The organism is Streptomyces sp. NPDC046727 (assembly GCF_040645635.1).
Taxonomy (GTDB): domain Bacteria; phylum Actinomycetota; class Actinomycetes; order Streptomycetales; family Streptomycetaceae; genus Streptomyces.
This window is the reverse complement of record NZ_JBEYYR010000041.1, coordinates 1-57,671: the sequence shown is the minus strand read 5'-3', so window position 1 is coordinate 57,671 and position 57,671 is coordinate 1. Positions and strand designations below refer to the sequence as shown.

34 protein-coding genes, 2 pseudogenes and 2 riboswitches (1 of these 38 running past the window's edge) are annotated in these 57,671 nt (G+C 73.8%); of the genes and pseudogenes, 15 read left to right on the top strand and 21 right to left on the bottom strand.

What is annotated here, in order from left to right; all coding sequences use genetic code 11:
* The 6 genes in view from ABZ937_RS35635 to ABZ937_RS35610 are tightly spaced (at most 33 nt apart) and all read right to left on the bottom strand, a layout consistent with a single transcriptional unit that may run on beyond the window.
* A protein-coding gene (locus tag ABZ937_RS35635; protein WP_361698198.1) for an SDR family NAD(P)-dependent oxidoreductase crosses the window boundary here: on the bottom strand, nucleotides 1–6,428 show its 5' portion. Its footprint begins 6,172 nt before the window's first position; the window shows 6,428 of its 12,600 coding nt (coding positions 1–6,428); it begins with the start codon at nucleotides 6,426–6,428; the stop codon falls past the left edge of the window.
* 33 nt (nucleotides 6,429–6,461) lie between these two features.
* Nucleotides 6,462–13,109 (bottom strand): SDR family NAD(P)-dependent oxidoreductase, encoded by a 6,648-nt coding sequence (locus ABZ937_RS35630; protein ID WP_361698196.1) that lies wholly within the window; start codon nucleotides 13,107–13,109, stop codon nucleotides 6,462–6,464.
* A complete protein-coding gene (locus tag ABZ937_RS35625; RefSeq protein WP_361698194.1) occupies nucleotides 13,102–23,931 on the bottom strand; it encodes an amino acid adenylation domain-containing protein in 10,830 nt (3,609 codons plus the stop codon). The genes ABZ937_RS35630 and ABZ937_RS35625 overlap by 8 nt, the downstream gene beginning before the upstream one ends.
* Nucleotides 23,928–24,623 (bottom strand): FMN-binding negative transcriptional regulator, encoded by a 696-nt coding sequence (locus ABZ937_RS35620; protein WP_361698192.1) that lies wholly within the window; start codon nucleotides 24,621–24,623, stop codon nucleotides 23,928–23,930. The genes ABZ937_RS35625 and ABZ937_RS35620 overlap by 4 nt, the downstream gene beginning before the upstream one ends.
* A 1-nt stretch (nucleotide 24,624) precedes the next feature.
* Entirely contained in the window at nucleotides 24,625–25,965 is a 1,341-nt protein-coding gene (locus tag ABZ937_RS35615; protein ID WP_361698190.1) for a SidA/IucD/PvdA family monooxygenase, read from the bottom strand.
* A complete protein-coding gene (locus ABZ937_RS35610) occupies nucleotides 25,962–26,864 on the bottom strand; it encodes a phenylalanine 4-monooxygenase (protein ID WP_361698188.1) in 903 nt (300 codons plus the stop codon). Before ABZ937_RS35610 ends, ABZ937_RS35615 begins: the two co-directional genes overlap by 4 nt.
* 280 nt (nucleotides 26,865–27,144) lie before the next feature.
* Here ABZ937_RS35610 and ABZ937_RS35605 point away from each other — a divergent pair, with 280 nt between their 5' ends.
* From ABZ937_RS35605 to ABZ937_RS35595, 3 genes are read left to right on the top strand one after another with little or no spacing between them, the layout of a single operon-like run.
* Nucleotides 27,145–27,777, top strand: coding sequence for a PAS domain-containing protein (locus tag ABZ937_RS35605; protein ID WP_361698186.1), 633 nt, complete (start codon nucleotides 27,145–27,147; stop codon nucleotides 27,775–27,777).
* Nucleotides 27,778–27,791: 14 nt separating this feature from the next.
* Nucleotides 27,792–28,958: an alanine racemase gene (locus ABZ937_RS35600; RefSeq protein ID WP_361698184.1), complete on the top strand. Its 1,167-nt coding sequence runs from the start codon at nucleotides 27,792–27,794 to the stop codon at nucleotides 28,956–28,958.
* A 56-nt stretch (nucleotides 28,959–29,014) separates the two neighbouring features.
* Nucleotides 29,015–29,983, top strand: a complete 969-nt coding sequence (locus ABZ937_RS35595; RefSeq protein WP_361698182.1) for a threo-3-hydroxy-L-aspartate ammonia-lyase — start codon at nucleotides 29,015–29,017, stop codon at nucleotides 29,981–29,983.
* Between the two features lie 25 nt (nucleotides 29,984–30,008).
* Here ABZ937_RS35595 and ABZ937_RS35590 read toward each other — a convergent pair whose 3' ends face one another.
* The 3 genes from ABZ937_RS35590 to ABZ937_RS35580 all read right to left on the bottom strand — a co-directional run bounded on the left by ABZ937_RS35590 (nucleotide 30,009) and on the right by ABZ937_RS35580 (nucleotide 32,076).
* Entirely contained in the window at nucleotides 30,009–30,779 is a 771-nt protein-coding gene (locus tag ABZ937_RS35590) for a PIG-L deacetylase family protein (protein ID WP_361698180.1), read from the bottom strand.
* 56 nt (nucleotides 30,780–30,835) lie between these two features.
* Nucleotides 30,836–31,342 (bottom strand): NUDIX hydrolase, encoded by a 507-nt coding sequence (locus ABZ937_RS35585; protein WP_361698179.1) that lies wholly within the window; start codon nucleotides 31,340–31,342, stop codon nucleotides 30,836–30,838.
* A 122-nt stretch (nucleotides 31,343–31,464) separates the two neighbouring features.
* Entirely contained in the window at nucleotides 31,465–32,076 is a 612-nt protein-coding gene (locus ABZ937_RS35580; RefSeq protein ID WP_361698178.1) for a hypothetical protein, read from the bottom strand.
* 386 nt (nucleotides 32,077–32,462) lie between these two features.
* Here ABZ937_RS35580 and ABZ937_RS35575 point away from each other — a divergent pair, with 386 nt between their 5' ends.
* From ABZ937_RS35575 to ABZ937_RS35550, 6 genes are all read left to right on the top strand, one after another.
* The gene (locus ABZ937_RS35575; protein WP_361698177.1) at nucleotides 32,463–33,176 is read left to right on the top strand and encodes a hypothetical protein; all 714 of its coding nucleotides are present in this window, start codon (nucleotides 32,463–32,465) and stop codon (nucleotides 33,174–33,176) included.
* Between the two features lies 1 nt (nucleotide 33,177).
* Nucleotides 33,178–35,121 carry a GMC family oxidoreductase gene (locus ABZ937_RS35570; protein ID WP_361698176.1) on the top strand — a complete coding sequence of 648 codons (1,944 nt, stop codon included), beginning with the start codon at nucleotides 33,178–33,180 and terminating at the stop codon, nucleotides 35,119–35,121.
* The gene (locus tag ABZ937_RS35565) at nucleotides 35,118–36,293 is read left to right on the top strand and encodes a ferritin-like protein (RefSeq protein ID WP_361698175.1); all 1,176 of its coding nucleotides are present in this window, start codon (nucleotides 35,118–35,120) and stop codon (nucleotides 36,291–36,293) included. The genes ABZ937_RS35570 and ABZ937_RS35565 overlap by 4 nt, the downstream gene beginning before the upstream one ends.
* A gap of 42 nt (nucleotides 36,294–36,335) precedes the next feature.
* Nucleotides 36,336–40,175: a CHAT domain-containing protein gene (locus ABZ937_RS35560; RefSeq protein WP_361698174.1), complete on the top strand. Its 3,840-nt coding sequence runs from the start codon at nucleotides 36,336–36,338 to the stop codon at nucleotides 40,173–40,175.
* Nucleotides 40,176–40,355: 180 nt separating this feature from the next.
* Nucleotides 40,356–41,240 (top strand): endonuclease/exonuclease/phosphatase family protein, encoded by an 885-nt coding sequence (locus tag ABZ937_RS35555; RefSeq protein ID WP_361698172.1) that lies wholly within the window; start codon nucleotides 40,356–40,358, stop codon nucleotides 41,238–41,240.
* 146 nt (nucleotides 41,241–41,386) lie between these two features.
* Complete coding sequence (locus ABZ937_RS35550) at nucleotides 41,387–42,370, top strand: peptidase (RefSeq protein WP_361698170.1); 984 nt, start codon at nucleotides 41,387–41,389, stop codon at nucleotides 42,368–42,370.
* Nucleotides 42,371–42,467: 97 nt separating this feature from the next.
* Here the strand turns inward: ABZ937_RS35550 and ABZ937_RS35545 are convergent, their stop codons facing one another.
* From ABZ937_RS35545 to ABZ937_RS35530, 4 genes are all read right to left on the bottom strand, one after another.
* Complete coding sequence (locus ABZ937_RS35545; protein ID WP_361698168.1) at nucleotides 42,468–42,674, bottom strand: hypothetical protein; 207 nt, start codon at nucleotides 42,672–42,674, stop codon at nucleotides 42,468–42,470.
* A gap of 91 nt (nucleotides 42,675–42,765) precedes the next feature.
* Nucleotides 42,766–45,030 carry a heavy metal translocating P-type ATPase gene (locus tag ABZ937_RS35540; protein WP_361698166.1) on the bottom strand — a complete coding sequence of 755 codons (2,265 nt, stop codon included), beginning with the start codon at nucleotides 45,028–45,030 and terminating at the stop codon, nucleotides 42,766–42,768.
* A 190-nt stretch (nucleotides 45,031–45,220) separates the two neighbouring features.
* Entirely contained in the window at nucleotides 45,221–46,384 is a 1,164-nt protein-coding gene (locus ABZ937_RS35535; RefSeq protein ID WP_361698206.1) for an MFS transporter, read from the bottom strand.
* Between the two features lie 77 nt (nucleotides 46,385–46,461).
* Nucleotides 46,462–46,935 carry a hypothetical protein gene (locus tag ABZ937_RS35530; protein ID WP_361698164.1) on the bottom strand — a complete coding sequence of 158 codons (474 nt, stop codon included), beginning with the start codon at nucleotides 46,933–46,935 and terminating at the stop codon, nucleotides 46,462–46,464.
* Between the two features lie 238 nt (nucleotides 46,936–47,173).
* Here ABZ937_RS35530 and ABZ937_RS35525 point away from each other — a divergent pair, with 238 nt between their 5' ends.
* Complete coding sequence (locus ABZ937_RS35525) at nucleotides 47,174–47,431, top strand: hypothetical protein (RefSeq protein ID WP_361698162.1); 258 nt, start codon at nucleotides 47,174–47,176, stop codon at nucleotides 47,429–47,431.
* A gap of 178 nt (nucleotides 47,432–47,609) precedes the next feature.
* Nucleotides 47,610–48,191, top strand: coding sequence for a histidine phosphatase family protein (locus ABZ937_RS35520; protein WP_361698160.1), 582 nt, complete (start codon nucleotides 47,610–47,612; stop codon nucleotides 48,189–48,191).
* Between the two features lie 98 nt (nucleotides 48,192–48,289).
* On the opposite strand, the gene ABZ937_RS35515 is transcribed toward ABZ937_RS35520, so the two are convergent.
* The 5 genes and pseudogenes from ABZ937_RS35515 to ABZ937_RS35495 all read right to left on the bottom strand — a co-directional run bounded on the left by ABZ937_RS35515 (nucleotide 48,290) and on the right by ABZ937_RS35495 (nucleotide 51,231).
* A complete protein-coding gene (locus ABZ937_RS35515) occupies nucleotides 48,290–49,042 on the bottom strand; it encodes a CbtA family protein (protein ID WP_361698158.1) in 753 nt (250 codons plus the stop codon).
* 22 nt (nucleotides 49,043–49,064) lie between these two features.
* Nucleotides 49,065–49,286 (bottom strand): CbtB-domain containing protein, encoded by a 222-nt coding sequence (locus ABZ937_RS35510; protein ID WP_208030505.1) that lies wholly within the window; start codon nucleotides 49,284–49,286, stop codon nucleotides 49,065–49,067.
* A 36-nt stretch (nucleotides 49,287–49,322) separates the two neighbouring features.
* Nucleotides 49,323–49,466, bottom strand: a riboswitch (cobalamin riboswitch).
* 150 nt (nucleotides 49,467–49,616) lie between these two features.
* Nucleotides 49,617–50,687, bottom strand: coding sequence for an enoyl-CoA hydratase/isomerase family protein (locus ABZ937_RS35505; protein ID WP_361698156.1), 1,071 nt, complete (start codon nucleotides 50,685–50,687; stop codon nucleotides 49,617–49,619).
* Nucleotides 50,684–50,794, bottom strand: a pseudogene (locus tag ABZ937_RS35500) (acyl-CoA dehydrogenase family protein); the annotation flags it as partial. The gene ABZ937_RS35505 and the pseudogene ABZ937_RS35500, both read right to left, overlap by 4 nt.
* Nucleotides 50,795–50,847: 53 nt before the next feature.
* Complete coding sequence (locus tag ABZ937_RS35495) at nucleotides 50,848–51,231, bottom strand: hypothetical protein (protein ID WP_361698204.1); 384 nt, start codon at nucleotides 51,229–51,231, stop codon at nucleotides 50,848–50,850.
* Between the two features lie 72 nt (nucleotides 51,232–51,303).
* Nucleotides 51,304–51,427: riboswitch (cobalamin riboswitch) on the bottom strand.
* A 157-nt stretch (nucleotides 51,428–51,584) separates the two neighbouring features.
* On the opposite strand from ABZ937_RS35495, the gene sigJ reads away from it, so the two are divergent.
* Nucleotides 51,585–52,499 (top strand): RNA polymerase sigma factor SigJ, encoded by a 915-nt coding sequence (gene sigJ, locus ABZ937_RS35490; protein ID WP_361698154.1) that lies wholly within the window; start codon nucleotides 51,585–51,587, stop codon nucleotides 52,497–52,499.
* Nucleotides 52,500–52,568: 69 nt separating this feature from the next.
* Here the strand turns inward: sigJ and ABZ937_RS35485 are convergent, their stop codons facing one another.
* The 3 genes and pseudogenes from ABZ937_RS35485 to ABZ937_RS35475 all read right to left on the bottom strand — a co-directional run bounded on the left by ABZ937_RS35485 (nucleotide 52,569) and on the right by ABZ937_RS35475 (nucleotide 55,480).
* Nucleotides 52,569–53,306, bottom strand: a complete 738-nt coding sequence (locus tag ABZ937_RS35485; RefSeq protein ID WP_361698152.1) for an SDR family oxidoreductase — start codon at nucleotides 53,304–53,306, stop codon at nucleotides 52,569–52,571.
* A gap of 253 nt (nucleotides 53,307–53,559) precedes the next feature.
* Nucleotides 53,560–53,667 (bottom strand): annotated as a pseudogene (locus ABZ937_RS35480) (LacI family transcriptional regulator); the annotation flags it as partial.
* A 97-nt stretch (nucleotides 53,668–53,764) separates the two neighbouring features.
* Complete coding sequence (locus tag ABZ937_RS35475; protein WP_361698150.1) at nucleotides 53,765–55,480, bottom strand: serine/threonine-protein kinase; 1,716 nt, start codon at nucleotides 55,478–55,480, stop codon at nucleotides 53,765–53,767.
* A gap of 293 nt (nucleotides 55,481–55,773) precedes the next feature.
* Between ABZ937_RS35475 and ABZ937_RS35470 the strand changes: the two genes are divergently transcribed.
* The 3 genes from ABZ937_RS35470 to ABZ937_RS35460 form a co-directional block, all read left to right on the top strand.
* On the top strand, nucleotides 55,774–56,112 hold the full coding sequence (locus ABZ937_RS35470) for an antibiotic biosynthesis monooxygenase family protein (RefSeq protein WP_361698148.1): 339 nt from the start codon (nucleotides 55,774–55,776) through the stop codon (nucleotides 56,110–56,112).
* Nucleotides 56,109–56,996 (top strand): NAD(P)-dependent oxidoreductase, encoded by an 888-nt coding sequence (locus tag ABZ937_RS35465; RefSeq protein ID WP_361698146.1) that lies wholly within the window; start codon nucleotides 56,109–56,111, stop codon nucleotides 56,994–56,996. The genes ABZ937_RS35470 and ABZ937_RS35465 overlap by 4 nt, the downstream gene beginning before the upstream one ends.
* On the top strand, nucleotides 56,993–57,671 hold a 679-nt coding region (locus ABZ937_RS35460), incomplete at its 3' end, for an amidohydrolase family protein (RefSeq protein WP_361698208.1). The genes ABZ937_RS35465 and ABZ937_RS35460, both read left to right, overlap by 4 nt.

Here is a 57,671-nt window from a genome sequence, read left to right as displayed (position 1 = left end):
CGGCCGGGGCCGGCCGTGGCCGGCGGGCGCAGGGTCACCGCGTCGGCGGTGAGCACGGCGGCTCCGCTGTCGTCGGTGGCGTGCAGGGTGACCGTGTGCTCGCCCGCGGGGTGCAGGCGTACCCGCAGTCGGGTGGCGCCCACGGCGTGCAGGGTGACGCCGTGCCAGGCGCCGGGGACCAGGCCGGGGTGTACGGCCGCGAGGGCGTCGGTGAGCAGGGCGGGGTGTACGCCCCAGCCGCCGGCGGTCTCGTCGGTCAGCTCGACGGTCACGTCGGTGTCGACGTCCCCTGGCGCGGCGGCCGGGGCGGTGCCGGTGTGCGGGAGGAGGACACCGGTCGCGTGCCGGGTCCAGGGCTGGTCGTCGTCGGCGTCGGCGGGCCGGGAGTGGACGGCGACCGGACGGGTGCCGTCCTCGTTCTCCGCGCCCAGGGTTACCTGGAGGCGGAGGGCTCCGTCGGCGGTGTCGAGCGGTGTCTCCTCGGTCAGTTCGCCGAGCGTCCTGCCGTCGGCCGCGTGCAGGGCCAGGTCGAGCACGGTGCCGGCCGGCAGCTCGGTGCCCGCCGGGACGCGCCCGGTGAACACCAGTCCGCCGGATCCGGCGAGCGGGGTGACGGCGCCGAGCAGCGGGTGCCCGGCGCCGGTCAGGCCCAGGCCGGTGGCGTCGGAGGCGACCGGGCCGCTGGGCCAGAAGCGGCGGCGCTGGAAGGCGTAGGTGGGCAGGTCGACGTGGCGTCCGTCGGGGCAGCCCACCGTCCAGTCGACGGGCACACCGTGGACGGCGGCCTCGGCGAGCGAGGTGAGGAGGCGGCGCGGGCCGTCCTCGTCGCGGCGGAGGGTGCCGACGACGACGGCGGTCCGCTCGGCGGTCTCCGCGGTGTCCTGCACGGCGGCCGTCAGCACCGGATGCGGGCTGATCTCCACGAACACGGCGTGGCCGGAGTCGAGCAGGCCGCGCACCACGGGTTCGAACCGTACGGGCTCCCGGAGGTTGCGGTACCAGTAGTCGGCGTCGAGCCGTGTCTCGCCGAGGGGGCCGCCCAGCAGGGTGGAGTGGAAGGCGATGTCGGCCGTGCCGGGCCGCAGTTCGGCGAGCGCGGTGCGCAACTCGGCTTCGAGGGACTCGACATGGGCCGAGTGGGAGGCGTAGTCGACCGCTATGCGGCGCAGTCGTACCCCGTCGGCCGACCAGGCGGCCATCACCTCGTCCAGCGCCTCGGGGTCGCCGCTGAGGACCACCGACGACGGGCCGTTGAGGGCGGCCACGGAGACGCGTCCGGCCCACGGTGCGAGCCGTTGCGTGACGGTGGCCTCGGGCAGGGCGACGGAGACCATGCCGCCGCGCCCGGCCAGCCGCTCGGCGATGAGCCGCGACCGCAGGGCGACGATCCGGGCGCCGTCCGCCAGCGACAGCGCGCCCGCCACACAGGCAGCCGCGATCTCACCCTGCGAATGACCCACCACCGCGGACGGCACGACCCCGTACGAGCGCCACACCTCCGCCAGCGACACCATCACCGCCCACAGCACCGGCTGGACGACGTCGACACGTTCCAGAGCAGCCTGATCGGCCAGAACCTCACGCAACGACCAGTCCACGAACGGCTCCAACGCCGCCGCACACTCGGCCATCCGCCCGGCGAACACCGGCGAGGAATCCAGCAGATCCACCGCCATCCCCGCCCACTGCGCCCCCTGACCCGGGAACACGAACACCACCCGACCGTCACCCGACGACCCGGCAGCACCCGACACCACACCCTCCACCGGCTCCCCCGCGGCCAACGCCGCCAAAGAAGCCCGCGCACCGGCCACATCAGCGGCCACCACCACCGCACGATGCGGCAACAACGCCCGCGACGCGGCAAGGGACCAGGAGACGTCCACCGGGTCCAGGCCGGGGTGGGTGTCGAGGTGGGCGGCGAGCCGGGTGGCCTGTTCGGCGAGCGCGGCCCGGGAGCGGGCGGAGAGCAGCCACGGCACCCAGCGCGGCGCGGCGCCGCGCGCGGGCGCGGCCGGCTCCGCCGGGGCCTCCTCCAGGATGAGGTGGGCGTTGGTGCCGCTGGCGCCGAACGACGACACGCCCGCACGGCGCGGCCGGTCGGTCCGGGGCCAGACGGCGGTGCTGGTGACGAGTTCGACGGAGCCGGAGGCCCAGTCGATGTGCGGCGAGGGAGCGTCCACGTGCAGGGTGCGGGGCACTTCGCCGGCGCGCAGCGCGAGCACCGTCTTGATCACGCCGGCGACGCCCGCCGCGGGGCCGGTGTGGCCGATGTTGGACTTCAGCGAGCCAAGCCGCAGCGGCTGTGCGCGGTCCTGGCCGTAGGTGGCCAGCAGGGCGTTGGCCTCGATGGGGTCGCCGAGGGTGGTCCCGGTGCCGTGCGCCTCCACGACGTCGACGTCGGCGGCGGTGAGGCCGGCGGCGGCCAGCGCGGAGCGGATGACCCGCTGCTGGGCCGAGCCGTTGGGCGCGGTGAGCCCGGAGGAGGCCCCGTCCTGGTTGATCGCCGAGCCGCGGACCACGGCCAGCACGGGGTGGCCGTTGCGGCGGGCGTCGGACAGGCGCTCCAGCAGGACCACGCCGGCGCCCTCGGACCAGCCGATGCCGTCCGCCGCGGCGGCGAACGCCTTGCAGCGGCCGTCGGGGGCGAGGCCGCGCTGCCGGGAGAACTCGACGAAGGCACGCGGGGTCGACATGACCATCACGCCGCCGGCGAGGGCCAGCGAGCACTCGCCGCTGCGCAGGGACTGGCCGGCCAGGTGCAGGGCGACGAGCGAGGACGAGCAGGCGGTGTCCACGCTGACGGCCGGGCCTTCCAGGCCGAGGGTGTAGGCCACCCGGCCGGAGAGCACGCTGGCGTAGTTGCCGGTGCCGAGCAGTCCCTCGTCCACGCCGGCGACGGCGCCGTGCCGTGAGTCGTAGCGCTGGTCGGTGACGCCCGCGAAGACGCCGGTGGCGCTGGAGCGCAGGCCGTGCGGGTCGATACCGGCGTGCTCGAACGCCTCCCAGGCCACTTCGAGGAACAGCCGCTGCTGCGGGTCCATCGCCAGCGCCTCGCGCGGGCTGATGCCGAAGAAGTCGGCGTCGAAGTCGGCGGCGTCGTGCAGGAAGCCGCCCTGGCGCAGGTAGGTGTGTCCGGCCCGGTCCGGGTCGGGGTCGTAGAGGCCGTCGAGGTCCCAGCCGCGGTCGGTGGGGAAGTCGCCGATGACGTCACGGCCTTCGGCGAGGAGCTGCCACAGGTCGTCGGGCGAGGCCACGCCGCCGGGGAAGCGGCAGGCCATGCCGACCACGGCCAGCGGCTCGTCGGCCGGGGCGGTGCGGACGGCGGGGCGGGCCGGGACGGGCGCGCCGTCGAGCCGGGTGACCAGATGGTCGGTGAGGGCGGCCGGGTTCGGGTGGTCGAAGACGACGCTGCTGGGCAGCGTCAGGCCGGTCGCCTCGGTCAGCGCGGTGCGCAGCCGCAGGGAGGCGAGGGAGTCGAAGCCGAGGGCGGCGAAACCGCGGTGCGGTTCGATCGCGGCAGGGTCGGCGTGGCCGAGCACGGCGGCGGTCCGCAGCCGTACCAGGTCCATGACGCGGTGCCGGCGTTCGGCGGGGGTCAGCCCGGCCAGCTCGTCGCTCCAGGGCGTGCCGTCGTCGGCGGTGCGCTGCGCGGGGAGCGCGACGGGGGTGGCGGCCGGGGGCAGCGGGCGCGCGGCTCCGTCCACGGGCGGCCAGTACCGGTCGCGCTGGAAGGCGTACGTCGGCAGGTCGGCCGGGTGGGCTCCGGTGCCCCGGAAGAAGGCGGTCCAGTCGATGCCCACGCCGTGCGCGTGCGCCTCGGCCAGGTTGGTCAGCAGGGTCGGCAGGCCGGCCCGGTCGCGCTGGAGGGTCCCGACGACCACGGCTCCGGTTTCCGTGCGCTCGACGGTCTCCTGGGTGCCGATGGTCAGTACGGGGTGCGGGCTGACCTCGATGAAGCCCCGGTGGCCCTGGGCGAGCAGGGCGGCGACGGCGTCGGCGTAGCGGACGGGTTCGCGGAGGTTGCGGTACCAGTAGCCGGCGTCCAGCGCCGTGCCGTCCGCCCACTCCCCGGTCACGGTGGACAGCAGCGGTACGGTGCCCTCGGTCGGCCGGATGCCGGCGAGGTCGGCCAGCAGCCGGTCGCGGACGGCCTCCACCTGGGCCGAGTGGGAGGCGTAGTCGACGGCGACGCGCCGGGCCCGTACCCCACGGCCCTCGCAGTGGGCGAGGAACTCCTCCAGCGCCACCGCCTCACCCGCGACGACGACCGACTCGGGACCGTTGACAGCGGCCACCGCGACCCGGTCCGCCCAGGCGGCCAGCAGCTCCACGGTGTCGGCGGGGGTGGCGGCGACGGACACCATGCCCCCGGTGCCCGCGAGTGTCGTCAGGGCCTTGCTGCGCAGGGCGACGATCCGGGCACCGTCGGCCAGGGACAGCGCGCCCGCCACACAGGCAGCCGCGATCTCACCCTGCGAATGACCCACCACCGCCGACGGCACGACCCCGTACGAGCGCCACACCTCCGCCAGCGACACCATCACCGCCCACAGCACCGGCTGGACGACGTCGACACGTTCCAGAGCAGCCTGATCGGCCAGAACCTCACGCAACGACCAGTCCACGAACGGCTCCAACGCCGCCGCACACTCCGCCATCCGCCCCGCGAACACCGGCGACGAATCCAGCAGATCCACCGCCATCCCCGCCCACTGCGCCCCCTGACCCGGGAACACGAAGACGGCGCGGCCGTCGCCGACGGCGCGGCCGCGGACCACGTCGGCCGACTCGGCGCCTTCCGCCAGGGCGGTCAGGCCGGCGAGCAGGGTGTCGTGGTCCGCGCCCAGGACGACCGCGCGGTGTTCGAAGGCCGTGCGGGTGGTGGCGAGGGCGAGGGCCACGTCGTGGGGGGCGGCGTCGAGCGCGGGCCGGTGCGCGAGGAGGCGTTCGGCCTGGGCGCGCAGTCCGGCCGCCGTTCGGGAGGACAGCGTCCACGGGACGACCGGCAGGGTACGGTCCGTGGCTTCGTCGGCGGGCTCCGGCTGGGGGGGTGCCTGCTCCAGGATGGCGTGGGCGTTGGTGCCGGACACGCCGAACGACGACACGCCCGCGCGGCGCGGCTGCTCCCCGCTCGGCCAGTCCCGCTCCTCGGTGAGGAGTTCGACGGCGCCGGCGGTCCAGTCGACGTGCGGGGACGGCTCGTCCACGTGCAGGGTGCGCGGCAGCGTGCCGTGCCGCATGGCCTGCACCATCTTGATCACACCGGCGACACCGGCGGCGGCCTGCGTGTGCCCGATGTTGGACTTCACCGAGCCGAGCCACAGCGGTTCGTCCCGCTCCTGACCGTAGGTCGCGAGGAGCGCCTGCGCCTCGATCGGGTCACCCAGCTTGGTACCCGTACCGTGCGCCTCCACGACGTCGACCTGGCTCGCGGCCAGGCGGGCGTCGGCCAGCGCCTGGCGGATCACGCGCTGCTGCGCGAGCCCGTTGGGGGCGGTGAGTCCGCTGCTCGCGCCGTCCTGGTTGATGGCGGTGCCGCGCACCACGGCCAGCACGGGGTGGCCGTTGCGGCGGGCGTCCGAGAGCCGTTCCAGGACGAGCATGCCCGCGCCCTCGGCGAAGCCGAACCCGTCGGCCGCCGCGGCGAACGCCTTGCAGCGGCCGTCGGCGGCGAGGGCCCGCTGCCGGCTGTACTCGGTGAACACGCCGGGCGTGGACAGCACGGTCGCGCCGCCGGTGAGCGCCAGCGTGCACTCCCCGGCCCGCAGGGAGCGGACCGCGAGGTGCAGGGCGACCAGGGACGAGGAGCAGGCGGTGTCCACGGAGAGGGCGGGGCCCTCCAGGCCGAGGGTGTAGGCGACCCGGCCGGAGAGCACGCTGGGCGAGGTGCCGGTGACGACGTACCCCTCCAGCTCGGTGGCCACCGGGCCGGTGATGTCGGAGTAGTCCTCGCTGCTGAAGCCGACGAACACGCCGGTGGCGCTGGAGCGCAGGCCGGCCGGGTCGATGCCGGCCCGCTCCAGGGCCTCCCAGGAGGTCTCCAGCACCAGCCGCTGCTGCGGGTCCATGGCGAGCGCCTCGCGCGGGCTGATGCCGAAGAAGCCGGCGTCGAAGTCCGCCGCGGCGTCGAGGAATCCGCCTTCGCGGGCGTAGGAGGTGCCGGGCCGGTCGGGGTCCGGGTCGTAGACCGAGGCCATGTCCCAGCCCCGGTCGGTGGGGAACGCCGAGACCGCGTCGGTCCCGGCGGTCACCAGCCGCCACAGGTCCTCGGGCGAGGTCACGCCGCCGGGGTAGCGGCAGGCCATGCCCACGATCGCGATCGGTTCTCGGTCGCGGGCCTCTGCCTCGCGCAGCCGGCGCCGGGCGACCTGCAGATCGCCCGTGACCTGCTTGAGGTAGTCGAGCAGTTTGGCCTCGTCAGCCATCGGTGCACCCCCGTGCGGTTCGTTCGGCGCGGGTCACGAGATGCCCCGGTCGATCAGGTCGAAGAGTTCGTCGGCGGTGACGCCGTCCAGGGCGGCCCGCTCGGGTGTGCCGTCGGTCGTGCCGGCGTCCCAGCGGGCCGCGAGGTCCCGCAGGTGCGCCGCCACCCGGGCGCGGTCGGTGCCGTCGGCCGGCAGTGCGCCGAGCGCGCTCTCCACGCGGGCCAGTTCGGCGATGATCCGGTCGGCGCTCGCCTCGTCGGACTCGCTCGGCAGGAGCGCGTCGAGGAGGTGGTCGGCGAGCGCGGCCGGGTTGGGATGGTCGAACACGATGGTGGTGGGCAGGCGCAGGCCGGTGGCGGCGCCGAGGCGGTTGCGCAGTTCGACGGCGGTCAGCGAGTCGAAGCCCAGTTCCTTGAAGCCGCGGTCGGGTGCCACCGCGTCGCCTCCCCGGTGCCCCAGGACGTCGGCGACCTGGCCGCGGACGACGTCGAGCAGGGCGGGGGCGCGCTCGGGCGCGGGCAGGGCGGTGATCCGCGCCACCAGGGCGGCGGCGTCGGTCACCGGGCGGGCGGCGGCCGGGCCGGCCGGGGTGGCGACCAGGCCGTACAGCAGCGCCGGGGTGGGCGCGGCGGAGGCGGTGGCGAGGTCCAGGCGGGCGGTGACGGTCACGGCGTCGCCGGTGGCGGTGGCCGTGTCGAACAGGGCCAGTCCCTCGGCGGCGGCCATCGGCACGATGCGGTTGCGGCCGGCGCGGGCGACGTCGGCGGCGTCCAGGTGCCGGGTGAGGCCGGTGGCGTCGGCCCACAGCCCCCAGGCCGCGGCGGTGCCGGGCAGGCCGGCGGCGCGGCGCCGTTCGGCGAGCGCGTCGAGGAAGGCGTTGGCGGCGGCGTAGTTGGCCTGCGCGGGGGTGCCGAGGGTGGCCGCCGCGGAGGAGAACAGCACGAACGCCGACAGGTCCCTGTCCTTGGTGAGTTCGTGCAGGTGCCAGGCGGCGTCGGCCTTCGGGCGCAGCACGCCCGGCAGCCGGTCGGCGTCGAGTTCGGTCAGCACGCCGTCGTCGAGGGCGCCCGCGGTGTGCACCACCGCGGTCAGCGGGGCCTCGGCGGTCACCTTGGCGAGCAGCGCGTCGAGGGCGGCGCGGTCGGTGACGTCGCAGGTCTCGAAGCGGACGGTGGCGCCCGCCGCGGCCAGTTCGGCGACCAGGTCCGCGCTGCCGGGGGCGGCGGCGCCGCGGCGGCTGGCCAGCACCAGGTCGCGGGCGCCGTGTTCGGCCACCAGGTGCCGGGCGAGCATGCCGCCGAGCACGCCGGCGCCGGTGATCAGGACGGTGCCGTCGGCGTAGGGGGCGACGGTCAGCACGATCTTGCCGGTGTGCCGGGCCTGGGCCATGAACCGGAACGCGGTGCGCGCGTCGGCGAGGGGCCAGGTCCGGGTGGGCAGGCCGGTCAGCTCGCCCGCCTCGGCGTGGGCGACGACCTCGGTCAGCAGGCTCTGGACGCGATCGGGGCCGGCGTCCCGCAGCAGGTCGAACGGGAGGTAGTCGACACCGGGCAGGCCGGCGGGGTCGCGGAGGTCGGTCTTGCCGAGTTCCACGAACCGTCCGCCGGTGCGCAGCAGCCGCAGCGACGCGTCCACGAACTCACCCGCGAGGGAGTTCAGTACGACGTCCATCTCCGGGAAACGCCGCGCGAACTCCGTGTCCCGCGACGACGCCACGTGCGCCTCGTCCAGACCGGCCGCCCGCAACACCCCGTGCTTGCCGGGACTCGCCGTCGCATACACCTCGGCACCCAGCAGACGCGCCACCTGCACCGCGGCCATACCGACACCGCCGGCCGCCGCGTGCACCAGCACCCGGTCCCCCGCCCGGACCCCGGCGAGGTCGACGAGGGCGTACCGGGCGGTGGCGAACACGGACGGCAGGGCCGCGGCGCGGACCCAGGACCAGCCGGCGGGGACGGGCACCACGAGCCGCCGGTCCACCACGGCGAGGGTGCCGAAGCCGCCTGGCACCATGCCGAGGACGCGGTCGCCGACGGAGAGGTCGGTGACGTCGGGGGCGACCTCGACGACGGTGCCCGCGGCCTCGGAGCCGATCGCGTCGACCTCGTCCGGGTACATGTCGAGCGCGCACAGCACATCGCGGAAGTTCAGGCCCGCCGCGCGGACGGCGATGCGCACCTGGCCGGGTGCCAGGGGTGCGGTGGCGTCGGGAGCGTCGACGGCGTCGACGCCGTCGATGCTGCCGGGCCGTACCACGTCGACGCGCCAGGCGTCGGCGCCGGCGGGCGGGCGCAGCGCGGTCTCGGAGGCCCGGGTGAGCCGGGCGACGAGGCGTGCGCCGTCCCGGAGCGCGGTCTGCGGCTCGTCGCCGACGGCCGGCACCGCGCCCAGGGAGGCGGGCGTGCCGTCGGTGTCGACGAGCAGGAACCGGTCGGGGTGCTCGGTCTGCGCCGAGCGCACCAGGCCCCAGACCGCGGCGGCGGCCGGGTCGGGTTCCTCGCCGGGCCGGGCGGCGACGGCGTGCCGGGTGACGATCGCGAGCCGGGCGTGCCCGAACCGCTCGTCGGCGAGCCACGCGCGCAGCAGCTCCAGCACCTGGGCGGTGGCCCGGTGGGTGGCGGCGACCACGTCGGTCGCGGTGCTGACGGGAGCGAGGACGAGGTCGACCGCACCGGCGTCGATGTCGGCGAGGGTGGCGCTCAGGGGCGCGGTGAGGCCCTCCGGTCCGTCGCCCAGGACGGCGCAGCGCGCGGCGGCGGGTGCCTCGGCGTCGGGGGTCTGCCAGGTCACGCGGAACAGCGCGTCGCGCGTGCCGGCGGCGGCCACGGCGCGGAGCTGACCGGCCGACGCGGGCCGCAGCCGCAGCGCGGCCAGCTCCAGGACGGGCCGGCCCTCGCGGTCGGTCGCGGTGAGCCGCAGCGTGTCGGCGCTCTCCCGGGCGGCGCGCACCCGCAGGACGCGGGCCGGGCCGGGGTGCACGGTCACGCCGGTCCAGGTGAACGGCAGCAGCAGGGGCGCGTCCGCGGGCTCGGCGGCGGGCACGGCCTGGGTGACGGCGTCGAGCAGCGCCGGGTGCACGAGATGGCCGGTGGTGTCGACGGTGTCGGGGAGTTCGACCTCGGCGTAGACCTCGGTGTCCCGGCGCCACAGGGCGCGCAGGCCCCGGAAGGCGGGGCCGTAGCCGTAGCCGCGGGCGGCGAAGCGGTCGTACACGCCGTCGACCGGGACCGGCTCCGCGCCCGCCGGGGGCCACGCGCCGGTCACGGGTTCCGCCGGCTCGGCCGGTGCCAGGACGCCCGTGGCGTGCCGGGTCCAGCCGTCGCCGGAGTGGGAGTGGACGGCGACCGTACGGCGGCCGGAGGCGTCGGCGCCGTGCACGGTGACGCGCAGGGTCAGGCCGTCGGCGGGGACACCGATGGGCGCGGCCAGGGTCAGCTCCTCGACCTGGGCGCTGCCGAGGCGGTGGCCGGCGTGGGCCACCATCTCCAGGACGGCGGTGCCGGGCAGCAGGGCGGTGCCCAGCACGGTGTGCTCGGTCAGCCAGGGGTGCGTCTCGGGGCTGATCCGGCCGGTGAGGAGCAGGCCGTCCTCGTCGGGGAGTTCGGCCTCGGCGCCGAGCAGCGGATGCCCGCCGGCGGTGAGGCCGACGGCGGTCAGGTCACCGGCGCCGGCGGCGTGCGGGGTGAGCCAGTAGCGCTCGCGCTGGAAGGGGTAGGTGGGCAGTTCGACGGGGCGGGCGCCGGTGGCGTCGAACAGGGGGCGCCAGTCGACCGGCACGCCGCCGGCGGCGACCTCGGCCAGTGCGGTGGTGAAGCGCAGCCGGTCGCTCTCGTCGCGGCGCAGGGTGGCGGCGACCCGCAGTTCGGTGCCCTCGGCCTCGGCGGTCTGCTGCATGGCGACCGTGAGCACGGGGTGCGGGCTGATCTCCACGAAGCCGTGGTGGCCGGCGGCGAGCAGGCCGCTGATCGCGTTCTGGAAGAGCACGGGCTCGCGCAGGTTGCGGTACCAGTAGCGGGCGCCCAGTTCGCTGCCGTCGATCCAGTCCGCGGTGACGGTGGAGTACAGGGGCACGTCGCCGTCCTGGGGGCGGATGCCCTTGAGGTCGGCGAGCAGCCGCTGCCGTACGGCCTCCACCTGCGGGGAGTGCGAGGCGTAGTCGGCGGCGACGCGGCCGGCGCGCAGCCCCTCGTCGTCGCAGAGGTCGAGCAGCTCCTCCAGGGCGTCGCGGTCGCCCGCGACGACCAGCGAGCGGGGGCTGTTGGCGGCGGCGATGCCGAGCCGTCCGGGCCAGCGCTCCAGCATCTGCTCGACGTCGGCGGCGGGGGCGGCGACGAAGGCCATGCCGCAGCGGCCGGGCAGGTCGGCGACGGCCTTGGCGCGCAGCGCGACGATCTTCGCGGCGTCGTCCAGGGTGAGGGCGCCGGCGACGCAGGCGGCGGCGATCTCGCCCTGGGAGTGGCCGACGACGGCCGCCGGCACGACGCCGTGGGAGCGCCACACCGCGGCCAGCGAGACCATGAGCGCGAACAGCACCGGCTGCACCACGTCGACGCGGCTCAGCGGCGGCGCGCCCTCGGCGCCGCGCAGCACGTCCACGACCGACCAGTCCAGGTAGGGGGCGAGGGCGCGCTCGCACTCGGCCATGCGCGCGGCGAACACGGGGTGGGTGTCGAGCAGTTCCACGCCCATGCCGAGCCACTGTCCGCCCTGGCCGGCGAAGACGAAGACGACGCTGCCGTCGGCTCCGGCGGTGCCGCGGACGACGGCCTGGTCGGCGCCGCCCGCGGCGAGCACGTCGAGCGCGGCGAGCAGTTCGGCGCGGTCGCGGCCCACGACGGCGGCGCGGTGCTCGAACGCGGTGCGGCGGGTGGCCAGGGTGAACCCGACGGAGGCGGGCTCAAGGCCGGGGTCGGCGGCGACGAACTCGCGCAGCCGGGCGGCCTGTTCGAGCAGCGCGGCCTCGGTGCGCGCGGACAGCTGCCAGGGCACGGGGACCGCACCGGCCGGCGGCGCCGCCGCTTCCTCGGGTTCGGGCGCTTCCGCCACGATCACATGGGCGTTGGTGCCGCTGACGCCGAACGAGGACACGCCGGCCCGGCGGGGACGCTCGCCCCGGGGCCACGGGCGGGCCTCGGTGAGCAGCCGTACGTCGCCGGACACCCAGTCCACGTGCGGGGTGGGCTCGTCGACGTGCAGCGTCTTCGGGAGCAGTCCGTGCTGGAGCGCGAGCACCATCTTGATCACTCCGCCGACGCCGGCGGCGGCCTGGGCGTGGCCGAGGTTGGACTTCAGCGAGCCCAGCCACAGCGGCCGGTCGCGGTCCTGGCCGTAGGAGGAGAGGAGTGCCTGGGCCTCGATGGGGTCGCCCAGGGTGGTGCCGGTGCCATGGCCCTCGACGGCGTCCACGTCGGCGGGACGCAGTCCGGCGTCGGCCAGTGCCTGCCGGACCACGCGCTGCTGGGCGGCGCCGCTCGGCGCGGTGAGGCCGTTGGAGGCGCCGTCCTGGTTGATGGCGGTGCCGGGCAGCAGGGCGAGCACCGGGTGGCCGTTGCGGCGGGCGTCGGAGAGCCGCTCCAGCAGGAGCATGCCGACGCCCTCGGACCAGCCGAGTCCGTCGGCGGCCTTGGCGTACGAGCGGCAGCGGCCGTCCTCGGACAGGCCGCCCTGCTTGGTGAAGTCGACGAACAGCTCCGGCGTCGGCATGACGGTCACACCGCCGGCCAGCGCGAGGGTGCTCTCGCCCGAGCGCAGCGACCGCACCGCCTGGTGCAGGGCGACGAGGGAGGACGAGCAGGCGGTGTCCACCGTGAAGGCGGGGCCCTCCAGGCCGAGGACGTAGGAGATGCGGCCGGCCACCACGCTGGCCAGGCGGCCGGTCAGGGCGTGCCCGTCGCCGCCCTCGGGAATGCCGGCGAGCAGCGAGGAGTAGGACTGGGCGTTGGCGCCGACGAACACGCCGACGCGTCCGCCCCGCCAGGAGCCGGGTGCGACCCCGGCCCGCTCCAGCGCCTCCCAGCTGGTCTCCAGGAGCAGCCGCTGCTGGGGGTCCATCAGCTGGGCCTCGCGCGGGCTGATGCCGAAGAAGCCGGCGTCGAACAGGGCGACGTCGTCGAGGAATCCGCCGTGCCGGGTACGGCTGGCCGAGGGGCCGTCCGGGTCGGCGAGGGCGGCGAGGTCCCAGCCGCGGTCGGCGGGGAACGGCGTGATGGCGTCGCGCTCCTCCAGCACGAGCCGCCACAGCTCGTCGGGGGTGGTCACGCCGCCCGGGAAGCGGCAGGCCATGCCGACCACGGCGACCGGGTCGTCGTCGGCCGCGCGCTGTACGGGCTCGTCGTCCTCGGCGAGCCGGACGTGCCGGCCGGAGGCGGCGTCGACCAGGACGTCCGCGAGGGCGCGGGCGGTGGGGTGGTCGTAGATGGCGGTGGTGGGCAGCTTCACGCCGGTACTGCGGCTGAGCCGCAGCAGCAGCTGTACGGCGGTCAGCGAGCGCAGTCCGAGTTCCCGGATCGCCCGGTCCGGCGGCACGTCGGCGGCGGTGCCGAGGTCGAGCACCTCCGCGACCTGTGTCAGGACCAGGTCCAGGACGACGCGCCGGCGCTCGGGTTCGGGCAGACCGGCGAGCCGGTGCGTGAGCGCGGGCGGCTGAGCGGCCTTCGGGTCGGTCAGCGGCTCAGTCATGGGTGGTCCCCTCCAGCGGGTCCGGTGCGTGCAGTGCGGAGACGGGCAGGCCGGGTTCGGCGAGTGCGGCCTGCAGCAGCGCGGTGGTGCCGGCCAGCAGGCCGTCCACGACGCGTCGGTCGAGGGCGGCGGCGCGGTGTACGACGTGTCCGGTGAGGCCGCCGTCGGGGTCCTCGACCAGGTGCACCTCAAGGTGCCAGCGGGCGTAGGCCTGTTGACCCGTGAACTGTTCGACGCGGGCGCCGGGCAGGCCGAGTTCGCCGAGTTCTACGTTGACGAGCTGGAACACGACGTCGACCAGCGGCTGTTCGGGGTCCAGGCCGAGGCCCTCGACGACGCGTTCCCAGGGCAGTGCCTGGTGGGCGTAGGCGTCGACGGCGGTGTCCCGGACCCGGTCGAGCAGGCCGGCGAAGGACGGGTCGCCGGAGAGGTCGACGCGCAGGGGCACGAAGTTGGCGAAGAAGCCGATCAGCCCCTCGACCTCGGCCCGGGTGCGGCCCGCCACCGGGGAGCCGACGGCGAGGTCGTCCGTGCCCGCCCAGCGGGCGAGCGTGGCCGTGAACGCGGCCAGCAGGGTCATGTAGAGGGTGGCGTCGTGCTCGGCGCCGACCCGGCGGGCGGTGGCGACCAGGTCGGCGGGCAGCCGCCACTCGGTCAGCACGCCAGTGTCGTCGTGGGCCGCGCCGGCCGGGACGCCGGGCAGGGCGAGGGGCCGCAGACCGGCCAGCCGGCGGCGCCAGTGGTCGAGCTGGGCGTCGAGCGCGTCGCCGGTGAGCCAGGTCCGCTGCCAGACGGCGAAGTCGCCGTACTGGACGGGCAGTTCGGGAAGCTCGGCCGGGCGGTTCTCGCGCAGTGCCGCGTAGACGCCGGACAGTTCGGTCCAGAGCACGCCCTGGGACCAGCCGTCGGTTGCGATGTGATGCACCGTCAGCAGCAGGACGTGGTCGTCGGGCGCGATCCGCAGCAGGGCGGGCCGCAGCACCGGTCCGGAGACGAGGTCGAACGGCCGGGCCGCGGCCTCGTCGGCCAGGGCGCGGGCGGCGGTCTCGTCGGCCACGTCCACCGGGTCCAGCACGATGTCCGCGGCGGGCAGGATCACCGACGTCGGCTCGTCGCCGGGCACGAACGCCGTGCGCAGCGCCTCGTGCCGGCGGACGACCTCGGTCAGGGCGCGGCCCAGCAGGTCCGCGTCCAGTTCGCCGGTGATCCGTACGGCCAGCGGGATCGTCCAGACCGGGTTGCCGGGGTCGGCCTCGTGCAGCCGCCACAGCCGCAGCTGGCCCAGCGACAACGGCAGGGGCTCCTGCCGGGACACCGGGACCAGGGGCGGCACGGCGGTGCGCGGGGCCACGGCGACGACCTCGGCGAGCGCGCGCGGGGTGCGGTGCTGGAACAGCTCCCGCAGGGACACCTCGGCGCCCAGCACCTCGCGGATCCGGGCGACCGTGCGGGCCGCGACCAGCGAGTGCCCGCCGAGCGCGAAGAAGTCGTCGTCGATCCCGACCCTGCCGGTCTCCAGCACCTCGGCGAACACCTCGCACAGCGCCTGCTCCGCCGAGGTGCGGGGCGCGGTGAAGCCGGTGTCGAGCGTGGTGCGCAGATCGGGGGCGGGCAGCGCGGCCCGGTCGATCTTGCCGGTGGTGGTCAGCGGGAACGCGTCCAGCGCGACGAGCGCCGACGGCACCATGTAGTCCGGTACGGCGTCGGCCAGGTGGGCGCGCAGCCGGGCGGGCAGCCCGCCGTCGGTGCCCGGGACGGGAACGACGTAGCCGACGAGCCGCTTGACGCCCGGGGCGTCCTCGCGGGCGACGACGACGGCGCGGGTGACCTCGGGGTGCCGCAGCAGGACGGCCTCGACCTCGCCCAGCTCCACCCGGAACCCGCGGATCTTGACCTGGTGGTCGAGCCGGCCCAGGTACTCCAGGCTGCCGTCGGGCCGCCAGCGGCCCAGGTCACCGGTGCGGTAGAGGCGGGATCCCGGCGGGCCGAACGGGTCGGGCACGAACTTCTGCGCCGTCAGTTCCGGCTTGCCGACGTAGCCGCGGGCGAGTCCGGGGCCGGCGAAGCACAGTTCGCCGGCCACGCCCACGGGGACCGGCCGCAGCCGGTCGTCCAGGACGTAGGCGCGGGAGTTGTCGACCGGCTCGCCCAGGTGTGCGGTCCGCGGCCAGTCGGCGACGTCACCGGGCAGCGTGCAGGAGGTGACGACCTGGATCTCGGTGGAGCCGTAGTGGTTGTGCAGGCGCAGGTGGGGCCGGGCGGCGCAGAACTCGCGCAGCACGGTGTCCAGCGTCAGCGGCTCGCCCGCCTGGGAGATGTGCCGCAGCGAGGTGAGCCGGGCCCGGCCGGCGCCGGCCTCCTCGGCGAGCGCGCGGATCATCAGGTTGGGCACGAAGATCTGCTCGATGGCCCGCTCGTCGAGCCAGCGGGCGAAGCGGGCCGGGTCGCGGCGGGTCTCCTCGGTGGGGATGACCAGCGTCTCGCCGTACAGGAGGGCGGAGAGCACCTCCTGCACATGCACGTCGAAGGTGAGGGCGGTGAACTGGGCGGTGCGCGTGCCGGGTCCGCCCGGTACCGCCTTCTTCTGCCAGGCGAGCATGTTGACCACGCACCGGGCGGGCATGGCGATGCCCTTGGGTACGCCGGTGGAGCCGGAGGTGTAGACGACATAGGCGAGGGAGTCGGGGCCGGGTCGCCCGGCGGCCGTCGCCGCGTGCGGCTCCTGCTCGGCCGGGGCGTCCACGAGGACGAGGGCGGTGCCCTCGGCGAAGACGTCCGCGTGGGCCCGGTCGGTGACGGCGACGGTCATCCGGGCGTCGTCGACGATGAGCCGGATCCGGTCCCGGGGGTGGCTCGGGTCGATCGGCACATAGGCGGCGCCGGCCTTGAGGATGCCGATCAGACCGGCCATCTGTACGGTGCCGCGCTCCAGGCAGAGGCCGACGAGGTCGTCCGGCCGTACCCCGTGGGCCCGCAGTCCGGCGGCGATCCGCTCGGCCTCGCGGTCCAGTTCGGCGTAGGTGAGGACGTCGTCCTCGCACTCCACGGCCCGGGCGTCAGGGGTACGGGCTACCTGCTCGGCGAACAGCTCCGCGAGCGGGACGTCCCGGTACGGGAGGGCCGTGTCGTTCCACCGCTCCAGCAGCAGGTGGCGGTCGTCGTCGTCCAGCAGCGAGAGCGTGGACAGCGGCGCGTCCGGGTCGGCGAGGGCCCCGCGCAGCAGCACCGTGAGGTGGTGCAGCAGGCGGCGGACCGTCTCCGCCTCGAACAGCGCGGTGGAGTGCAGCACGGTGCCGCGCACCCGGTCGCCGTCCTCGGTGAGGTGCACTTCGAGGTCGACGCGGGTGAAGGCGTGGTCGTCCAGCAGCGGTTCCAGGCGGGCGGCGCCGAGACGGTCGCCCTTGTCCTTCGGCGCCCGCATCAGCTGGAAGACCACCTGGACCAGCGGGTTGCGGGACAGGTCCCGCTCGGGTGCCAGGGTCTCCACCAGGTGCTCGAAGGGCAGGTCCTGGTGGTCCATGGCGCCCACCACCGTCTCGCGCACCCGGCCCAGCAGGTCGCGGAAGGTCGGGTCGCCGGAGACGTCGGTGCGCAGCACCAGCATGTTGACGAAGAAGCCGATCAGCCGCTCCACCTCGGGGCGGGTACGGCCCGCCACCGGGGCGCCGACGGCGACGTCCTCGGTGCCGGCGAACCGTGCCAGGACCACGGTGAAGGCGGTCAGCAGCGTCATGTACAGGGTGGCGCCCTCGGTGTCGCCGAACGCGCGCGCGGCCCGGACCAGGTCCTCGGGCAGTTCCCACGGCTGGGAGGCGCCCGCCGAGCCGGCGACCGCGGGGCGGGGCCGGTCCAGGGGCAGTTCCAGGGGGCGCAGCCCGGCGAGCCGCGCCCGCCAGTAGGTGAGGTACCGCTCCAGCTCGGCACCGGTGAGCCGGTCCCGCTGCCAGACGGCGAAGTCGCCGTACTGGACGGCCAGTTCGGGCAGTTCGGCGGGGTCGCCGGACAGTTCGGCGCGGTAGGCCTCGGCCAGCTCGCCCCAGAACACGGCGTGCGACCAGCCGTCGGTGACCGCGTGGTGCGCGGTGATCAGGACGGCGTGGTCCTCGGCCGCGAGGCGCAGCACGCGGGCGCGCAGCAGCGGACCCTGGGCCAGGTCGAAGGGGCGCGCGGCGTCCGCCTCGGCCAGGGCGCGCACCTCGGCCTCGTCGGTGACGTCCGTGACCTCCAGGCGGAGCGGGGTCGCGGGCCGGACGACGGCCGTCGGCTCGCCGGCGTCGGCGGCGAAGACGGTACGCAGCACCTCGTGGCGGGAGACCACCAGGGACAGCGCCCGGCCGAGGGCGTCGACGTCGAGCGGGCCGCGGGCGCGTACGCCCATCGCCACGTTCCAGAAGCCGCTGTCCGGGGTGAGCCGGTCCAGGAACCACAGGCGCCGCTGGGAGGACGACAGCGGAAGCGCGGCGCCGTCGCGGCGGGCCGGCCGGATGACGTCCGTGGCCGCGCCGGGCTCGCCGAGGGTCTCGGCCAGCCGGCGCGGGGAGCGCCGTTCGAACACCGCCTGGAGCGGCACGTCGGGCCCGAAGCGGGCGCGGATCCGCGCGATGGCGCGGGTGGCCAGCAGCGAGTGCCCGCCCAGGGCGAAGAAGTCGTCGTCGGCGCCCACCGGGTGGACGTCCAGCACCTCGGCGAAGATCTCGCACAGCACCCGCTCCGCCTCGGTCGCGGGCGGCACGTACCCGCTCTCGGCGACCGAGCGGGTGTCGGGTGCGGGCAGGGCCCGGCGGTCGATCTTGCCGGTGGTGGACAGCGGGAACGCGTCGAGCGCGACGAACGCCGACGGCACCATGTAGTCGGGTACGGAGCCCGCGGCGTGGGCGCGCAGCGCGGGCAGCACGCTCGCGTCGGCCTCCGGCTCCAGCACCACATAGGCGACCAGGCGCTTGTCGCCCGGGATGTCCTCGCGCACGGCGACGGTGACCTGCGAGACCGCCGGGTGCCGCAGCAGCGCGGCCTCGACCTCGCCGGGCTCCACCCGGAAGCCGCGGATCTTGACCTGGACGTCGGCGCGGCCGAGGAACTCCAGCGCGCCGCCGGGCAGCCACCGTACGACGTCGCCCGTGCGGTACATCCGCTCGCCCGGCCCGCCCCACGGGTCCGGCACGAACTTCTCGGCGGTCAGGTCGGGCCGGCCCAGGTAGCCGCGCGCCACGCGGGGCCCGCCGATGACGAGTTCGCCCGCCACGCCCAGCGGCGCCGGGCGGAGGGTGTCGTCGAGGACGTACACCCGGGTGTTGTCGATCGGCGCGCCGATGGGCACGCGGGAGCCGGCGAGCCGGAAGCCCGGCTCCATCGGGAACAGCGTGGTGAACGCGGTCGCCTCGGTCGGGCCGTAGGCGTCGACCACGGTCAGGTGCGGGTGGGCGGCCATCACCTGGGCGACGGTCTCGCCGGACACGGCCTCGCCGCCGGTGAGCACCTCGCGCAGTCCGCCGAAGCACTCCATGCACTCCTCGGCGAGGAGGCTGAACAGGGGTGCGGGCAGGCACATCGCGGTGACGCCGTGCTCGCGGATGAGCCGGTCGAAGGTGTGCGGCTCGACGTGCTCGTCGGCGGCGACGACGATCTGCTTGCCGGCCAGCAGGAACGGCCACAGCTCGTAGGTGGAGATGTCGGTGGCCAGCGGGTAGTGCAGCAGCACCCGTTCGTGGTTGCCGTTGCTCCAGCGGCGGTCGGCGGCCAGCACGACGACGTTGCGGTGGGTCACGGCCACGCCCTTGGGCTCGCCGCTGGAGCCCGAGGTGTAGATGACGTACGCCGTGGTGTCGGGGTGCGGGTCGATGCCGGGGTCGGTGTCGGGGCCGGGGCCCGGGTCGGTGACGTCGAGGACGGTGATGCCGTCGGTGCCGGGCACCGGGCGGTCGGCGATGACGACGCGCAGCCCGGAGGTGGCCACGATGCGTTCGGTGCGGCCCGTGGGGTTGCGCGGGTCGAGCGGCACGTAGGCGGCGCCCGCCTTGAGCACGCCGAGTACGGCGGCCACCATGCCGGTGGAGCGTCCGGTGGCGACACCGACCGGTTCGTCGGCGCCGACGCCGTGGGCCAGCAGGAGGTGGGCGAAGCGGTTGGCCCGCCGGTCCAGTTCGGCGTAGGTGACCCGCTCGTCGCCGCAGATCAGGGCGACGGCGTCGGGGGTGCGGGCGGCCTGCTCGGCGTAGAGCCGGGGCACGGAGCCGTCCGGCAGGGGTACGGCCGTGTCGTTCCAGGCGATCAGGGTGCGGTGCCGGTCGGTCTCGTCGAGCATGGTCGCCGCGGACACCGGCCGGTCGGGGTCGGCGAGCACCTCGCCGAGGACCACCGACACGTGGTGCATCAGCTGGCGGACGGTGTCGGCGTCGAACAGGTCGGCCGCGTACAGGACGGTCGCGCCGACCTCGTCGCCGGTCTCGACGGCGTGCACCTCCAGGTCCATCCGGGTGTACGCGTGGTCGATGTCGAACGGCTCGGCCTGGGCGCCCTGCCACCAGGGCCGCCGGGGCGCGTCGGTGAGCAGCTGGAACGCCACCTGCACCAGCGGGTTGCGGGACAGGTCGCGCTCGGGGCGCAGCCGTTCCACCAGGTGCTCGAAGGGGACGTCCTGGTGCTCGACGGCGCCGACCACCGACTCCCGTACCCGGCCGAGGAGTTCCCGGAAGGTCGGGTCGCCGGACAGGTCCGTGCGGACGGCGACGACGTTGACGAAGAAGCCGATCAGCGCCTCGGTCTCGGCGCGGGTCCGGCCGGCCATCGGCGAGCCCACGGCGACGTCCTCGGTGCGGGCGTACCGGGACAGGACGAGGGTGAACGCGGCCAGGAGGACCATGTAGAGCGTGGCGCCCTCGCGGGCGGCGACGGCCCGGGCGTCCCGGACCACGTCGGCGGGCAGCTGCCAGGGCAGAGTGCCCGCCCGGCCGGTGGCGACGGCGGGCCGGGCCTTGTCCAGCGGCAGTTCCAGCGGGGCGAGGCCGGCCAGCCGGTCGGTCCAGTAGCCGGCCCGGCGCTCCAGCACCTCACCGGTCAGCCAGGACCGCTGCCAGACGGCGTGGTCGCCGTACTGGACGGGCAGTCCGGGCAGCGGGGTGCCGTCGTACGCGGCGGCGATCTCGGCCCACAGCAGGGCCTGGGACCAGCCGTCGGTCGCGATGTGGTGCACGGCGACGACGAGGACGTGGTCGTCGGGGGCGAGCCGGAGCAGCGTGGCGCGCAGCAGCGGGCCCCGCGTCAGGTCGAACCCGGTGGACAGCTCGGCGGAGGCCGCGGCCCGTGCCGCGTCGGCGTCCGGTACGTCGACGACCCGCAGGGGGACCGGGGCGGCGGTGCCGACGACCGCGGCGGGCACGCCGTCGGCCACCGTGAAGGTGGTGCGCAGCGTCTCGTGACGGGCGACGACCGCCGACAGGGCGCCGACCAGCCGCTCGGGGTCCAGCGTTCCGCGCACGCGCAGGGCTCCGCCGGAGGTGTACGAGGCGCTGCCGGGGGCGAGCTGGTCCAGGAACCACATCCGCTGCTGGGCGAAGGACAGCGGCAGCGGCCGGTCGCGGTCCGCGGGCACCAGCGGCGGCGCCGGGTCGGCCGGGAGCGCGGCGCCGGTGACGACCACGGCCAGGGCCCGCGGGGTGCGGTGCTCGAACACCTCGCGCAGCGGGACCTCGGTGCCGAAGGCGCGGGCGATACGGGCGACGAGCCGGGTGGCGAGCAGCGAGTGCCCGCCGCGTACGAAGAAGTCGTCCTCGGCGCCGAACGCGTCGGCGTCGAGCAGCTCGGCGAAGATCTCGCACAGCGCCCGCTCGGCGTCGGTGCGCGGTGCGGCCAGGCCGGCGTCCGCCGTCTCCGCCGGGGCGGGCAGCGCGGCGCGGTCGACCTTGCCGGTGGCGGTCAGCGGCAGCGCGTCGGCGAGGACGAACGCCGAGGGCACCAGGTAGTCGGGCAGGGCCGCGGCGGCGTGGGCGCGCAGGGCGGCGGTGTCGGTGGTGTGGCCGGCGCGCGGGACGACATGGGCGACGAGCCGCTTGCCGGCGGGGCCGTCGCCGCGCACCACGACGGCGGCGTGCGCGACGGCGGGGTGGGCGGCCAGGACGGCCTCGACCTCGCCGGGCTCGACCCTCAGGCCGCGCAGCTTCGCCTGGTCGTCGGCGCGGCCGAGGAACTCCAGGACGCCGTCGGGGCGGCGGCGCACCACGTCGCCGGTGCGGTACATGCGGCTGCCCGCCGGTCCGAACGGGTCGGGCAGGAAGCGTTCGGCGGTGGCCGCCGGCCGGCCGGCGTAGCCGCGGGCCAGGCGCGGGCCGCCGACGTACAGTTCGCCGGGCACGCCGAACGGGACGGGCCGCAGCCGGTCGTCGAGGACGTGGGCGCGGGTGTTGTCCAGGGGGCTGCCGATGGGCACCCGGCCGCCGGGGGCCGGGTCGGCCGGCGCGATCGGGTGGAGGGTGGCGAAGGTGGTGGTCTCGGTGGGGCCGTAGCCGTTGACGACCGTCAGCTCCGGGTGGGCGGCGCGGACGCGGGCCACGGTCGCCGGGGACACGGTGTCGCCGCCGACGACGAGTTCGCGGACGCCGGCCAGGCAGGTGACGTCCTCCTCGGCCACGAGGTCGAAGAGGCCGGAGGTCAGCCACAGCGCGGTGACGCCCTGGTCGGCGACGACACGGGCGAGGGCGGCGGGTCCGAGGGCGCCGGGCGGGGCCACGACGACGCGGCGGCCGGACAGCAGCGGGGACCACAGTTCGTAGGTGGAGGCGTCGAAGGCCTGCGGGGAGTGCAGCAGGACCCGCTCGTGGGCTCCGCCGGACCAGCGCCGGTGGAGGGCGAGGGCGGCCACGGCGCGGTGGGTCGTGGCGACGGCCTTGGGCGTGCCGGTGGAACCGGAGGTGGACATCACGTACGCCAGGCCGTCGGGGCCGACGGTGGTCGGCGGCGCCGTGTCGGGGGCGGTGTCGGGGACGGCGTGCAGGTCCACGGCCGGCAGGTGCTCGGTGCCGGCGGGTGCGGGGCCGCCGTCGGTCAGCAGCAGCGCGGCACCGGTGTCGGCGAGGACGGCTCGGGTCCGGGCGGCCGGGTTGCGGGCGTCGAGCGGCAGGTAGGCGCCACCGGCCTTGAGGACGGCGAGCACGGCGACGACCAGGTGGGCGGAGCGTTCGGTGGCCAGCGCGACGACGCTCTCGGGTCCGGCTCCGTGGCCGGCCAGGACGTGGGCGAGCCGGTTGGCGGCGCGGTCCAGCTGGGCGTAGGTGAGGTGCTCCGTGCCGTCGGCCACGGCGACGGCGTCCGGGGTGCGTGCGGCCTGGGCGGCGAACAGCTCGGGCAGCGAGGCCTCGGGCAGCGGTACGTCGGTGCCGTGGGCGGCCCGGTCCAGGGCCGCGTCCTCGGCGGCGTCGGTCATCGTCAGCCGGGACAGCGGCCGGTCCGGCTCGGCGCAGGCGGCGCGCAGCAGGGTGGTCAGGTGGCGGGCCAGCCGCTCGACGGTGTCCCGGTCGAACAGGGCGCGGCTGTAGTTGATCAGTCCCTCGACGCCGCCCTCGGCGTCCTCGCCGAGGTAGACCTCCAGGTCCATGCGGGTGAAGGCGCGGTCGCCCGCGAAGGGTTCGGCGGTGGTGCCGGGGAACGGCGCGGGGCGTGCGGCGGGCCGGGGCACGTACTGGAAGACGACCTGGGCGAGCGGGTTGCGGGACAGGTCGCGCTCGGGGACCAGCCGCTCCACCAGGTACTCGAACGGCACGTCCTGGTGCGCCATCTCGTCCACGGAGGCGGCGCGGACGCGTTCGACGAGTTCCGCGAAGGTGGGGTCGCCGCCGAGGTCGGTGCGGGTGACGACGGTGTTGACGAAGAACCCGATCAGTTGCTCGACCTCGGCCAGGGGCCGGCCGGCGACCGGCTGGGCGACGGCGACGTCCTCGGTGCGGGCGTGCCGCCCGAGGACCGCGCTGAACGCGGCCAGCAGGGTCATGTGCAGGGTCGCGCCCTGCCGTGCGGCGACGGCCCGGGCGGCGGCGACGGCGTCCGCCGGCAGCCGCCAGGTGACGACGCCGCCCTCGGCGGAGGCGACGGCCGGGCGGGGCCGGTCGAGCGGCAGGTCCAGCGGGGGCAGGCCGGCCAGCCGGTCGTGCCAGAACGCGAGGCGCCGCTCCAGCACGGCGGGCGGCAGGGTACGGCGCTGCCAGGCGGCGAAGTCGGCGTACTGCACCGGCAGTTCCGGCAGCGCGGGCTGCCGGCCCTCGGCCAGGGCGGTGTAGGCCGCGGTCAGCTCGGCCCACAGCAGGCCGTGCGACCAGCCGTCGGTGGCGATGTGGTGCACCGTCAGCAGCAGGACGTGGTCGTCGGCGGCGAGCCGCAGCAGGCGGGCGCGGAGCAGGGGGCCGTTGGTGAGGTCGAAGGGGCGCGCGGCCTCCTCGCCGGCCAGCCGCTCGGCGTCGGCCTCGTCCGCGGCGTCGGTCACGGGGACGGGTACCGGCTCCGGCGGCAGGACGACGGCACCGGGGACGCCTTCGTGGTCGGCGAAGACGGTGCGCAGGGTCTCGTGCCGGGCGACGACACGGCTCAGCGCCCGGGCCAGCAGGCCGGCGTCGAGCGGGCCGCGGACGCGCACGGCGGTGCCGAAGTTGTAGAAGGCGCTGTCCGGCATCAGCCGGTCGAGGAACCACAGCCTCTGCTGGGCGAACGACAGCTCCAGCGGCTGGTCCCGGGGGACCCGGGTGATGCCCGCCGGTGTCGTGCCGGTCCTCGCCGTGCGCTCCCGGAGCCGGTTCAGTGCCGAGTCCAGTCCCGGCCGTCGCGAGCTCCCCTGCGTCATCCGGCTGTCTCCCGCTCCTCGTCGGCTTCGGTGAGTCCGCGGTCGCGCATCATGCTGGCCAGTGCGCGATGGGTGCCGGACTCGCTTGCTTCGAACTGCTCGACCACGCGCCGCCGCATCGGGACGGGCTTCTCCTGGCTGAGCTTGAACATCGTCTGCACGGACTCGACCCGCAGGGTGAAGGCGCCCACGCCGGGCGCGATCTGGCGGAAGTAGTCGAGGGAGGACTGCTGGTCCCAGCCGCGCCCGAAGCCGGACTCCAGCCGCCGGGCGGTGTCGGAGACGATGTCCAGCACGGCGCCGGGGTCGGCGGTGGGCTCCACCGTGCCGGTCACGTGGACGGCGGTGAAGTCCCAGGTGGGGGCGGCGGGCGTGACCTCGTAGACCGTCGGCGAGACATAGCCGTGCGGGCCCTGGAAGACGATGAGCGCCCGGTCACCGGAGCGCATCCGGCGCCACTGCGGGTTCTCGACGTTCATGTGGCCGATCAGGGTGGAGCCGGCGAGCGGGACGGTGCCCGCGGCGACGGCCTCGGCGTCGGCCCCGTCGGGTCCGTGCCGGAACAGCACCGGCGCGTGCGTGGCCACCGGGACGCCGTCGTGCGAGGTGACGACCAGTGCCAGTGGGTTGTGTCGCAGAAACGCCAGGACGACGCCGTCGCGGTCCTCGCGGTACAGCGGACGTTCGTACACTTCAGCCCCTGTTCCCCGCTGCTGCCTTGCTTCCGGTGACGCGGTCCGGGTCGTGCCGGCCGCCGATGATCGACTGGGCGATCTCGCCCGCGCGGACCGCCACCATGGACAGCAGGGTGGAGGCGATGCCGTGGGTCGCCTCGGTGGCGCCCTGGACGTAGATGCCGCACCGGAAGTCCCCGGTGGTGCTGAGCCGGTAGTCGCGACCGATCAGCAACTCCCCGGCCTCGTCCCGGCGGAGGGCGCCGGCGACGCCGCCGAGCAGTTCGGCCGGGTCGGTGGAGTCGTACCCGGTGGCGTACACGACCAGGTCGGCGTCGAGGTCGGTGTGCTCGCCCGTGGGCAGGAACTCCACGCGTACGGCGGCGGATTCGTCGCCGGGCTCGACGGACACCAGGCGGGAGGCGTTCATCAGCCGCAGCCGCGGGGTGCCGGACACCTTCTGCTCGTACTGGCGGCGGTAGAGGCCCTGGAGGACGTCCTCGTCGACGACGGCGTAGTTGGTGCCGCCGTGGTAGCGCATGATGGCCTGCTTGACCTCGGGCGGGGCGAAGTAGAAGTCGTCCACGGCGGCCGGGTCGAAGACACGGTTGGCGAACGGGCTGGAGTCGGCGACGCTGTAGCCGTAGCGGGCGAACACCGCGCACACCTCGGCCTGCGGGTAGCGGTCCATGAGGTGCGCGGCGACCTCGGCCGCGCTCTGGCCGGCGCCGACCACGACGGCCCGGCGGGGCGGGCGTTCGTCGAACGCGGGCAGCCGGTGCAGCAACTGGGAGCTGTGCCAGACGCGTTCGCCGGTCTCGGCGCCCTCGGGCAGCCGGGGGCGCAGGCCGGAGGCGAGGACGAGGTTCCTGGTCCGGGCGACCACCCGGTCCCCGGCGAGCACGTCGAGCGCGACGACCTCGCCGGCTTCGGTCACCGGCCGCACGCCGGTGGCCTCCACGCCGTACTCGACCAGGTGGTTCAGCCGGTCGGCGGCCCACTGGAGGTAGTCGTGGTACTCGATCCGGGAGGGCAGCAGGGTGTGCTGGTTGATGAAGTCGACCAGCCGGCCCTTCTCCTGCAGATAGGAAAGGAAGCCGAAATCACTGGTGGGATTGCGCATCGTGGCGATGTCCTTGAGAAAGGACACCTGGAGCGAGGAGCCCTCGAGGAGCATCCCCCGATGCCAGCCGAATTCCTTCTGCTTCTCCAGGAAAAGGGCCTGCCCGGCGGCTCCGGATTCATGGAGCGCAACCGCCAGGGCGAGATTTGCGGCACCGAATCCGATTCCGGTGACGTCCAGTACTTCTGATTCCGGGCTCTGCTGCGCAGTGGATGATTGTCCTGCGAGCCGGGTCATATATCAACCACCAGGAGTTTTTCAATGGATGTATCGTCGCAGGACGCCCAGAATTCACCCGCGACGTCCTCCAGATGCGCAAGGGAACGCGCGCTGTAAAGGGTGGTCTGGTACTGGGTTATGTCGTAGTCGACGTGGGCCATGTCGGCGATGTCCAGCGGGCGGATCTCCGCGGAGCGGAAGTGCTCCAGCTCGCCGTAGGAGGAGACGATGCTGGCGCCGTAGGCCCGGGGCCCGTCGGCGGCGTCCAGCAGGCCGCACTCGATCGTGAACCAGAAGGTCTTCGCGACGAACTGGACGGCTGTCTCGGATTCGACCCTGCGCACGGCCTCGCCGGCCAGCCGGTACAGCTCGGCGAACCGGTCGGCGGCCATGGCGCTGCCATGCCCGATGACCTCGTGCAGGATGTCCGGCTCGGTCGAGTAGAACGGGGTCGCGCCGTCGCGGAGGTACTGGGTCGAATGGAAGTAACTGTCGGCCAGAGAGCCGCAGAACAGGTCGAAGGGGACCACACCGGAGGCGGGTCGCAGGCGGAATCCGGTCAGCCCGTGCAGGCGGTCGGACACGTCCTGCAGCTGCGGAACACCGTCTTCGGCCACGCCGAGCCGCTCCGCCGCCTCGAGGAACTCCGGCGCCGCCAGGTCCCGGTGCCGCTCCGTCAGTCGCTCGGACACCAGACGCCACAGCGCGTGTTCGGCGTCGGTGTATTCGACGACCGGAATGGGTTCGCCGACTACGTAGTTCGCGGCCCGGCCGGCTATTTCATCGCGCCGCTGCCGATATGCCGACGACTCGTCCGTTAATTCGGACCCACCGGGCCCGCCAATCATTCCCATACTCCCTGCCGCGGTCACCGGCAGGAGCTGCTCCGAAATTTGATTCGGTTCGAACTTACGCATATCAGCCTTCCCCCGTCTGGCCGAACCATGTGGAACCCTACACGCCGCCCGCGACACCTGCAAGAATCATCAGGCTGTCCACTTTGCGATGTTTACGCACGTTTACCCGGACATGATCAAAAACAAACTCGGAACGCATGTCGATTACGGCGGCCTTACATCCCCCGATAACACTCATGAACTGATGGTCATGCAATCGCGAGTAACCGCGGGTTGACGCGCAGTATTTACCTGCTTAGACTCGAAGTCCAGATCTGGACGACCAGTCGACGGAGGTGGCGTGGACGAGAGCGGTGCCGACGAGCACCTCATCCGCGAGGCCGAGAAGATCGCTGTCGCGCTCGGCCGCATGTTCCCCGGGCTGTGCGAGGTGGTGCTGCACGACCTGCGGGATCCGGACCACGCGATCCGCGCGATCGAGAACAACCTGTCCGGCCGTCAGGTGGGCGACCCCGCGACGGAGTTGGGCCTGGCCCGCATCGCCGACCCCGAGTACCCGGGCGTCATCCAGAACTACCCCAACCGGTTCCCCGACGGCCGCCCGGCCAAGAGCACGTCCATCGGCATCAAGAACGCCGGCGGCGAGTACGTCGCGGCGCTGTGTCTGAATCTCGACGTGTCGGTGCTGTCCCCGGTGACGCTCGCGCTGTCCAACCTCGTGGCCACCGACACCGAGCACCGCGACCAGCCCCTGGAGACCCTGCGCGACCGCACCGCCCGCGAACTGCGCGAGGCGGTCGAGACCCGGGCCGCCGAACGCGCCGCCACCCCCCGCTCGTTGAGCCGGGACGACAAGAAGGCGCTCGTACGACAGCTGCAGCGCGACGGCTACTTCGACTCGCGCGACGCCGCGCAGACCATCGCGGACCTGCTCGGCGTGTCCCGGGCGACGGTCTACAACTACGCGAAGTGAAGGGTCACCTGCCCATGACCACGGCCCCCTCCCCCACCGCCCGGACGCTGGCCGACCCCGACACCCCGTTCGCCGTCGTCGACGTGCACCGGACACGGCGCAACATCGCCCGGCTGCGGGCGCTGGCGGACCGCCTCGGGGTCGCCCTGCGCCCCCATGTGAAGACGGCCAAGAGCCTGGACGCCGCCCTCCTGCACGACGGCGCCCCCGGCCCCGTCACCGTCTCCACCCTCGCCGAGGCCGAGGCGTTCGCCGACGCCGGCTACGACGACATCACGTACGCCGTCGGTGTCGAACCGCGCAAACTCCCGCGTGTGATCGCCCTGTTGCGCCGCGGAGTCACCCTGCGGATCCTGCTGGACAGCACCGAGCAGGCGATGTTCGTCGCCGCGGCCGCGCGGGAGGCCGGCGTCGCCCTTCCCGCCCTGATCGAGATCGACTGCGACGGCCACCGCGGCGGCCTCAAGCCCGATGCCCCCGGCCTCCCCGGGATCGGCCGTCTCCTGCACGACGCGGGCTGCCTGGACGGCGTGCTGACCCACGCGGGCGAGTCGTACTTCCGCCACACCGCCGAGGAGCGGCGCGAGGCGGCGCGGAACGAACGCGACGCGGCGGTCGCCGCCGCCGAGCGTCTCCGCGCGGCCGGCCTGCCCGTGGCCACCGTGAGCGTCGGGTCCACCCCCACCGCCCACGCCGCCGACGACCTCACCGGAGTCACCGAACTCCGCGCGGGCAACTACGTCTTCTTCGACCTGGTCATGGCCGGCCTCGGCGTCTGCGACCTGACCGACCTCGCCCTGTCGGTGGTGGTCACCGTCATCGGCCACCGACCCGAGTACGGGTGGATCCTCACCGACGGCGGCTGGATGGCCATGTCCCGCGACCGCGGTACGGCCGTCCAGTCACAGGACCAGGGCTACGGCCTGGTCACCCACCTGGACGGTACCCCGGTGCCGGACCTGGTGATGACCGACGCCAGCCAGGAGCACGGCACCCTCACCGCCCGCGACGGCGCCGCCCTCCCCGAGCTGCCCATCGGCACCCGCCTGCGCGTCCTGCCCAACCACGCCTGCGCCACGGCCGCCCAGCACCAGGGCTACCACGTCATCGACGGCGGCCACGGCACGACGGCCCCCGCGCCCGCGATCGAGTCGTACTGGCCCCGCGTCACCGGCTGGTGACCGTCCGCCCGACCGCCCGGAGCCGTCCCACCCCGACCACCCGGAGGAACACCTTCATGGCCGCCGACCTGCCCGTCTCGTTCGCCGACGTCCGCGAGGCCGCCGCCCGCCTCAAGGGCATCGCCCACCGCACGCCGGTCCTCACCTCCCGCACCCTGAACTCCCTGGTCGGAGCGGAGGTGTTCATCAAGGCCGAGAACTTCCAGCGGATCGGGGCCTTCAAGATCCGCGGCGCCTACAACGCCGCCGCCCAGCTGCCCCCGGACCAGCTGGCGAAGGGCATCGCCGCCTACTCCTCCGGCAACCACGCGCAGGCCACCGCGCTGGCCGCCCGCGAACTGGGCACCACCGCCGTCATCCTGATGCCCGAGGACGCTCCCCGCTCCAAGCTGGCGGCGACCACCGGATACGGGGCGGACGTCGTCACCTACGACCGCTACACCCAGGACCGCATCGCGCTCGGCCACGCCCTGGCCGAGGAGCGCGGACTGGCCCTCATCCCGCCGTACGACCATCCCCACGTCATCGCCGGGCAGGGCACCGCGGCCCTCGAACTCCTGGAGGAGACCGGCCCGTTGGACGCCCTCCTGGTGCCCGTGGGGGGCGGTGGTCTCATCGCGGGCAGCGCCACCGCGGCCACGGCCCTGCACCCCGGCATCAGGGTCATCGGCGTCGAGCCCGAGGCGGGCGACGACACCAAGCGCTCGCTGGAGGCCGGCGAACGCGTCACCGTCCCGGTCCCCCGCACGATCGCCGACGGCCAGGCCCTGGACACCCCCGGTGCGATCACCTTCCCCATCAACCAGCGCCTGGTCGACGGGATCGCGCTCGTCAGCGACGCCGAGATCGTCACCGCGATGCGGTTCGCCTTCGAACGCCTGAAGATCGTCCTCGAACCCAGCGGCGCCACGCCCCTGGCCGCCCTGCTGGCCGGACGCGTCGACAGCCTCCCGCGACGGATCGGCATCATCGCGTCCGGCGGCAACATCGACGTCGACCGCTTCACCGCACTCGTCACCGGCTGACGCGGCGGGCCCCGGCCGGTGGGGATCAGGCCGTCAGCTCTCGCGAGCCGCCGCCCGGGGCCCCGGCAGCGAAGGTGACGCGGGTGAAGTACTCGGTGCCGAGGATGCGGTTCCGGGCCTCCTCCGACAGCTGGGAGAGGGTCCCCGGCAGCGCACGAACCCGCTCCACCTCGCTGCGGTGCGCCAGGATCGCGGCCCACTTCCGGTCGACCCATGGCCGGACGTCCACCGTGGCGGTGATGTGCGCGTCCGGCACGCTCAGCGCCGACTTGCCGACGCCGCCCAGGAGTTCACCCAGCTCGGCGGCGCCCGAGTGGGAGTGGGTCGCCAGGTAGACGGCGCTGGGCTGCCACGGCTCGCCCGCCTCCGGGTACAGCTGTCCGAGCCCGGCGGCCGACACCGCGAGCAGGGTCATCCGGTGGGTGTGCCGGTGATCGGGGTGCCCGGTGACCTGCCCATAGGCGTCATGGGTGACGACGATCTCGGGCCGGACCTCCCGGATGTGGGCGACGAGACGTCCGACTGCTTCGTCGACCGGCACATCGCACCACTGTGACCGCCCGGGAGCGGACTCCGGCACCCGGTGGTCCGCGTATCCGAGCAGGCGCGGCGGCTCACGCACGCCCAGGGCGGCCAGGGAGTCGGCGAGTTCACCGGCACGCGGTGTGCCGGGCGCCCAGGTGACCGTGACGACGGCCGTACGGGCACCCGCGGCGGAGTGCTGGGCGAGCACGCCACCGGCGACGAGCGCCTCGTCGTCCGGGTGCGCGAACACGGCGAGCAGGCTGGGCGGCACGGCTTCCTCCAGTGGGCCGGGGTCAGGGTCTTGACGGTCCCTCGGCGGCACCATGCTCACATCTCCCCCCAGTCCCAGGTGTCGAAGTACGCGGCCACGCCCGTGCCGCGCGCCTGCGTCACGGCTCTCAGCCGCGCGAAGTCCTGGACCGGCATCAACGGCCGCCACGCCTCCAGGGGCAGCACGCGGTACTCGTCGTGCTCCTCGGGGTCCAGGGTGATCCCCTGGATCTGCGCCGCGCTGAGCCGTCCCCCGTCGAAGACCAGGCCCATCGTGCTGTACGGCCACTCGTCGCCGGGCAGTCCGTAGACCGCGGCCAGCAGTCGCGGCGGGCCTGCGACCGTGATGCCGGTTTCCTCATGGCACTCCCGCACAGCCGTCTCCCAGGGCCGTTCGCCGGGCTCCATCGTGCCGCCGGCCAGCTGCCACGGATGGGAGGGGCTGTACCGGGAGTGCAGCTGGACGGGCCGGTCCTGCTCGTCGGTGAAGTGGACGCAGGCGAACGCGGTCGCCTTCATCAGTTGCTCGGCGTACTGCTCGGGCGGCAGCCAGACACGGCCCACGACGTCTCCTTTCCTGGCCGGCTCCCGTCCGGGAGCCGGGTCATGCGCAGCAGGGCCGGGCTGGTGACGAACCCCAGCGACCGCAGCGGGGACGGTCCCGCGGACGATCCGTGATCCGCTGCTCACCGTCCACCTCCCCGGGGGGACGGGCTCTGTCGTCGGGTGCCGGCGCGCAGCCGGGCCAGGGTGCGCCGGCCGCGCTCGACCAGTTCGGGGTCGCCGTGCGCGATGCCGAACTGGACCCCGGAGACGGCGTCCGGCGCGGAGCCGACCGTCAGACGCTCCACCTGCGGTTCCAGGCGGCCGGACATCGCCGTCGACCAGGCGGTCAGCAGCGCCGACCCGACCGACACCACGGCCAGGGGGGCCGGCGAGGGCAGGGCCTCGCGCAGTTTGTCCGCGGTCGGGGCGGTGGCGGACAGCCGCGTGAGGACGCTGTCGACGGCCACCAGTCCGCCCGCGGCCGGCATCCCGACCCCGAGCCGCGCCGCGACGACCCCGGCCGGCCCCCGCCGGTAGGCATCCCAGCCGATGCGGAACACCATCCCGGCCGTCCGTGGGCGAGCCGCGGCCATCCGCGCGCATCCCGTCCGGGTCGGCGCGCCTTCGGAGCGGACGAGCGACTGGTCCCAGCGCAGCCGGCCGCCGAACAGCTCCCGCTCCGCGTCCGAGATCCCGCTCGTCGCCGGCCCCTGCTCCCTCTGCGGTTTTCGTCGTGGTGCGGCCCAGGTCACCGTTGTCCCCTCGACGGTCGTCCGATGGCGTCGTCCGGCTCAACGACCGGCCCGCGATATCGAACACACGTATTTCGGACGGCCTGGAAACCGCCGTACAGAGCGGGTCCCGGAACATGCGTGATGCACGGACCCTTGCCCGGCAACAGATGCGGACCGGACGTGAATGGCCGAAACGCATCAGAATGGCCGTCAGAAGGGCGCACGCCACCGGAGCGCGGCCGGTGTCCGGGTGCGCCGAACGACCGCGCGCCCCACGGTGGTGTGAACGCCCGCCGGCTCCGGCGTGGGCGATGCGTGCCGTCGGCATACTCCAGCTGTCGGTGACGACTGGGCCCGGTTGTTCCCGAAGAGTCCTCGAACCGCCCGGCAAGGGAGCCTTCCGCATGCCCGTACCCGACACTCCGTCCGCCGTCGCCCGCACGCACCACCGGAGCCCGGACCGGGCGGACCTCGAACGGTTCGTCCGGCTGTCGATGCCGCTCACCGGTTTCGCCGCCTACGACCTGTACGGCACCGGGATGGCGGGGCTGTATCTGGACACCGCCCGGACCCAGCTCGGCGCCGGGGGCCTGGAGGGTTTCCTGGACGCCTGGCAGGAAGCGCTAGACGCGGGGCTGGGCCCCGACAGCCTGTCCGACCTGCAGCGCGAGATCGCCCGTGCGCTGGTCTACCTCTGGTACACGGGCGCCTGGCCGCGGCTGGCACCCGCCGCGCACGCCGCGCTGCGCCGGCAGATGGCCAACACCGAGTTCGTGGTGTCCGCCGAGACCTACCCGGAGGGGCTGGTGTGGCGTTCCTTCGGTGGTCATCCGGCCGGTGCGAAACCGCCGGGCTTCGCCACCTGGTCCGACCCTCCGCCCGGCCTCCCGGACCAGGACGAGATCCGCGAGGAGCTGGCGGCGGCCGGCGCGGACTCCCCGCTGACCGCGCACGCCGTCTACGCCGACGCGGCCTACGCCGAGCCGCTGCCGGAGGAGTCCGTCCCCGACCATCTGCTGCCCGGTCCCCGGCTGTGGCACCACACCGTCCCCTCCGCCGTACCGGCCGTGGCTCCCCCGCCCCGGACGGCCCCGAACCCCTCGATGGCAGGTGAATGACATGCCCGTGACCGTCACCGGTGCTCAGGTGGGCGGGCGGCGCTACGACGCGATCGTCGTCGGCAGCGGCTGGTCCGGCAGCATCGTCGCCCGGCATCTGGGCCGTCAGGGCTGGCGGGTCCTGGTCCTGGAGGCCGGCAACGGCGGCACCGAGAACTGGGAGGGCTACCAGGACTCGGTGCGCACCTTCTCCGCCGCGGCCCTGAAGGTCCCCAACTCCGCGTACCGCCCCAACGCGGCCGCGCCGTTCCCGGACGTGCTCGACCTGCACCCCGCGCCCGGCGGCTACGCGGCCACCGGCCACTTCGCGCAGACCGGTCCGCTGCCCTACGGCACGGACTACCTCCGGGCCCTCGGCGGTGCCGCGATGCACTGGCTCGGCGCGCTGCCGCGCATGCACCCCGAGGACTATCTGACGCGGACCCTCTACGACTACGGACGTGACTGGCCGCTGACCGCCGAGGACCTGGAGCCGCACGTCCGGCAGGCGGAGCAGCTGCTCGGCACGGCCGGGAACGGGCCGCGCCAGTACGAGCTGGGAGTCGTCCCGGACGCCGACTACCAGTACCCGATGGAGGAGATCCCGCCCCACTACCAGGACGGGGTGTTCCGCGACGGGCTGGCGGGCACGTCCGTGCGCGACCCGGTGGCCGGGCTGGACTACGACCCGGAGGTCTTCACCCTGCCGCAGGGCCGCAACAGCACCCCGAACCCGCTGTTCGACGGCGGGCGCGGCTATCGCCCGCGCGGTGCGGTCGGCATGCCCAACTTCGGCGAGCGGTGCGTCGGCAACGCCAGCTGCGTGCCGATCTGCCCGGTGCAGGCGAAGTCCTCGCCGCTGCGGCTGCAGCAGGACTTCACCGACTCGGTGCACCTGGCGGTGCGGTGCGTGGTGAGCCGGGTGCTGCCCGGGCGGGACGGCGCGGTGCGCGGGGTGGAGTTCCGTGAGTACGGCGATCCCGCGTCACCGGCCGGCCGCCCCTGGACCGCCGAGGCCGACATCGTCGTGCTGGCCGCGCACGCCATCGAGAACGCGGTCATCCTGCTCGCGTCGAAGATGGCCAACAGCAGCGACTGCGTGGGCCGTCACCTGATGGACCACCCCACGCTGCTGGCCTGGGCGCAGATGCCCGGCCATACGCCGATCGGCGCCTTCCGCGGCCCGGGGCACACCTCGGGAGTGGAGTGCTTCCGGTTCGGCGCGGGACGGGCCGTACGGTCACCGTTCCGCATCGAGATCGGGAACTGGGGCTGGGGCTGGGCCACCGGCGCCCCGATGAGCAACGTCAGTACGATGCTCGCCCTGGGCGGCGACGCCTCCGGTGAGATCAAACCCGGCGGGCTGTTCGGGCCCGCGCTGCGGCACCGGCTGGGCGACGAGCTGAACCGCCAGGTGCAGCTGCAGATCGCGGTGGAGCAGTACGCCGACCCGGCCAACCGCGTCACCATCGACCCCAGCCGCCACCGCGACCGCATGGGCAATCCGCGGCCGATCCTGAACTACGACCTCACCGAACGCGTCCGCGACGGGGTGTACGCGGCCCGCAGGGTCTCCGAGCAGGTCTTCGCCGCTCTGGGCGCCCGCGACTTCTCCGACTACCGACCGCAGGACGGAGTGCCCCCGCTCGGCCACTTCCGGCACCGGCCGGCGTTCGGCGGGGAGGAACTCGACCTCGCGTACCACGGCGCGGGCCACGGGGGCGGCACCCACATCATGGGCCTCGACCCGCACACCTCCGTCGTCGACACCCACCAGCGCACCCACGACCACCCCAACCTCTACGCCGTCGGCTGCGGCAGCATGCCCTCCCTCGGCACCAGCAACCCGACGCTCACCATGGCCGCGCTCGCGCTGCGCAGCGCGGAGCAGATCCACCGGGACCTGGCCGCCCTGCACCAGCCGGTGACCGTGGCGGCCCCGGCACGCACGGAGGCAGCCCGATGATCACCGCGACCGCCCTGTCCCGAGCCGAGATGCGTCCACCGGCCGACGTCGAGGAACTGCGCACCTATCTCCAGGCCGCCCTTGAGGTGGAGCACTTGACCATCCCGGTCTACATGACCGGCATGTACTCGATCGTCCCCGGCACCAACCAGCCCGCGTACTTCACCATCCGCAGCGTCGTCCTGGAGGAGATGCTGCACATGACGCTGGCCGCCAATCTCCTCAACGCCGTCGGCGGCGAACCGAGCGTGGACTTCCCGGAGTTCGTGGCCGGCTACCCCGCGCATCTGCCGTTCAGCGACCCGAGTCTGCCGCTCATCCCGCTCCGGCACTTCTCCCGCACGGCGCTGGAGACGTTCATGTTGATCGAGCGCCCCCGCTCCTTCGTCCCCGACCCGGGCGAGGAGACGACCGGCTGGACGTCCATCGGCCAGTTCTACGACGCGATCCGCCAGGGCCTGATCACCCTGGAAGGGCGGCAGCGCGAGGAGCACGCGGCGGATCCGACCCGCCCCGCCACCATCTTCACCGGCCCGCCCGCACGGCAGATCGGCCCGGAGGACTTCTACAACTCCGGCGGCGAGGCGTTCCCCGTCACCGATCTCAAGAGCGCCCTGCTGGCGGTGGAGACGATCAGCGACCAGGGTGAAGGCGTCGAGGACACGATCTGGACCAGCGACGACACCCTGTTCGGCGAGGAGCGGCAGGTCGCCCACTACTTCCGCTTCAAGGAGATCCGCGCCGGCCGCCGCTACGGCGGACACGACCTGCCGCGCACCGAGCCCAGCGGGCCTCTGCTGGACGTCACCTGGGACGACGCCTACCCCATCGACCCCGAGGCCACGGTCGACGACTACCCCGAGGGGACGGCCGTACGGCAGCACGCCGACGCGTTCAATCACCGCTACGCCGACCTGCTGACCCTCCTCCAGTACGCCGTGGCCGGTCGGCCGGGGCGCATGCGGGAGGCCGTCCCTGTGATGCTCGAACTGCGCGACCTCGCCCAGCGCCTGTACCGCAATCCCCACCCGGACCCGGACAAGGCCGCCCAGGGCCTGCACGCGAGCCCCACCTTCGAACTCCTCACGGAGCACTTCACCCAGGCCCGCGCCCGCGTCGCGCCGTCCGCTCCCGAGTCCGCCCTCGACGGCGGCGTCGACCGGACGGGCTGAACCCGTCTGCGCCCAGGTGGTCAACCGGCCCGGCGGACGTGCATGATGCGGGGACGTGGCGGGCGCACGGCGGGGGAGCCGATGGTCAGCGAGGCGCAACGGGACGACGGCGGCACGGGGCCGGCGGAGCGACAGGCGGAGGCCGACGGCGCGGTCCGGGAGGCCCTGCGGCTGTACCACGTCTCGGAGGGCTGGCCGCCCGTCGAGGCGCTGGATCCGGTGATCGACCGGCTGGTCCGTGCCGAGGCCGCGCTGGCGCAGCACAAGGAGGATTTCACCGGGGTCTTCATCGTCCTGGGCCTCATGGTCGGCACGCGCTACCTGAGCAGGGGCGATGCCACGTCGTACGGCTCCGGTGCGGAGGACCGGGCGGAGGCGCTGCGGCGCCTGCGGTGGGCGGACCGCAACGGGCCGCTGACCGACCTGTTCATCGCGCAGGCCCGCATGATGCTGGTCTTCGTGCTCGTGCCCTGGGCCCTCCCCCGCCGCGACGGTACCCGCACCGTCCTTACGGACGCGCTGCTCGCCGCCACCGACGACGAGGTGCTGACCGATGCGTTGCGCCGGGATCTCACCGAGGCCGACGAGATTGTCGACCGGCTGGCCGCGGCTCCGCTCGACGCGGAGTTCCAGAAGCAGACGGCGAAGAACAAGCAGATCGTGGAGCGCATGCTCGGCACGCGCTTCCCCGTGACGATGTCCGAGACGGCGGCACCGGCCACCGCTCCGGCGGCCACGGACACGGCAACGCCCCGCCCCGGCCAGGAGGTCGAGGATGCGGACGGCCCCGGGAGCGTCGATGACGCGGACGACGACCCCGAGACCGTGCTGCTCGATGCCGTCCGCGGGCTGGTGGCCCTGGCCGGCGCGCGCAGCACGGCGGCGTTCACCCGCATTCTGATCTGGCTGTTCATCCTGGCGTTGTCCGGACCCGGCGAGCGACCCGGCAGCTACCCGTACGAAGAGCTGCAGCTGGATCCGCAGGCCGGGGCACTGCTGAGCCGGGTCGCCGCCAGTGAGAAGGCCGGCGTCGACGGTGTCCGTCGCGCCGCCGACCTGGCCCTGGGGGCGCTCCGCGCGCTGCCGCCGGACGCACCCCAGCGGGCCCGGGTCGCCAGACTCCACGCCTATCTGCTGGTCATGATCGAGCACCTGGAGCCCGGGTCGGTCGACTTCCGCAGTGCCGAGCGGCCCAGTGTGCTGGAGGGCGAGAGCGGCGACCGGCTCGGCGACTGGCCGGCCGGCCTCAGCCTGGAGCCCGGTCTCGCCGCCTATCTCGACGATGCCACGAGGGACTTCTCCGCCGACCTCGGCGTGCGCGAGCGGCGCTACGCGGCCCTTCTCGACCGGCTGCTGGCCTATCGGACCGGTGATCCCGGCTATCTGGACGACGCGGCCACCCTGCTCCGCGAAGCGCTCGACGCGAGCCCGCCGGGCTCCTGGTGGGTCATGGCCCTGCGGGGCGAGCTGGCCGAGATCCTGGAGCTGGCCGCCTCGTACGGAGGCAGCTTCCACGACGCGGATCTCTCCCTGGCCACCGTGCGGGAGCTGGGCGCGACCCTGCGGGACGACGGCTCGCTGCCGCCCGACGCGCCGTTCATCCTGGACATCCTCCTCTCCACCGCGGACCGCGAACTGGACCATGCCCAGCGCACCGGGAACCACGAGGCGCTGCCCCGGCTGGTCGAAGAGCTGCGCGCCCGGCACGCCGCGCTGCCTCCCGACACCGGCTGGCGCGGCAAGGTAGCAAAGCGGCTGGACCGGATCGACGGACTGACCGCCAAGGGGCGGCAGCAGGGCACCGGGCCCGGGGATTCGTCACCCGACCTCGCCGCCGAGCGGGCGGACCTGGAACGCTCGATCGCCGAGATGCGCCGCACGTTCGGCGGGCGGGAGCTGTACCACCACCAGGAGTACGACCGGCACGCCTGGGCCGGCCTGCGGCTGTACCTCTCCTTCCGGCGCGGTCTGGAGGACCCGGCCGTGCTGGACGAGGCCATCACCGAGCTGACCCGGGCCCGCGCGCTGATCGCCGAGGGGCGTGGCGGAACCCACCGGGTGGACGTGCTGACCAAGCTGGCCGAGACCCACATCATCCGCGCCGCTCGGCGCGGCCCCGACGCCGAAGCGGACAGGCAGGCGTTCGTGGAGATCACCCGCGAGGCGCTGGACGAGCTGACCGCCGACGTCCTGCTCCAGGTCGGCGCCGACCACGGCCTGTCCGCGGCCCTCAACGGCGCCCTGCTGGCTCGGCGGCTGGCGTTCGTCGCCTTCCTCATGCGCCGGCCGGCCGACGTGGTGGCCGATCTGGAGAAGGGGCGGGCGCTGGTGCACCAGGCCGCCGCCGCTTCCCGGAGCATCCCCGAACTCCTGGAGGCCGCCGGCCGGCCCGAGCTGGCCCGGCGGTGGCGGGCCCAGGTTCCCGGGGACCCGCTGCGGCCGGAGACCGGCGACGCTTCGGCCCCGCCGGCCGACGGCCCGCCGATCCCCAGCGCCCTGCGCCGCGGCGCGCTGGCGGCGCTGGGCGTTCGTCCGGGCGCCGGACCGGGCGCGGGCCCCCGGCAGTTGGCCGGCACCACGGACCTGGCCGCGCTCACCGCCGGCCTCGCCGCGTCGGGGGCGGACGCCCTGGTCTACCTGATGCCCGGCGTGACCCTGCCCGCCGCCACTCACCCCGGCTACGCGGTGATCCTGCGCCCCGGGGCAGGTCCCACCCTGCTTCCGCTGCCGCGGTTGCTGGCCTCCGACGATTCACCGCTGGAGCGGTACCTCCGTGCCGCGGCGGAGCGTTCGCGGGCGCTCGCCGACCCGGACATGAGCACGTCCTGGCGGGCCGCCTACGAGGCGGAGTGGCAGGCCGCGCTGGACGCGCTGTGCGACTGGGCCTGGCCGGCGGTGATGGGACCGGTGCTCTCGGTGGTGCGCCCCTTGCTGGCCGCCCTGTGGCCGCGGGCCCGGCCGCCGCGGATCGTGCTGGTGCCCTGCGAACGGCTCGGCGTCGTACCGTGGCACGCGGCCCGCATCCGGGGCATCGGCGCGCACGGCCACCGGTACGCCTGCCAGGAGGCCGTCATCAGCTACGCCCCGTCCGGCACCCAGTTCCTCGCCGCTGCCGGGCGGCGGCGGATGGCCCCCGGCGCCGGCCGGCAGGTGCTCGTCGCCGATCCGGAACTGACCCTCCCCTGGGCCGAGGTGGAGACGGTCGCGCTGCGTGCCGCCTGCTACCCGAGCGCGCTCCGCTACGGCGAGTTCCTCACCATCGACGGGGAACCGGACGCGGCGGGCACGCCGGACGAGCTGCTCGCGGTGCTGCCCGGCGGTGCGTCGCAGGCGTCCGTGGTCCACCTGGCCTGTCACGGCTGGGCCGCGCCGCGCCCCACCGACTCCGCGTTGCGGCTGGCCGGGGTGCCCGGCGCGGACCCGGACACCGGCCGGCTCACCGTGGCCGGACTGCTCGACGGCGCGGCCGGGTCACGGCCGGACACGGCCGGCCCGCTGGTCGTGCTCAGTGCCTGCGAGACCGATCTGAGCACGGGCCACCACGACGAGGCGTTGACCCTCACCACCGCGCTGGTCACGCGCGGCGCCGCGGACGTCGTGGGGTCCCGGTGGGCGGTGCGGGACGGTCCGACCGCCGTGATGATGGCCGTCTTCCACCACTGTCTCACCGCCCGCGGGCTCGCCCCGCCCGACGCCCTGCGCGCTGCCCAGCTGTGGATGCTCAACCCCCGCCGGACGCTCTCCTTCCCCCTGGAGGGCCCTCTCCGCCGCGAGGCCGCCCGCCCCGACCTCCACCGCCTCCCGCACTGGGCGGCCTTCACCCATCAGGGCAATCCGTCGGACACCGCTCGCACCACTTCGAGGACCTCGCGGGAGCAGTGACGGAACTCCGGGCCGAGTTCGTGGTCCGCGAGTGCCTGGGAGACGGGCCGGACGACGACCGGGCCGCGGTCGGCGGTCACTTGGCAGAGATGGCCGCAGCACGCGACCGTTGCGGAGGCCCCGCGTATGCCCTACGTTCTTCGCGCCTCAACCCCACACCTTCTGCAGGGAGTTGATCCAGTGGACCGCAGGACCCGACGGCCCGCTCAGCGCGCCCTGACCGCCGCCGTGCTCGCCGCCACCGCCGTGCTCGGCGCGGCAGCGACCGGCGCCGCCGCAAACCAGGCGGCCGGCCCGGGATCGGCCGTGCCGCCCGTGCCGCTGCGTGTGGCCACCTACAACATCCATGCCGGAGCCGGCGAGGACAACGTCTTCGATCTCGACCGCACGGCGGCGGCGATCCGGGAGCTCGACGCCGACGTGATCGGCCTTGAGGAGGTCGACGTCCACTGGGGTGCCCGCAGCGACTACACCGACGAGGCCCGGGAACTGGCGGGACGACTGCACATGCGGGTCTTCTTCGCGCCGATCTACGACCTCCCGCCGGCCACGGCGGACGGCGACCGGCGCCGGTACGGCGTCGCGATACTGAGCCGCCATCCGCTGCGCGACGCGGAGAACCACGAGATCACCCGCCTGTCCACGCAGACGCCGGACCCGGTACCGGCGCCGGCGCCGGGCTTCGCCGAGGTGACCGTCAAGGTCCGCGGCGCCCGCGTGCACGTGTACGCGACCCACCTGGACTACCGCGCGGACCCCTCGGTCCGTCGCACCCAGGTCGACGACATGCTGGACGTCCTGGCCGAGGACTCCGGTCCGAAGGTCCTCCTGGGCGACTTCAACGCCGAGCCGGATGCGCCCGAACTCGCCCGGCTGTGGGGTCGGTTGACCGACGCCGCACCGCACGGCGGCAAGACCTACCCGGCGACCGACCCGGTCAAGCGCATCGACCTGGTCACCGTCTCACCGGACGTCACCGTCACCGGCACGCGCGAGTCCGGGACCACGGCGTCCGACCACCGCCCGGTGGTGGCGGACCTCCTGCTGCGCCACGGCGGCCACTGAGACGGCCCAGCAGATTCATCTTTACGTGCTCCTGACAAAGCGCGGCATCCGTGGCACTCTGCCTCACGCACGTCTATCCGCACCGTTCTTCGTTCCCCCACCCTGCCCGGACGTGACCGGTCCGGGCACGGCAGAAGGAGACCTGCGTGAGACGCCATCGCACTGCCGCGGGCATTCTGTTGGCCGTCGGAGCCCTGTTCACCGGCGGCCTCGTCCATGCCGGAGCCGCCGACGCCGCGACGGCCGGGACAGCTTCCGGAGCGTCGGCCGCGGCCCACACCGCCTCGGCGGCCGACCAGCACAAGGCCCGCACCTTCTGGACGGCCGCGCGTATGCGCGGCGCCACCCCCTTCGACCTGCTGCTGACGCGGCAGGCCGCCAAGACCCTCAAGACCCCGAAGCCCCACGGGCGTTCGACCACCGTCGCCCCCACCCCCGCCCTCGCTTCCTTCCCGCAGGCGGGTGGCCCCTGGACCGGCGGCGGCGCCGTCGTCACGACCTCGGGCCGGGTGTTCTTCACCTTCCAAGGGCGCACCGCGTCCTGCACCGGCAACGCCGTGACCAGCCAGAACGCCAGCACCGTCATCACGGCCGGCCACTGCGTGAAGTACCAGGGCAGCTGGCACACCAACTGGGTCTTCGTGCCGGCCTACGCCAACGGCAACGCGCCCTACGGCCAGTGGAGCGCGGCCAAGACGCTCACGACCCCGCAGTGGGAGGCGAGCGAGGACATCAACTACGACGTCGGAGCCGCGGTCGTCACTCCCCTGAACGGCAAGACGCTCACCTCGGTCGTCGGCGCCCAGGGCATCCAGTTCAACGGAGGCTACAACAAGGCGATGTACTCCTTCGGCTTCCCGGCCGCGTCGCCGTACGACGGCACGAAGCTCATCTACTGCAGCGGCAACAGCTCGAAGGACTTCCTCTTCTCGCAGGACCACAGCCTCGGGTGCAACATGACGGGCGGCTCCAGCGGCGGCCCCTGGTTCACCGGCTTCGACGAGGCGACCGGCACCGGTCTGCAGGTCTCCGTGAACAGCTTCGGCTACACGTTCCTGCCGAACCGCATGTTCGGCCCGTACTTCGGCGACGTGATCAAGGCCCTGTACGACAAGGCGCAGACGTCGTAGCAGGGCCGACGAGACGGACGACGACCACGGCCACGACAGCGCCTCCGAGGACCACTGCGACAACTGACGTTCCGCTTCGGCACCCCGGCGCCCGGCGTCAGCGGGGCGGCACCCGGCAGGCGCAATCGGTCGGCTGCCGCCCGGTGGAGCCGGGCTGTCCGAAGTAGGTGGCCGCCGCCTGGAGCAGGGCGACGGCCACCATGCGTGTCAGCGGGTGGGCCGCTCCCTCACGGAGCAGAGTCCGTGCGCTCGCCGCCGCTCCGTTCACTCGCTCGCGGACCGGTGGGGCCGGCTGATGACGCATCACAGGATTCCCTTCGCTGCATGACCGATCCGCCGGGGGCCCGACGTCACGGCCCTCGGCGGATGTCCGGGTGGTCGCTCCGCGCTGTCGGCTACCGGTCGACGGCCTGGAAGCCGCGCAGGCGGAGGCTGTTGCCGACCACGAAGACCGAGGAGAAGGCCATGGCCGCTCCCGCGATCATCGGGTTGAGCAGTCCCGCCGCGGCCAGCGGCAGGGCGGCGACGTTGTAGGCGAACGCCCAGAACAGGTTGGACCGGATGGTGCCGAGTGTCCTGCGGGCGAGCCGGATGGCGTCCGCCGCGACCCGCAGGTCCCCGCGTACGAGGGTGAGGTCGCCGGCCTCGATCGCGGCGTCCGTGCCCGTGCCCATGGCCAGGCCCAGGTCGGCCTGGGCGAGGGCCGCCGCGTCGTTGACGCCGTCGCCGACCATGGCCACCGAACGCCCCTCGCCCTGCAGCCGCTTGACCACGTCGACCTTGTCCTGCGGCAGCACCTCGGCGATCACGTGCTCGGGGCTGATACCCACCTCGGCGGCCACGGCCTCGGCGACGGCCCGGTTGTCACCGGTGAGGAGGACGGGGGTCAGGCCGAGGGCGCGCAGGCGGCGGACGGCTTCGGGGCTGGTCTCCTTGACGGCGTCGGCGACTTCGAGGACCGCGCGGGCCTCGCCGTCCCAGGCGACGGCGATGGCCGTACGCCCGGCCGCCTCGGCGGCGGCCTTGACGTCCCGCAGGTCGGCCGGCAGCGACATGGCCCATTCGGCGAGCAACTGCTCGCGGCCGACGAGGACGGCATGGCCGTCGACGATGCCCTGGACGCCGAGGCCGGGGACGTTGGCGAAGTCCTCCGGGACGGGCAGGGTGCCGACCCTGGAGGCGGCTCCGGCGGCGACGGCCTGGGCGATCGGGTGCTCGGAGGAGTGCTCCAGGGCACCGGCCAGCCGCAGGACGTCCGCCTCGTCCGTGCCCTCGGCGGTGTGGACGCCCAGCAGGGTCATGCGGCCGGTGGTCACGGTGCCGGTCTTGTCCAGGACGATGGTGTCGACCTTGCGCGTGCTCTCCAGGACCTCCGGGCCCTTGATGAGGATGCCGAGCTGCGCGCCGCGTCCGGTGCCGACCATCAGCGCGGTCGGGGTGGCCAGGCCGAGGGCGCAGGGGCAGGCGATGATCAGGACGGCGACGGCCGCGGTGAAGGCGGCGGTGAGGCCGGCTCCGTTGCCGAGCCAGAAGCCCAGGGTGCCGATGGCGAGGGCGATCACGACGGGGACGAAGACTCCGGAGATCCTGTCCGCCAGGCGCTGGGCGGCGGCCTTGCCGTTCTGGGCGTCCTCGACCAGCTTCGCCATCCGGGCGAGCTGGGTGTCGGCGCCGACCCTGGTCGCCTCCACGACCAGCCGTCCGCCGGCGTTCAGCGTGGCGCCGGTGACGCCGTCCCCGACGGAGACCTCGACCGGGACGGACTCGCCGGTGAGCATGGAGGCGTCCACGGCTGAGGAGCCCTCCACGACCCTGCCGTCGGTGGCGATCTTCTCGCCGGGGCGGACGAGGAAGCGGTCGCCGGCCTTCAGCTCCGAGACGGGCACGAGTTCCTCGCGGCTGCCGCGTAGCACGGTGACTTCCTTGGCGCCCAGCTCCAGCAGGGCCCGCAGCGCCGCGCCCGCCTTGCGCTTGGAGCGCGCCTCGAAGTAGCGGCCGGCCAGGATGAAGGCGGTCACCCCGGCCGCGGCCTCCAGGTAGATGTTCCCGGCGCCGTCGCTGCGGGCGATGGTCAGCTCGAAGGAGTGCGTCATGCCGGGCATGCCGGCCGTTCCGAAGAAGAGCGCCCACAGCGACCAGAGGAACGCCGCCGACGTACCGACGGAGATCAGCGTGTCCATGGTGGCGGCGCCGTGCCGGGCGTTGGTCCAGGCGGCCCTGTGGAAGGGCCAGGCGGCGTACGTCACCACGGGCGCCGCCAGGGTCAGCGACAGCCACTGCCAGTACTCGAACTGCAGCGCGGGGACCATCGCCATCGCGATCACCGGTACGGCGAGCACCACCGCGGCGGTCAGCCGCTGCCGCAGGGGCCGCAGCTCGTCGGCTTCCTCGGCGGCGGGGCCCGCGCCGGGTTCCGCCTCGGTGCGGACGGGCTCGGGTTCACGCGCGGTGTATCCGGTGGCCTCGACGGTGGCGATCAGATCGGAGACGGCTATGTCCTCACGGAAGGTGACCTTGGCCTTCTCGGTGGCGTAGTTGACGGTGGCCTCGACGCCGTCCATGCGGTTGAGCTTCTTCTCGATGCGGGCGGCGCATGAGGCGCAGGTCATGCCGCCGATGGCGAGTTCGACCTCGGCGGCACCGGACGTTGTGGTGGACAAGTCTGCTCCTCGCAACTCATGGACGCGACGGGTACCCAGGTGAGCCAGATACCTCCCCTGGGTACCCTCCAGCGATCTCATGTATACCCCCCACCCGTATAGAACGCAAGCCTGAACACCCCCTTTCCATTACCCCTAGGGGGTATCTGTAGTGCGTCGCGCAGACGTGACGAGACCCCTGTGGTCCGGCTCAGCGGCCGGGCACGGACGGCCGGGCCGTCCGGTCGGTGCGGCGGAAGGCGAGGCCGAGCAGCGAACCCGTGGCGAGCAGCGCCGCGAGGGCCGCGTAGCCGTGGGTGAGGGTGGTCAGCGAGGCGACACCGGCGACGAGCAAGGGGCCGCCCGCATCGCCGAGTTCGCGGCCGAGTTCGGCGGCGCCCATCGTCTGGCCGAGGCGCTCGGTGGGAGTCGAGGCGGCCAGGGCGGCGAAGCCGAGCGGTGTGATCAGCCCGGTTCCGGCGCCGATCAGGGCCGCCCCCACGAGGACCCCGGTCAGGCCGGGCAGCATGGCGCAGCCCAGCCCGGCAGCGGTGAGCAGCAACCCGGCGCCCATGCCGCCGCGCGCGGTGAGGCGCCCTTCGTCCAGCGCCCGTCCGGCCCGGGGTTGTACGACGGCGGCGCAGGCGGCCAGCAGCGACACGGCGGCCCCGGTGGCGACCGTCCCGAGGCCGGCCGCCCGCCCGGACACCGGCAGGAAGCCCACTCCCACGGACAGCGCCGCGGTCGCCGCCGCGAGCGACGAGGTCGGCGCGAGGAAGGCGGGGTCGGCCAGGCGCCGGGCCAGGTCGAGCACGGTCTGCCGGGTCCTGGGCAGGGGCGGTACGGCGGGGACCGCCAACGCGGCCCAGAGGGCGACCGCCGCGCCGAGCACCGTCAGCGCGCCGAACAGCAGCCGCAGGCCGCCCCCGGCCCACACCAGGACTCCGCCGAGCAGCGGACCCAGGGTGTAGCCGATCGACTTGCAGAAGCCGTAACCGCCGAACGCCCGGCCGTGCCTGGCCGCCGGGTTGAGGCGGGCGACCAGCGCGGAGGCCGAGGGGGAGAACGCGGACGCCGCGGCACCCTGGCCGAGACGCGCGGCCCACAGCCAGCCGGGGCTGTCCGCGACCGCGTACACGGCGGAAGCGGCGGCGAACGCGACGAGCCCGCCGAGGAGCACCGGGCGGGCACCGATCCGGTCGGCGAGGGTGCCGAAGACCGGCTTGAGCACCACCTCGGCGCCGTCGTAGAGGGCGAGCAGCCCGCCGAGGAGCATCAGCGACGTGACGGCGTCCGCCGAGACCCCGCCGAGGTTCGCCGCGATGCCGTGCGACCCGAAGGCGGTCGTGAAGCCCGCCGCGTACAGCGGCCACATCTGCCGGGCCGGCGCCGGCCGTGCCACGGTCGGCCCTGATGTCACACCACTGAAGGTATCAGCCGTTACATCCAGCGTTACATCCGCTCGATGCGTGCGTGGTCCGCGACATCGTCGTGGGTGTCGGATGCCCGGCGGCGAACCTCAGCAGCCACGCGGTCCGCCGTGTACGGCGGCCTCCGTCCCAGCCAGGCCAGAGAGGCGAGGACGAACAGCCCTTCCACGATCAGGGACAGGGGGCCGTACGGGGGCTCCCAGCCCGATTCGTAGTAGCCGTCGGGCAGACCGACGGTGCGCGACAGCAGAAATCCGATGATCATGCCGAGGCTGACGAGAGCTCCCGTCAGCCAGGCGGGCAGGGGACTCTTCAAGGTCACCAGTGCCACGGCCACGACGAGCATGGCGGCGCTGCCCAGGGCGAACAGAACGCCCATGTAGAACGTCTCCTCAAGGTGATCGGGAACCAGGAGGCCGTGCAGCACCGCATTGCCGACGGCGCAGCACGCTCCCAGTCCTCTCAGGGTGATTTCGGTGGCAGAGATGGCGTTCATGGTGACTCCAGCCGTTCATCTGCGGGGAGTGGACCGACCGAGGAACCGGCGGATGGAGCTGCTGCACAGGAGGTATCGCCTCGTGCGTAGGACATACGGAAGCGACGCTCGGCGGGATTGCGCCGGGCGGAATTCCGAACGCCAATCCAAAACGCCGCCGCCGACGTACCAAAAGCAGGGCGGCTCTCTCGAGCCGCTGAGAGTCGCGCGGGAGGGCGCAGGAAAGGGTGTGTCCATCATGCGAGCACAACGCGCAAGGCGTCTCGTCGCGGCGTCCGCAGTCGGCATCGTGATGGCCGGCGGCGCTGCGATCGGCACGGCAGGCACGGCCGCGGCGGCAGCCCCTGCCGTCCAGGGCGATGTGGTCAGCGACTGGTGCTTCCACCACGACTGGCGCTGCTCCGACCACGGTGGGTCCCGGTTCCACCACCGATTCGACCACCGCTTCGACCATCGGTTCGGCCACACGGTGTTGGTGATCATCGTGCTCCGCTAGGCCTGTCCGGCCAGGTCCACCGCTCCCTCGGCAAGGAGAGGAGGGGGTTCGCGGCACAACTGTGAGTTCTGCGGATGCTATGTTCGCGCTCGCCCAACACGACAATCCCGCCGGCGAGTTGACGTCGCCGGAGTCGACACGACAACAGCTGCATGAAAACAGGACCAGGAGCGATCGCGTGACCAGCCGAGTCCTTCTCGTCTCGCCCGCCATGAGCGCGTCCCTGCGGCAGGCCCGCTTCGACGACGGCGGCTCTCTCGACGACAGCGGCGCGGCCCGGGCCCGTGCGGCGGCCGGTTCGCTGCCCGCCGCGGTCCGTGTACTCGCTTCTCCCAGCGTGCGTTGCCGTGAGACGGCGGCGGCCCTGGGCCTGGACGGCGTACCCGTGCCGGAGTTGGCCGGTCTCGATGTGGGTCGCTGGCGAGGTCGGAGCCTGGAGGAGGTGGGGGCCGTCGAGCCGGAGGCGGTGGGCCGCTGGCTCACGGACCCCGCCTGCGCTCCGCACGGCGGTGAGTCGGTCGAGGACCTGTGTGAACGGGTCACGCGCTGGCTGGCCGACGCACAGGGCGTGGAGGGTCGTACCCTCGCCGTGGTCGAGCCGGAGGTGGTGCGCGCGGCGGTCGTGGCCGCGCTGGGCCTGCCGACCCCGGTCTTCTGGCGCCTCGATGTCACCCCGCTCGCGGTGACGGAGCTGAGTGGGCGGGGCGGACGCTGGAATCTACGGCTCGGACGGCCCCCGGTCGCGCCGGAGGTCCACTAGGCCGCGGAAGTCGGTCCTGGTCGGATCACCTCGACGCACCGGGGAACGCCAGAGGGCCCCCGGATGGTTCCGAGGGGCCCTCTGGTGTCCGGAAGGAGTCAGTGCGCGGCCGGAACCGCCCGTCCTCCTGCGGCCTTCGCCGGCTTGGGGTTCAGTACCCGCTCGGCCAGCTCACCGAAAGCGAGGCCGAATCCGCCCCACAGGACGGACTGGATGGCCAGCGCGGACAGCCGGAACCGCCACAGCAGCGTGGCCGGGAAGTCCTTCGGCACCTCGTTGACGACCGGCAGGAACTCGTAGGCCAGACCGATCACGACGGCGAAGGCGGCCACCGCGACGACCGTCGCCCACCAGGTGCCCAGGCTGGGCGCCAGGCGCTTGCCCAGGAGGGTCGCGGCGACCGCCAGCAGGACGCTGAGCAGCATCATCAGGAAGTACAGGGTGGTCCGCCTGCTGATGGTGTCCGGGTCACCGACCGACGGCGGGTTGGCCGGGTACTTCAGGAACGGGACGACGTACACGGCGAGCAGCGCGCAACCCGACAGCAGGAGTGCCGTCGCGCGCGGGCTGAAGCGGCCGACGCGGCCGAGCGCGAAGCAGAAGGCGAGCGCGGCGATGCCGCCGAAGGCGACCGCGTAGACCAGGACGCCGGTGGCGAGGCCGGCGGTGGACTGCAGGGAGCGGGAGACGACCTCCATCTCGTGTTCGTGGGAATGGGCGTCCTCGAAGCTGATCGCCTTGTCGACGCTCGGCTCACCGAGGAGATAGGCCGCGATCAGGGCGAGCACGCCGGCCGCGAGGCCGGCGAGCATGCCCCGTACGAGGAGGTTCCGTACGGTTGCGGAGTTCATGGGTGCGCGATGTCCCCTCGCGTCAGTGGCAGGGGAAGCCGAGCAGGTGGCGTGCGTCGTGCACCCATTCGTGGACGTCCGTGCCGTTGAACACGGAGGTGGCGCCCTGTTCGGCGCCGACGAAGTAGAGCAGGACCAGCATCAGGATGCCGAAGAAGACCGCCCAGGGAGCTATCGCCTTCAGCGGCAGCTTGGCGGGGATGGCGGGAGTGGTGGCTGTCGGCTGGGCGACGGTCTGCGCCATGGCAGAACCTCCTCCGGGAGTTCGCGTCCCATGTCGGTGGTGCACAGGACGACGGCCACGGGTCTGACTCACGAGGAGCCCCTGGAGGCTCTCGCACACAGTGGCGCGACCGTGCCGGATTCCCACCGGCTTCCGTCTCGCCGTCGTCGATATCGGACAGACCGTACCGCGCGACCGGTGCACGGCCAAGACCGCGTCCACCAGCGTGATCTTCCTCTCGCACCGGGCGAACGGTCCTGGGCCGTGTGGGTCAGCGGTGGCGGAATTTCAGCGGTCGTTCGTCCGCGAGGGCGCCCATGTTCCCGACTCCGATGAATGCGGCAATCCTGCTCAGCGGGCCGGCGCGGTGCCGGGCCCGGCGAGCCCCAGTTCACGGTCGCCGAGCGGGGCGAAGAAGCGTTCCACGTCGGCGTCGGTGACCTCGGCGAGGGTCGCCGGCGACCAGCGCGGGTTGCGGTCCTTGTCGATGATCTGGGCCCGTACCCCCTCGACCAGGTCGGGGCTGCTCAGGGCGGCGCACGAGACGCGGTACTCCTGGTCGAGGACCCGCTCCAGCGGGCCGAGGCGCCGGGCGCGGCGGATCGCGGCCAGGGTGACCTTGAGCGCGGTGGGCGACTTGGCGAGCAGGGTCTCGGCCGCCTCCTTGGCGTCGGGGCTGCCGTGGCCGAGCAGCCGGTGGACGATCTCCTCGACCGTGCCGGCGGCGTAGCAGGCGTCGATCCACTCTCGCCGGTGGGCCAACTGCCCCTCGGTCGGCGGCTGCACATGGCGCGCGAGCGCGTCTCGTACGGGCATGTCGGCGAGGTCGTCCACGAAGTGCCCGAGGGCGGCGGAGGGTACGTAGTGGTCGGCGAGGCCGCACAGCAGGGCGTCTCCGGCGCCGATCTGCGCGCCGGTCAGCGCCAGGTGGGTGCCCAGTTCGCCGGGTGCCCGGCCGAGGAGCCAGGTGCCCCCGATGTCGGGGACGAAGCCGATGCCGGTCTCGGGCATGGCGATCCGGGACCGTTCCGTGACGACACGGACACTGCCGTGCGCGGAGACGCCGACGCCGCCGCCCATGACGATGCCGTCCATGACGGCGACGTACGGCTTGGGGTAGCGGGCGATGCGGGCGTTGAGGTGGTACTCGTCCCGCCAGAACGCGGCGGAGGCGCTGCCGTCGCCGTCGCGGGCGTCGTCGTGGACGGCACGGATGTCGCCGCCCGCGCACAGGCCGCGCTCCCCCGCCCCGGTGATGACCACGGTGTGCACGTCCGGGTCGCACTCCCACGCGGTCAGGGCCTCGGCGATCCGGCGGACCATGACATGGTTCAGGGCGTTGAGCGCCTGGGGCCGGTTGAGCGTGATGTACGCGGCCCGTCCCCTGGTGTCCAGCAGGACCGGTTCCTCGCTGCCGCTCATCCGAGTGCCTCCGTCGGGCCATGGGCCGCGATGACGCGCATGATCTCGTTGGTTCCTTCCAGGATGTGGTGCACCCGCAGGTCACGGACGATCTTCTCAATGCCGTACGCGCCGGGGTGGCCGCAGCCGTCGGCCGAACTCCTCCCGCTCGGTGCGGGCGTCAGGAATCCGTACGCCGCGGTGGCGTGAAGGCGTACAGGTCGAGGATGTCCGGCAGGGGCGCGACGCCGGGGCCACCGGCGCGCACCCAGCTGATGATGTCCTCGGTCGCGGCCGGGTCGTTGACGAGCCCCAGCCAGACCGGCCGCGCGCCGGCGGCCCGGGCGGCGGCGGACGGCTGTACGACGATGACGTTGGCCTGGTCGCACACGTCGAGGCAGTCGGAGATGCGCACGGGCACCTCCGCGCGCAGCCGTGCGGTCTGCGCCGCGTGATCGACCCCGATCACCTTGGGGCTGCCGCAGCAGCAGTCCCGGCACACGACGACCCGGCACGGCGCCGGACCGCTCCCCGGCACAGCCCCGGCCGGTGTCTCTTCCGTCAGCTTCTCGGGCACGCCGCGCCACTCCCCTCCCGGGGAGATCCGCCCCGGTGTCACGTGAGGAGGCGACCGCGTGAGTCTCCTGGCTCCCGGGTCACGGCTCGTGCCGCCTTCCCGCCCTGTTCGGGGGCGGTGGCCTGCCGGAACTCGCTCACCGGTCACAGTGGCGGGACCGCGCCGGATTCACACCGGCTTCCTCGGACCGCCGTCGCCTTATGTCGCCGGTCATCCTTTCATCACCGGCGCCGCACCGTCATCCGGCCCCGACTCGTGGCCGCCGCCGTATGCTCACAGCGAGCGGACCGCCCCGCACCGAGGCTCCGGCTGGACGGTCGATCTACGGAGGCATCGGCACGATGGACGAGCGACAACCGCTCACCGACGGCTCGCTGAGCGAAGCGGCGGATGTGTTCCAGCGGTTGCGTCCCCGGCTGTTCGGTATCGCCTACCGCGTCCTGGGCAGTGTGGCCGAGGCCGAGGACGTGGTACAGGACGTGTGGGTGCGCTGGCAGGGCGCGGACCGCGGTGCGGTGCTGGATTCCGCGGCGTTCCTGGCCAGGATCACCACGCGTCTGGCCATCAACGTGGCCCGGTCGGCGCGGGTCCGCCGGGAGGCGTACGTGGGGCCGTGGCTGCCGGAGCCGGTGGACACCAGTGTCGATCCGCAGGTCGGCGCGGAGCGCGGCGAGGCGCTGGAACTGGCCGTGCTGCTGGTCCTGGAGAAACTGAACCCCGTGGAGCGGGCGGCGTACGTGCTGCGGGAAGCGTTCGACTACGCGTACGACGAGATCGCGGGCATCCTCCAGCTGAGCCAGGCCAATACCCGGCAGATCGTCAGCCGTGCCCGCAAGCGGCTGTCCGCCGAGCGACGGGAGCGCGTCGACACGGCACAGCACCGGCGGCTGCTCGACGCGTTCGTCGCCGCCGCGCGGCACGGTGACGTCGCCGCGCTCGAAAGGGTGCTGTCGGCCGACGTCGTCGCCTACGCGGACGGCAACGGCATGCGCGGCGTGGCCCGGCTGGCGATCGTGGGCGCCGAGCGCGCGGCGCGGGTCACCGCCTTCAGCAAGAACTTCTTCCCCGGGGCCGAGTACACCGTGGTCGAGGCCAACGGCCTGCCCAGCCTGCTGCTCGTGCAGGACGGGGTGAGCGTCGCCCTGGTGAGCATCACGGTGGGCCCGGACGGCATCGACGGGCTCTACTGGGTGATCACCCCTGACAAGCTGCGGGCGTACGAGCGGTCCGCGCGCCGGATCGCCGGGCGTCCCTAGCGAAGGAAGGGCACCGCGTGAGCGTACGCGGTACCCCTGCCCTCGGTCGGTCCGGACGGTCGGCGCCGGTCAGTTCCGCTTGAGCCAGTCCTCGTAGCGGGTGGCCGCGACATGCACGGTGTCGTCGCCGGTCAGCACGTCGGGCATGCCCGCGAACAGGCCGGCGGTCTCGTCCGTGACGACCGTACGGCCGTCCGGCTTGGCTTCCAGCGTGAGCTCGGCGAGCCGGTCGAGTCCGTACACCTCGGGTCCCGCGATGTTGCGGATGCCGTTCGTCGGTTCGCCCTGGGCCGCTTCGGCGACGGCGGCGGCGACATCGGCGGAGGCGATCGGACGCAGCCGCAGGGACGGCAGGCGCACCTCCTTGCCCACGGTGGACATGTCCATCACCGGAGCGATGAACTCGAAGAACTGGGTGGCGCGCACGAGGCTGTAGGGCACGCCGCTGCCGCGCACGGCCTCCTCCTGGGCGACCTTGGCCCGGTAGTAGCCGTAGTCGGGCACCTGGTCGACGCCGACGATGGAGAGCGCGACGTGATGGCGGACGCCCGCCTCCTTCTCGGCCGCGAACAGGTGCTGGGCCGAGCGGGTGAAGAAGTCCAGCGCCGGCTCGGTCTCGAAGGACGGGGAGTTCGACACGTCCACGACCACGTCCGCGCCCTCGACCGCCTGGGCCAGGCCCTCGCCGGTGAGGGCATTGACTCCCCTGGAGGGAGCGGCGGGCACGGCCTCGTGGCCCTTGTCGCGCACCAGCGCGACCACCTGTGAGCCGATGAGCCCCGTACCGCCGATCACCACGATCTTCATCACTGTCTCCGTCAGCCGATTCGCTTCCGACGGACACCGGCGACACCCGCCGGGCCCGGTGCGGCAACGCGCACATCTCCAGGACAAGGCAGCGGTCAGGTTTGTGACAGTCGAGCGCCCGCATCACCAGCGGGGTCCCTCCGACGGCTTCCACGGGGTCAGTGGGCGAAGAGAGCGCCGGCCAGGGCCAGACTGACGGCGGTACCGCCGAGGATGCTATGAAGAAGATCAAGACCGACTCATGACCCGACGGCTCGACGGCGGCGGTCACCGCGTGCCGGGCCTGCTCCCGGGCGTTCTGGCTGACGGTGGTCAGGTCGAAGCAGCTCAGCCGGACGAGCGTGTCGTCGTCGTAACCCGCTGGTCTTCCATGCCGCCGTGAAGGACGCCGCCTGCTCCCGGGCCGAGGGACTCGCCCTGCGCCCTGGAAGCCCCCGTGCCGGACGACCCCGTGGGTCCTAGTCGGCGGTGGTCCTCCAGACGGTGAGCAGGCCCGTGTACCCCGGCGGGTCGAACGACGTCTCGCCCGAGTCGACGACTCCGGTGAGCCGGAGCATGGCGAGGTTCCCCTCGGACGTGACCGTGCACAGCACGTCGCCCTTCTTGAGGGCCTGGCCCTTGTCCAGGGCGTCGTTGGCCAGCTCCGCGGGCAGCGGAGCGCTGTCGACGGCCTGCCGGCAGGCCTCCGGGGTGGTGCCGGGGCTCTTGGCGGTGGCGGTGCGGAAGGTCAGGTACTGGTAGATGTACTGGATCTCCGCCGTGTCGTCGCCGATCTCCCCGGTCGGATTCACCTTGGGGGTGTCCAGGTCGGCGGTGATCACCTGACCGGTTCCCGGCGGGCCGATGGTCAACGGGCGGTCCTGGACGAGGGGTTCGTACGCCTTGGCCGCCGGGGTCTTCGCGGCGGGCGCCGAGGGGGTCCGGCTCCTGGGTGTGGCCTTCCCGTCCGGGCCGGTGGTGGGTGTCGTGTGCGCGCCGGTCTTCTTCTCGGCGCCGTGGTCGGAGTCTCCGTAGAGCGTCCAGGCCGTGCCGGCCGCCACGGCGAGTGCCGCGGCGGCGATCGTCAGGTACACGCGGCGCCGCCCGCCGCCGCCGGCGGTGGGCCCGGCGGATGCGTCCCGTGCCGGCGGCGGGGCCGTGGGCCGGGGCGGGGCGGACTGGGTGGGGGCCTGGTGCAGTGAGTTGTCGGCCCGCGTGGGCACATAGGTGTCGCTGGGGCGCCGCTGCCCGGCCGCGTCCTGGTCGAGGAGGCGGGATACGGCACGGCTCCGCTCGGCGACCGCCGCCGTCAGCGGTGCGGGGAGCCAGTCCGCGAAGTCGCGCACGGACCGGCCGAAGGCTCGTTCGCACAGGTCGGCGAGTTCGGCGGGCGTCGGACGGGCGTCGGGGGCCGCGGCGAGACAGCGTTCCAGGAGCGGGCGCAGCGCGTCCGGGTAGCCGGAGAGGTCCGGCGGCCGCTGTGCCGTGTTGGCGATCTGGGTGGCGAGGGTGAGGGCCCCGCCGGAGCCGTAGGGATGCCGGCCGGTGGCGGCGACGGCGGCGATGAGGCCCAGCGAGAACACGTCGCTCGCCGGGGTCACCTCGCCGCCCGTGCCCTGCTCGGGGGACATGAACTGCGGGGTGCCGATGAAGCCGCCGCTGCGCGTCAGGCGGGTGGACTCGGCGGCCCGGGCGATGCCGAAGTCGATGACCCACGGCCCGTCGGCCCCGAGGAGGATGTTGCCCGGCTTGAGGTCACGGTGCACCACGCCCGCCGCGTGCACCGCGTCCAGGGCCCGGGCGACGCAGGCGACGAGCTGGAGCGCGGTGTCCGTGGGCAGCGGACCGTGGACGTCGATGGCCTCGTCGAGCGGGACTCCGGGCACGTACGCGGAGGCCAGCCAGGGCTGTTCGCCGGCCGTGTCGTGGTCGACCACGGGCACCAGGTGGTATCCGCGGACCTGCTGAGCCGCCTGCACCTCCTGCTGGAAGCGGCGCCGGAACTCGCTGTCGCCCGCGTACTCACGGCGGATCATCTTCAGTGCGACGGGCTGGTTGCCCCGGGTGCGGGAGAGGTAGACGGACCCCATGCCGCCCTCCCCGATCCGGGCCAGCAGCCGGTAGCCGGCCAGTTCCCGCGGTTCCTGTGCCGTCAGTGGGCGGAAGCCGCCCTCGGTTCCCGTGATGGGACCCACCCCCGTACGCAGCGATCGTCCTGCCGCACCCTTTCGTTGATGCGGCCATGCTCAAGATCATCATCCTAGCCGTGGCACCGCCTCACCCGGTCGGGGAGCGACACCCGTTCGGGTGCGGCCATTCAGACCCGGCGGCCGGGTAGGCCGAGGCGGCCCGACACTCACCCGAAATGGCTAATGACGGAACGTGAAACCCTTGTCCCCACTGGCCTGTCCCCCATTCGGAGTTGCAGCCGTCCGAGCGACATGAGTCCTTGGAGTCGTGTCCCACCGGCTCTCACTCAGGAGGAGACATGGGCACCAACCACATCGGCCGATCGGCCGACAAGCTGGGCGTCGTTTTCGCGGTCCGCGTGATCGAGGGCGGCGAGCAGGGATTCCTGGAGATGTACGAGCAGCTCCGGAAATCCGTCTCCAGCACCCCCGGCCACATCATCGAGCGGCTCGGCCGGCCCGCCGACGACTCCCGTCAGTGGGTGATCACCAGCGAGTGGCGGTCGGCGGAGGACTTCTTCGCCTGGCAGCAGAGCGAGGAGCACCAGGAGCTGGTGGCCCCGTTGCGCCAATGGGTCGACCAGAGGCAGTCGCTGCGGTTCCACGTGGTCAAGGAGACCAAGGGGGTGGCGTCGTGAAGCACTCCACCAACAGCCCCGTCGCCGTGCTCGGCATGGGCGCGATGGGCGCCGGCCTGGCCGGTCGCCTCCTCGACCAGGGCATACAGGTCCGGGTCTGGAACCGTAGCGCGGACCGGATCGCCCCGCTCGCCGAAGCGGGCGCCTACCCCGCCGCCCACCCCGCCGACGCGGTCGCGGGAACGAGCGTCGCCATCTGCGTCGTGGCCGACGGCGAGGCCCTCGGCGCCGTGCTGCACGGACCGGACGGCGTGCTGGCCAAGGGCGGCTACCCCGGCGTCCTGATCTGCGCCAGCACCGTCGCCCCCGAAGAGGTCGTCCAGATCGCCGGGGACGTCCCCTCCGTCCTGGACGTCGGCATGCTCGGCAACCGGGACCACGCCCGCGACGGAGAGCTGCGGCTCTTCGTCGGCGGCGAGGAGCGGGCGTTCCAGACCGTCCGCCCCCTGCTGGAGACGCTGGGCAAGGAGGTCGTCCATCTGGGCGCACTCGGTTCCGGCATGCGGATGAAACTGCTCCTCAACCTGCTGATGGGCATAGAGGTGCAGGCCCTGGCCGAGGCCACCGAGTTGGCGGGTGCCTGCGGACTCGACCGGCAGCTGGTCCTCAAGACCATCGCCGGCAGCGGATTCGCCTCGCCGGTCATGGCGTTCAAGTCACGGCGCCTGGCCTCCGGCCGCTTCGAGGAGCCGGACTTCCGGCTGCGGCTGATGGCGAAAGACCTCATGCTCGCTTCCAAGCAGGCAGCGGCAGCCGGCCTGAGTCTGCCGTTGGCGACCGCCGCGGCGGACACCCACGTCCGCGCCACCGAGCAAGGACTGGGCGACCAGGACTGTGCCGCGGTCGTCCGCGCACTCACAGCCAGATCGGGAACCGACACGTGATCATCGACATTCACGGGCACCTGTCCCCACCGGAAGCGGCCGAACGCTTCCCCATGCCCCCGAGCCTCACCGACGTCGACGGCATGCTCGCCGCTCGCGCCGAGGCGGGAATCGACCTCACCATCATCGGCAGCCCCGTCGGGGCCGGCGCGATGGCGCGGGTGCCGGGCGTCGACAACTACGCCCAGCCCCGCGACCGGCTGCGCGGCTTCCACGCCTGGATGTCAGGCCTGATCCGCAGGTTCCCGGACCAGTTGCGCGGTTACGTGTACGCCAACCCGTTCGGCGACGACGATCACCTGGAAGGGGTGCGGGAGACCCTGGCGGACCCCGCCTTCGTCGGCCTGATCACCACGTCCAGCGTGCACGGGGAGCTGCTCGGCTCGCCTCGCGCCGACTCCTTCTTCGCCCTGGCCGCGGAGGCGGGAGTGCCCGTTCTGGTGCACGCCCCGGCCGAACCGGTCGGCACGGAGCGGGTCGGCGAGATCGGCTTCGTCGAGCAGATCGGCCGCTTCGGTGACGTCACCATGGGCATGGCCATGATCGCGTTCGCGGGATGGCTGGACAAGTACCCGGGTCTGCGACTGATCGGCGCCGCCAGCCGCTCGGCGCCGTCGGCGGAGGTGACGACCGCCCGCCGCTGCTCGACGGGCAGCGCCATCAGCTCACGGTGCA

What these genes read in the sequence shown, in the direction of transcription:
- ABZ937_RS35600 (WP_361698184.1), top strand. Translation starts at nt 27,792, where the DNA reads ATGACCACGGCCCCCTCCCCCACCGCCCGGACGCTGGCCGACCCCGAC.
- ABZ937_RS35560 (WP_361698174.1), top strand. Translation starts at nt 36,336, where the DNA reads ATGATGCGGGGACGTGGCGGGCGCACGGCGGGGGAGCCGATGGTCAGC.
- ABZ937_RS35510 (WP_208030505.1), bottom strand. Translation starts at nt 49,286, where the DNA reads ATGGCGCAGACCGTCGCCCAGCCGACAGCCACCACTCCCGCCATCCCC.
- ABZ937_RS35505 (WP_361698156.1), bottom strand. Translation starts at nt 50,687, where the DNA reads ATGAGCGGCAGCGAGGAACCGGTCCTGCTGGACACCAGGGGACGGGCC.
- ABZ937_RS35515 (WP_361698158.1), bottom strand. Translation starts at nt 49,042, where the DNA reads ATGAACTCCGCAACCGTACGGAACCTCCTCGTACGGGGCATGCTCGCC.
- ABZ937_RS35470 (WP_361698148.1), top strand. Translation starts at nt 55,774, where the DNA reads ATGGGCACCAACCACATCGGCCGATCGGCCGACAAGCTGGGCGTCGTT.
- ABZ937_RS35565 (WP_361698175.1), top strand. Translation starts at nt 35,118, where the DNA reads ATGATCACCGCGACCGCCCTGTCCCGAGCCGAGATGCGTCCACCGGCC.
- ABZ937_RS35485 (WP_361698152.1), bottom strand. Translation starts at nt 53,306, where the DNA reads ATGAAGATCGTGGTGATCGGCGGTACGGGGCTCATCGGCTCACAGGTG.
- ABZ937_RS35570 (WP_361698176.1), top strand. Translation starts at nt 33,178, where the DNA reads ATGCCCGTGACCGTCACCGGTGCTCAGGTGGGCGGGCGGCGCTACGAC.
- ABZ937_RS35610 (WP_361698188.1), bottom strand. Translation starts at nt 26,864, where the DNA reads ATGCGTAAGTTCGAACCGAATCAAATTTCGGAGCAGCTCCTGCCGGTG.
- sigJ (WP_361698154.1), top strand. Translation starts at nt 51,585, where the DNA reads ATGGACGAGCGACAACCGCTCACCGACGGCTCGCTGAGCGAAGCGGCG.
- ABZ937_RS35530 (WP_361698164.1), bottom strand. Translation starts at nt 46,935, where the DNA reads ATGAACGCCATCTCTGCCACCGAAATCACCCTGAGAGGACTGGGAGCG.
- ABZ937_RS35575 (WP_361698177.1), top strand. Translation starts at nt 32,463, where the DNA reads ATGCCCGTACCCGACACTCCGTCCGCCGTCGCCCGCACGCACCACCGG.
- ABZ937_RS35535 (WP_361698206.1), bottom strand. Translation starts at nt 46,384, where the DNA reads ATGTGGCCGCTGTACGCGGCGGGCTTCACGACCGCCTTCGGGTCGCAC.
- ABZ937_RS35525 (WP_361698162.1), top strand. Translation starts at nt 47,174, where the DNA reads ATGCGAGCACAACGCGCAAGGCGTCTCGTCGCGGCGTCCGCAGTCGGC.
- ABZ937_RS35630 (WP_361698196.1), bottom strand. Translation starts at nt 13,109, where the DNA reads ATGACTGAGCCGCTGACCGACCCGAAGGCCGCTCAGCCGCCCGCGCTC.
- ABZ937_RS35615 (WP_361698190.1), bottom strand. Translation starts at nt 25,965, where the DNA reads ATGACCCGGCTCGCAGGACAATCATCCACTGCGCAGCAGAGCCCGGAA.
- ABZ937_RS35625 (WP_361698194.1), bottom strand. Translation starts at nt 23,931, where the DNA reads ATGACGCAGGGGAGCTCGCGACGGCCGGGACTGGACTCGGCACTGAAC.
- ABZ937_RS35545 (WP_361698168.1), bottom strand. Translation starts at nt 42,674, where the DNA reads ATGCGTCATCAGCCGGCCCCACCGGTCCGCGAGCGAGTGAACGGAGCG.
- ABZ937_RS35595 (WP_361698182.1), top strand. Translation starts at nt 29,015, where the DNA reads ATGGCCGCCGACCTGCCCGTCTCGTTCGCCGACGTCCGCGAGGCCGCC.